This is a genomic window from Devosia sp. (genome assembly GCF_028290435.1).
Classification (GTDB): domain Bacteria; phylum Pseudomonadota; class Alphaproteobacteria; order Rhizobiales; family Devosiaceae; genus Devosia.
Genome location: NZ_JAQGJV010000010.1, coordinates 1 through 57,671, shown reverse-complemented (window position 1 = coordinate 57,671; position 57,671 = coordinate 1). Strand labels below are relative to the sequence as shown.

Genomic DNA, 57,671 nt, shown 5'->3' with positions numbered 1-57,671 from the left:
GCGGTGGTCGGCTCGTCGGCAATGAGGATTTCCGGGTCCGCTGCGAGGGCCATCGCGATCATGGCGCGCTGGCGCATGCCGCCGGAAAACTCGAACGTATAGCGGTCGATCATCTTGTCGGGATTGGGGATTTCCACCTGCCGCAGCAGCTCGATGGTTTCGGCGCGCGCTTGCTTCTTGTCCATGCGGCGGTGGAGGCGCAGCGCCTCGACGATCTGGCTGCCGATGGTGTGGACCGGGGAGAGCGAACTCATCGGCTCCTGAAAGATCAGCCCAATCCGGCCGCCACGGATCTTGAGCAGTTCAGGGCTTCGCTCGTTGAGGGTGGCAATGTCGATATCGCCATGCTTGCCGCTCAAGAGCACGCGGCCGGACGCAATCGCGCCGTTCTTGTCGAGGATGCGCAGCAGGGCGCGGGCGGTAACCGACTTGCCCGAGCCACTTTCGCCGACAAGGCAGAGCGTCTCGCCACGGCGCAGCTCGAAGCTGACATCGCGCACGGCATGCAGCACCTGGGTGCGCAAGCGGAAGTCGAGACTGAGGTTTTGAACCTTGAGCACGACGTCGCCGGCGGCGGCATCGGACTGTCGTTCGGTGATGACGTCTTGCGTTTGCATGGCGTCAGCTTTCGTACGGATCGGCAGCGTCGCGCATGCCATCGCCAAGGAAATTATAGGCCAGCACGGTCAGCACCACGGCGCCGGCCGGCCAGATCAACAGCCATGAGGCATTGGCGATGGTGCGCACGTTCTGCGCGTCCTGCAGCAGCACGCCCCAACTGACGACGGGCGCCTTGAGGCCGATGCCGAGAAAACTTAGCGCGGTTTCGGCGACGATCATGGTGGGCAGGGCCAGGGTGACCACCGCGAGGATGTGACTGGTGAGCGAAGGGAGGATATGCCGGAAAATCAGCCGGCGCTCGCTCGACCCGTCCAGCCTCGCGGCGGTAACGAAGTCTTCGCTGCGCAGGGCAAAGAACCGGCCGCGCACTTCGCGCGCCAATCCCGTCCAGCCGAACAGCGAGACGATGAGGGTAATGACGAAATAGACGGTGAGCGGCGACCAGGTCAGCGGGATCGCCGCCGCGAGGCCCAGCCAGAGCGGGATGGTGGGCATCGAGGAAATCACCTCGATAACGCGCTGGATGATCATATCCACCCACCCGCCGTAAAAGCCCGAGATGGAGCCCAGAACGACGCCGAGCAGTAGACTGATGCTAACACCGATCAGGCCGATGGACATGGAAATGCGGGTGCCGTGGATCAGCCGGCTGAGCAGGTCGCGCCCCAGCTTGTCGGTGCCCAGCAGATACATGGTGTCGCTGGTCTTGAGCGGTCCAATCAGGTGGACATCGGCGGGAAACAGGCCCCACATCTTGTAGGGCGCGCCTTTGACGAACAGGCCAATCGGGACGACCTGGCTCTCGTCGATGACATAGGAGCGGCGCAGCGATGCCTGGTCTACGCTCATCGTATAGCCGGTAACGTGCAGCAGGAACTGCTGGCTGCCATCTGGCTGGGTGGCGAACAGGCGCAGTTCCTGCGGCGGTGCATTGGTGAATTGCGGGCGCGAAGTGTCCGGCAGGGCAGGGGCCAGGAACTCGGCGAACAGGCCGATCAGGTACAGCATCAGGATAATGATGCCGGCCACGACCGCGACCTTGTTGCGCACGATTTTGGCCCACATCAGCCGCCATGGACCGGCTGCGGCGGTCTCCACCGGCTTGCCGGCTTTGAGCGCAGAAACGGCCGGGCCGGTTTCAGGCGCCTCGTCGATGAAACTATGAGCGATCATCAGTTGAACCTGATCCGTGGGTCTAGAAGGGCAAGAAGGATGTCCGAGATCAGCATGCCAACAAGGGTCAGCACCCCCATCAGGAGGATGAAGCTGCCTGCCAGATACATGTCCTGGCTGATCAGCGCCCGCAGCAGCAGCGGGCCGGCGGTGGGCAGATTGAGCACGATGGCGGTGATGGTGACGCCCGAGATCAATTCCGGCAGCACCCAGCCAATGGCTGAGACGAACGGGTTGAGCGCGATGCGCACCGGATATTTCAGCACGGCCTTGTATTCGGGCAGGCCCTTGGCCTTGGCCGTCACCACATAGGGCTTGTTGAGCTCATCGGTGAGGTTGGCGCGCAGGATGCGGATCAAGGCCGCCGTCCCATTGGTGCCGATGACGATGATCGGAATCCACAGATGCGCCAGCAGATCGACGAACTTGCCCCAGCTCCACGAGGCCTCTGCATATTCGGGCGAGAACAGGCCGCCCACGCTCTGACCGAAATATTTGTAGCTGAAGTACATCAGCACCAGCGCCATGATGAAATTGGGCACGGCGAGGCCGATGAAGCCGAGCAAGGTGAAGGCATAATCGCCGACCGAATGGCGGCGCATCGCCGAGTAAATGCCGATCGGCAGCGATACCGCCCAGACGAAGAGCAGCGAGGCCAGGGAGATGCCCAGGGTCGAGCCCATACGCTCCCAGATCAGGTCCGCCACCGGCCGGTTCCATTCGAACGAATAGCCGAAGTCGCCCCGAAACAGGATGCCGCTGATCCACTTCCAGTATTGCTCCCACATTGGCGCATCAAGGCCATAGATCTGGCGATAGCGCTCGATCTGGCCGGGGTCCACATTGGCGCCGCTGTCCGCCATTGAGGCGAGCATCGAGGTCAGGTAGTCGCCCGGCGGCAGTTGGATGATCGTGAAGGCGATGATCGACATCCCGATGAGGGTCGGGATCATGTAGACCAGTCGCTTAATCACATAGTTCAGCATGGCGGTTCCGCTCAGGCCCAGGTCACGTGGACGACTTCGATGGTGTCGATGGACGGCACAGCGATGGTGACCCGGCCATCGGCGAGCGTGGCCTCCACATCACCACCCGCGACCAGCAGTTTGGCCCGGCCAAACGTCTTGCCGGATGGAATGGCGATGGAAACTTCGATGCGGCCGGCCGGATAGACCTCGCGGATCGGCCCCTTCATCATCATGGGGTTGGACAGGTTGTTGAGCACGATCGCCAGGCCGGAGCGGTCCTCGCGCACCGATAGGTCGAGCACGGCGCGACCGCTGATTTCCACGTCGGGCCGCTTGTTGAGCGCCCAGTGCACGGCATTGCCGATCAGCCGCGAATGATCGCCCGCCATAACTTCCCAGAGGATGCCGCCGATATTCCAGGGGATGTAAACCGTGCGGCCGCCCGAGGCGTGTTCGCGGGTGACGACCGCGGCGCCCTTGGGGTCTTCGCGCGGATAGACCTCTTCCATCGGCAAATCGGGGAAGTCGGGCACGTAGAGGAAGGGCCGTTCGGCATCGGCGACTGCGTCGACCGCCAGAAGCTTCGTGCCGCCCATGATACGATTGGCGCCCTCGAAGCCTTTGGAAATCGGATGGTCGCCGTTGATGGCGACGTAGGTGTTCTTGACGGGACCGCGTGCGGCCTTGGTCAGGCTGACACCCAGCAGAGGCCCCAGCGCGATGGCGTTGCGCGGCTTGTTGCTCTCGGTCCGGGTCGAGCTTTCATGGGCCGCGACCACCGAGCCGCCACGCGCCACGTAGTCTTCGAGCGTCTTGACCTGCGCGTCGGACAGGCAGGTGGAGTTGGCGAGGATGATGACCTTGAACTTGTCGAGCGTCTCGGGCGTCATCGCCTGGTCCGACACCATCTCGAACGGCAGCTTGGCTTCGATCAGAGCCATGTAGAAGCCCAGATCGTCCGCCTCCGCCGCGCGGCGCGTATCCTGGCCATGGTGACGCAATGTCGTCGCGGGATCGAGAATGGCGATCTCGGCAATCGGCGTCATGGTGCTGACCACTGGCTCGAGGTCAGCGTGCAGGCCAAAACTGTCGGCGACCGGCTCGACCCAGCGCGTGTCCGGCACGACGCCGTTGAACTTGGTGAACCAGGGCAACAGCCCCTGGGTGGTGCCGTCGTCGATCCAGGCCTGAATTTCGGGTCCGGTGGTGACCGAGTCTTTCCAGCGGTATTCTTCTTCCGGCCCAATCGAGGTGATGAGGATGGCCGGGCGATCCCGGAACGTGGCGCGCATGCGCTTGCCGTTGCGGCCGCTCATCCACACCGGCTCGGTGCCACGGCGGCCCTGATCGTCGACGCAGAGGAACGGGCAGTATTTCTCGATGATGTCGAGGTCGAACTCGGTCAGCGAGACGGAGCCCATATTGGGAATGAAGCTCGTATGCGGCTTGATGGCCTTCATCACCTCGTCCCATTCGACCACGAGGCGGCTCAACACATTGCGGCGCCAGGCGGTCCAGGCCAGCCATGCGGGGTTTTCCAGGCTCGAGTCCATCGGCAGTTCGTGGCCGGATGCGGCGCGGAAATTGGTCTTGCAACTGTCGCAATAGCACACGCCATGACCCTGCCAGCGGTTGGCGAAGATGGCGTCGATATCGTAATTGGTGGTGATCTCCTTGAGCACCTCGGGCATGAACTTGAAGTTGTAGTCCGAATAGGCGCAGGTCACCCATACTTCCTGAAAAGCCCAGTGGCGGCGCTTGTTGCCTTCCTTGTCCACCGCGATCCATTCGGGATGGGCGTCCGCCGCGTCCTGGTGGATGGCATGCGGATCGACGCGCGCCATGACGTGCATGCCCAGCTTGCGGGCACCGGCGACGAGGTCGCCAAACGGATCGCTGTCGCCCAGGAATTTGGAGACGTAATGCAGCGGCACCTTGGAAGGGTAGTAGGCCACATAGCCGCCGGCGCTAAGGCAGGTGGCGTTGGAGCGCGTGCGCTTGAACACGTCGACCCAGAAGGCCGGATCGTATTTGATCGGGTCATCCTCGGCCAGGGTGAGCTGGGTCCAGCGCGTCGCCGACCGATACCAGTCGGGCTTGCGCAGATGATCAGTGGTCTTTGCCTGGGTGTCGAGCATCACGGGTTCCATTGGGTATGATTGTGCCGTCGCCGGTCCACGAGGGACCGGCGCAGGTCAGTTGTTGCGGTGTGGGCCTTAGGCCTTGAAGAACTGCTCCGGACGCGCCGGCCCGGGCGTGGGCCAGCCGAACGAGTTGGGCATGCTGTCGAGCAGGTTGACGACGTCGTTCTTGACGACCCCATAGCCATCGGCCGGCAGGCTGACGCCAAAGGTGAGGAACAAATCGGCTGCGCCCTGCAGCACCTGGGCCATCAATTCGGTCTGCTTGACCGGATCAGCTGTGCCAACCAGCGTGCGATACAGGTCCTGCTGGGCCTTGACCGCAGCGGGTGGCTCAACGGCCGCTTCATTGTCGGGCTGGGTGAAGTAGAGCGACCAGCCTGGAGCGTAGAAGCAGTTATTGTTGATCGGGACGTAAAAGCGGGCGTCGAGCATTGCGGCAATGCCCGAATTGGCGCCGAACTGGTGTGCGGTGGCATCGTATTCGCGGCCACGGCGCACCCGTTCTTCCCAGAGCGAGCGGTCCATGGTGCGCATCTGCGCATCAATGCCGACCGCCTGGAACATCGGAATAGCCAGCTCGAACATGTCGAGGAAGGTCGTGCGGGTCTGGTCGATCTCGAAAATGATCGAGACGCGCCGGCCTTGTTCATCCTGGCGATAGCCCTCGCCATCCTTGGTGGGGATGAGCGCATCGAGAAGTGCGTTGGCCTTGGCCACATCGAACTCGATGAACTGCTTAGCCAACTGCTCGTTGTAGAGCGGATCGCCTTCGCGCATCGAAGGCTGGGCAGGGGCACCCTGGCCGACGAACACGGCGTCGATCAGCGCCTGCCGGTCGATCGCATGGGACAGTGCCTGGCGGAATTCGATGGTGTTGAACAGCTTGTTCTTGACCGGGTCGAGATGGTTGAGATTGAGCTGGAAGGCCATGACATTGGCCGCGGTTTCCTTGAGCGTATAGAAACCGTAGCCGCCGCTTTCCTGCCCATCGAACAGCACCGGCTTGTTGGCCGGGGTGCAGATGTACTGGTCCATGATGTCGATTTCGCCCTGCAGCGTCTTGAGCAGCAGCACTTCGGGATCGGCGACCATCTGATAGACGACGCGGTCGAAGTAGGGCAGTTGCGTGCCCTTGTCGTCGACCTTGAAATAATACGGATTGCGGGTGGCGACAGCACGTTCGGTATTTTCGCCGGGAGCGCCATCGGTGAACACCCAGGCGTTTAGCGTCGGCCGCTTGCCGTTCTGATAGAACGTATTGTCGTCCAGCATGCCGATCTCGCGCTGGAACAGGGCGATCCAGCTCTCCAGCCCCTGCGCTTTGGCCAGCGTATCTGCGTCCGGATTGTACTTGATGTGGAATTGTTCGAGGTAATGCTTGGGCGTGCGCGTCATCTGGTCCTGCTGGGCCCAGGCGAGCTGCTGCACGAAAAGGCCGTTGGGGCCGGGGAAGATGACCTTGAAGGTCTGCTCGTCCACCACTTCGAGCTTGGCCACCTCGCCATCGACAGACCACCAGGAATTGCCACCGAGGCTGGCTTCCGCGTCAGTGAAATAGGCCTCGTACCAGAACTGGATATCGGCGGTGGTGAAGGGCACGCCGTCCGACCATTTGTGGCCCTTGCGCAGGGTAAAGGTGTATTCGGTCGCCTCGGGATTGACCAACCATGACTCGGCCGTGTTTTCGACGAGGCCCGACCAATCCGGGTTGAAACGGACCAGAGGCTCATAGCCCTGGTAGCGCACCAGCATCGACAGCGAACCGCCACCGACCAGGGCATGGTTCCAGTCACCACCCTGCTGGCCGGTCCGTTCGAACGGCGTGATGACCAGTGGATTGGCGGGCAGGCGCTCGGCGACCGCTGGCAATGTGCCGGCATCGACCTGGGCCTTTAGAAAAGCTGATTCCTGAGCCCGAACCCAGCTTGGTACGGCCAATGCTCCGGCAAAAGCGGAACTCGCGACGATAAAAGCCCGACGGCTGATGCTTACCATTTGATCTCCTCCTGGCTAACCGCCTATGGACGTTGTTAGCGATGGTGAGCCTGCGGCCGTAATTTTGTTAGGTAAAGCGTTATGTTGAAATTGATGTCATTCTGGGGATAGAGTGAGCTATTGCCGGACGTCGCCCGAAATGGTGGGTATCGGTGGGGAGCTCCAATGGCACGCGTCACGTTGTCGACAATCGCCGAAATGACCGGCCTATCGAAGTTCGCCGTGTCCAGATCCCTGTCCGGCAAGGATGGCGTCAGCGACGAGACGCGTCTTCGCGTGCAACAGGTCGCCGCTGAGCTGGGATACACCCGCGCGGTCGTCGAGGTTGAGGAGACGGTGCTTGGCGTGGTGTTCCACGATACCGACCTCATCAATTCCGAACTTCATCTGCTGATCCAGAGCGGCTTTCAGGCGCAAGCGCAGCGCTGTGGCTATCAGGTGCGCATGTGCTGGACGCATCTGCCGCAGGAAATCGAGGCATTCGCGCGCGGCTGCTCCGGCGTCGCTCTGGTTGGCCCGCACCCTATGTCGACCATGCAGCGCATTCGCGATTTGGGTGTGCACGTCGTGCGCAATGGTTGGATGGATCCCTTCGATCCGTTCGATATTGTCTCCGGCACTGACCATGAGGGCGGCTCGGCCGTCGCCAATTACCTGCTCGAACTGGGGCACCGCACCATCGCCTACGTCCACGGCACGCCCGGCTATCGCGGTCGTGTCGAGCGCTTTTACGGTGTGCGCGAGGTGTTCGAACGATACGATGATGTCAGCTTTCGCGAGATGAAGTTCCAGGCCGAGATGCGCTTCACCGAGCATCTGCAAGCGGCCCATGCCGACGGGTTTTTCCCGACGGCCTTCTTTTGCGCCCACGACGGCATGGCGCTGACCGTCGTTTCCGAACTGCTCCGGCTGGGGTATAAAATCCCCGAGGATGCGTCGGTCATCGGATTTGGCGATTACTCTGCCGCAACCCAGATATCGCCCCAGCTGACCACGGTTAAAGTGCAGGGGCGCGAGATCGGCGCCGGCCTGGTGCGTGTTCTGGATGACCGCATCAATGAACGCATGTCCCCCGAAATCCCCCTGCGCCTGCTGTTCTCGGGGCACCTGGTTATCCGTGCCTCGGCCGGGCCGGTCGCCGACGCTCTCCCGAAGTCGATCGCGTTGTGAGGGATGACTGCCGTTGCTACCGAGCGGCTGTTATGGCGGCGACGGATGCTCGCATACTCGCAGGCGTCGCCCCGGTGACGATGACGCCAAGCAGCGGCGCGGCGATCCCGGCGGCGCGGAGGGCGGGCATGTCGGTGGGGGTGAATTTCTTCTGGCTTGGGGCGATGACCGGCACGCCGGCAAGCGCCGTGATGTGGGCATAGCGAGCCAGATCGGCCGCGGTCAGCGGCGTGCCGTAGCCGGCGAAGTCCATGATGGAGGCTTCGATCATCGCACCGGGAATGGCGGCAAGGCGGGCGATGTCAGCATCGGTGCTGGTGGCGGAAAGGGCCGGCATTGGGCGTAACCGCGACTGCAGCAGGTGCGGTTTCAAGTGATCGATGTAGACGTTGAACCCTTCGAAGCCGAGATCGGCAAGGGCGTCCATTTCGGCAAGGGTCGGCACCGTTTCCTGGCCTGCCATCACCAGCATCGGCGCGCCGAGCTTGGCGAGGGATTCGAGGAACGGCCGTTCCTCCGTGAAGCTGCCGAAGGTAGTTCCGGAGGCGCGATGATAGGCGTTGAGGTGGACCTTTATGGCGGTAGCGCCGCCGTCGAGTGCGGCCTGCGCCAAAGCGAGGTCGTGGCGCGGTAGCGATACGATCACCGGAAACTGGCCCGTTGTAATGGCGCGGTAGAGCGGGGTTTCGAGATAGGTGGGCATCAGTTGATCCGCGCGCCGGTGGTGGCGTCGAACAGGTGGACACTGGCCGGATCGGGACGGACCATGATGGTTTCTCCGGGCTTGGCTTTGACGCGCTCGCGGAACACGCCGATGACTTGGTGTTCGCCCAACGTCATGGTGACCTGGGTTTCCGAGCCCATCGGCTCGACCAGCAGGACCGTGGCGGCGACCCCGGCGGGCGAGAGTTCGAAATGTTCGGGGCGGATGCCGTAGACGGCGTCGCCGATTGCGAGGCCAGGCGGCAGGGGCAAAACAATGCCGGCGGCAGCGAAGCCATCCGCGGTGATCTTGCCACCGATGAAATTCATCGAGGGGGAGCCGATGAAGCCGGCGACGAACTGGTTGACTGGGCGGTCGTAGAGATCGAGCGGCGCGCCGATCTGCTCGACCTTGCCGGCATTGAGCACCACGATCTTGTCGGCCATCGTCATAGCTTCGACCTGATCATGCGTGACGTAGATAGTGGTAACGCCCAGCCGCTGGTGCAAGCTCTTGATCTCGCCCCGCATGACGACGCGCAACTTAGCATCGAGGTTGCTGAGCGGCTCGTCGAACAGGAAGACCTGTGGATTGCGCACGATGGCACGGCCCATGGCGACGCGCTGGCGCTGGCCGCCGGAGAGCTGGCGCGGGTAGCGCTTGAGCAGGGGCACGAGGCCGAGGATATCGGCTGCCCAGTTCACGCGCTCGGCGATTTCGGCTTTGCTGGCGCCGCGGTGTTCGAGCGAAAAGCCCATATTGGTTTCGACAGTCATATGCGGGTAGAGCGCATAATTCTGGAACACCATGGCGATGTCCCGGTCCTTGGGATCGAGGTCGTTGACCACGCGAGGCCCGATGGAGACCTCACCATCGGTGATGGTTTCGAGGCCAGCGACCATGCGGAGCAAAGTGGACTTGCCGCAGCCGGATGGGCCGACCAGAACGACGAATTCGCCATCGGCAATGTCGATATCGACGCCGTGGATGACGGGGGCATCGCCATAGCTTTTCTTGACGGCGCGGAGGGTAACGGGAGCCATTTTTTAGTCCTTAGCCTTTGAGGCCGGTATGGGCGAGGCCTTCGACGAACTGCTTCTGGGCGACTATGAAGACCAGCAGCACCGGCAGCGCGGTCATGGTTGCGGCGGCCATCTGGATGTTCCACATGGCGCCGCCGTACGCGTCGGTGAACTGGGTCAGCGCCTGGGGCAGGGTGAACATGTTTTTCGCCGAGATGAAGACGATGGGTTCGAGATAGAGGTTCCAGCTATGCAGGAACGTGAAGATCGCCACGGCGCCGAGTGCGGGCTTGGCCAGCGGCAGCGCGATGATCCAGAAGATCTTGAAACGACCAAGGCCATCGACGCGGGCGGCTTCCTCCAATTCGCCAGGCAGGGCGATGAAGAACTGGCGCATGACGAAGGTGGCGAACACCGAGGGCGCGCCAAAGATGGGCACCAGGATCAGCGGCCAATGCGTGTTGATCATCCCCCATTTGAGGAAGATCTGGAACAGGGGCACGATGGTGACTTCGGACGGGATCAGCAGCCCCAGCAGCACGATGGTGAAGAGGAAATCGGCGCCGGGGAACTTGATGCGGGCGAAGGCATAGCCGGCCATCGACGAGAACGCCATGGTGCCCACGGTGACGATGGCGGCGATATAGGCCGAGTTCCAGTATTGCTGCGCGAAGGGCTGCAGCTCGAACACCTTGCCATAGGTGGTGAAATCGAAGCGGCGCGGCCACAGGTCCGGCGGGAAGGCGAAGATGTCGCTGATAGGCTTCACCGACGAGGTGATCATCCACCATGTCGGGAACACGAACGGGATGAGCAGCACGCACATCAGCCCATAGAGCGCGGTTTTGATGGTGGGCGAGAGATCAGTTTTCATAGAACACGATCCGCTTGCGCAACTGCCACTGGGCAAAGGTGAGAATGGCCACAATGACGAACAGCAGGATCGACAGGGTCGAGCCATACCCGAAGAAGTGGAACTGGAAGGCCTGCTGGTAGAGGTAGTAGACCAGCACGGTCGTAGAGAAGCCGGGGCCGCCCTGGGTCAGCACGGCGATCTGCGCGAAGACCTGCAGCGAGCCGACAATGGTGATGATCGAGGTGAGCAGGATCGTCGGCGAAATCATCGGCAGCGTGATGCGGCGGAACTGCTTGAACGGCGAGGCGCCGTCGACGCGGGCGGCCTCATAGAGCTCCTTGGGCACGCCCTGCAGCGCGGCGAGGAACAGGATCATGTTGAGCCCGACATTCTTGAACACCTGGACGACGACCACGGAAATCATCGCGGTGGTCGAGTTGCGCAGCCAGTTGGGGCCGGTAATGCCGAACATCTGGAGGAAGCCGTTGATGCCGCCATTGTTCTGCAACAGGAAGCCCCAGACGATGGTCCAGGCGACCAGCGAAACCACGACAGGCGAGAAGAACAGCGTGCGGAACACGGTGATGCCGCGCAGTTTTTGATCCAGCAGCACGGCGAGTAGGATCGCCAGCGTCATGTTGAGCACGACGAGGCAGGCCGAGAAAATGGCTGAAGCGACGAGGACCTGGGGCAGGGCAGGATCGTTCAGCAGGTGCTGGTAGTTGGCGGCGCCCTTGAAGGTGAAGGTATTGGCGAGGACGTTCCACTCGTGGAGCGAATACCAGAACACGAGGCCAAGCGGGATGAGGACGAAGACGATGGTGCCGATGAGCTGCGGGGCGATGAACGTGTAGCCCGCCACGGCATCGCGGCGTTCGATGGTCCAGAACGGATGAGGTCGCGGTGGGGTTGTCATTACTCTTCCTTCTCCCTCCCCCTTGTGGGGAGGGCCGGGGTGGGGGTGTTCTTGGCGACGAAGCCGAAGGACCCCCACCCTTGATCCTCCCCACAAGGGGGAGGGCGACGACTGTTAGTTCAGGCCGCAGATTACATCGCCAACATCGGCGTGACGCTGTCGCACACCGACTTCAGCACCGCCGGCACATCCGCATCCGGCACCCACAGCGCGTCAAGCCCGGCGCGAACCGTCTGCTGGATCTGGGCGAAGTTGGTGTGGCCGGGGAGAACCTTGCCGGTGGCTATGCCCTTGATGACGACGTTTTCGATCTGGTCGGCCGAGAGCAGCTTATTGGTGGCGGCCAGGGTCGTCGAGTTCAGGAGGCTCGCGCGGGCGGGCGGGAAGAACTGGGCGAGCTTCTGGCTGTTGGCCGGGTTGGTCATGTAGGCGAGGAAGGCGACGGCGGTTTCGGCATTCTTGCCGGCGGCAAAGGCGCCAACGCCAGCCTGGCCGACCACGGCATAATCACCGGCCGGGCCCTTGGGCAGCGGCACAAGGTCCCAATCGAACGCGTTTTCCTTAGGCAGCAGGGAGGCGCGGGAAATCTGGGTGATGGTCATGGCGGTGTCGCCGGCGAAGAAGTCGATGTCCTCGCCCGGGCCAGGCATGGCCTTGTCGGTGAAGATGGCCTTGTGGATGGCGGTCATGGCGTCGACCATGGCGGGATCGGCGAAGGTGCAGGTCTTGCCATCGGCGCTCCAGGGCGTCGCGCCCCACGCGTCCCAGATCGAGGCCATGTTCTGCCAGACCTGATATTTGAAATCGCGCAGCACGAGGCCGGTCTTGCCCGATTTTCCGACCGTCGACGCGGTTGTGAAGGCATTGTCCCAGGTCCACTGATCGGCGGCGATCAGCTCGGCCGGGGTCTTGGCGCCAGCGGCCTTGATGACGTCGTTGTTGACGAAGAGCGCAAAGGGCGAGGTGGAGAAGGGATAGGCGTAAAGCTGGCCATCCTTGGTCCACAGCGCAGTCGCCTGCTGAGTGACGTCGGCCATGTCATAGCCTTCGGTCTTGGTGAAGGCATCGGTCAGCGGCGCCAGGGCGCCCGAATTGACGAAATCGGCGGCGGTGGCTTCCAGAATCCAGGCCAGGTCCGGCGGATTGCCACCGGCGATCTGCGTGGTCAACGTCGTGGTGTAGCTTTCGAACGGCAGCGGCTCGAAGGTCACGGTGACGTTGGGATGGGTTTCCTTGAAGCCGGCGGCGATCTCGTTGAGCATGGCCAGATGCGCCTCATTGGCGCTCCAGGTGGTCATGCGCAGGTTGATCGCGTCCTGCGCCCAGGTGGTGCCGCTCCAGGCGAGCGGCACGAGAATGCCGGCCATGGCGGCGGCGGATTTGAGTGACGTTAGCTTTGACAATTATTCCTCCTGTTGTCTTTTCTTGGTCGATTAATAGCCGCGCACGTCCGGCCAGCGGATTTCGATCCCCTCGCCATGCAGCCGGGTCTGGAAGTCGGAAAGTTGGGCGTCGTTTTCCTGCACCTGATGCGGTGTGAGCCCATTATTGAGACAATGCGCGGCGAGCAGGCCGGCGACTTCGCCGACATTCCACTCCACCGGATGCAGCCGGTAGCAGCCATTGGTGATGTGGGTGGTGCCGATGTTCTTGCCGGCCGGCAGCAGGTTTTTCACCCGCTGCGGCAAGAGCGCGCCGAGCGGAATTTCGAACGGGGCGGACTCCACGTCGACATAGTTGTCGCCGCCGGTCGAGGGATGCAGGTCGATGCGATACATGCCGACGCCGATGCTGTCGCGATACTGTTTGGACAGCGCATTGCCGTGGATGGCCATCGACACATCCTGCTCGACGATGGTCGTTATCGCCTTGATGCGGCGGCTTTCGCGGATATAGGGCGCCATGGCCAGGCCATGATCGGTGCCGGTGACATCACCACGCAGGCGCAGGCCGCGGAAACCCTGGCCGCCATCCACGCGGGGGGCCTCGGTCTGCAGCCAGTAGAACACCGAATAGGACAGGTCGGCGGCGGCCTTGAGGTGGCGGGCCTTTTCGTCCTCGGAAACGTCGATGATCGAGGCTTCCATGTAGTCGATCATCGGCCAGTTCACGAGGCAGATGTCCGAGCCATAGGCGCCGGGCACGAAATTGCGCTGCGCTGCGATGCGGCGGAAAGTCCACAGATTACCGTCGCCGGGATTACGACGTTGGTCGGCATCGACCAGCAGCGGATCGTCATTGGGATTGGGCGTGAAGGAGCGCTCGGTGATTTCGAGCGTACGCGGATGCGGCGCCTTGAAGCCGAGCAACGGACCGCCCCAGAAGCTGGGCTGATACTTGCGCCAGAAATCATAGTTGGCCGGCTTGTCGATGGTCTGGTCACCATCGACGTGATCGATGGCAAAGCACACCGAGACAGCCTGGACGTTATCGGGCTGTGCCACGTCGGGCGCGCTGGGCTCGCCGGTATCGTGGCGGCTTTCGAAGCCGGTGACATATTCGGTGCCGGTCATCGGCAGCAGGTCGCCGAGTTCGGTGGCGTCGATGATGTAGGGCGCGGAGACGGTGACTTCGGCGCCGGTGTCGCGATGGCGCAGGGTGATCGAGCGGACGGTGTCGCCGGCCACGTCGGCCGCGACAGGGCGGTAAGGCTGGAGCAGGCGCAGCTTGCCGCCGCCGATATAGGGCATCAGCATGGCGTTGATGACGGCGACGCCGACGCGCGGCTCGGCGCAGAGGCGGCTGACAAAGCCGGCGCCCGGATTGAGATCGCCCCAGGCGCGGCTGGCGGCGGTCAGCGGATAATGGTCGCGGTAATATTGGCGGATGCCATTGCGGAGTTGGCGATAGGAGCGGGTGACGCCGAACTGCTCGACCCAGGAGTGCTCATCGGGCGGTACGGCCTGGCTGGTGAGCTGGCCGCCGAGCCAGTCGAATTCCTCGCTCATGATGACGCTGCGGCCGTTGCGCAGGGCGCCAAGGGCTGCGGCGACGCCGCCGAGGCCGCCACCGACGACGAGAATATCTGCGCTGAGTTCTTTTATGGTCATGGTCCGGTCTTAGGCTTGGTCAAAGGGGCAGGGCCGAGGGTGTCGCCCTCGAGCGGTTCGCAAGGCAGCAGGATCTGCTGGATGGGTTCATCGTGCTCGACACGGCGCACCAGCATTTGCGTGGCGGCGCGGGCCATGGCCTCGCGCGGGATCGAGAACGAGGTGAAGCGGCGGCCGGTCTGTTCGGCGCGAATGTGGTTGCCGAGCACGACGATGGAGAGCTGTTCTGGCACCGCAATGCCGCGCTGGCGGGCCAAGGTCTCCACCTGGATGGCATCGGCCAGTTCGATGAAGAACACGGCGGTGGCGCCGCTAGCGACAAGGCCGTCGAGGGTTTCGTTGGCGGGTTGCGCAACGTCGGGCATGTGCGCGACGAGGTGCAGGCCCGCAATGGCGCCGGAGAAGCCAGCCCAGCGGTCAAAGGTGGATTCGGCGCCGCTGGCGGGGCCGACATAGGCGATGCGCGTATGGCCTAAGGCGCGGACGCGGTCGACCAGGGCGGCAGTGCCCGAGGCGTAGTCGCCACCCACATAGGGCACGGGCCCACCAGCGTCATCGCGGCGGCCGACGGCGACAAACGGGTAGTCCCCGGCCACCAGTCGCGTGAGTTCATCGCGATCGAATTGCCGGCCGAGGACGAGGCAACCATCGGCGAGGCGCAGGCGGGTATTGTTGCCAAAAATTTTGCGCTGGGCGCCAGCGGCGGCACCGGTCAGCAGCAGCAGGTCATAGCCGAGTTCCTGAGCAGCCTCCTCGATACCGAGCAGGAATGGCGTGAAAAAGTCGGCTTGGGCGGAGGGGAAGGCGGGCTCGTAGGTGAAGACGCCCAGAATGCGGTTGAGGCCCTTGGCCATGCGGCGGGCGACGGGATCGGCGACATAGCCGGTTTCGCGGATCGCCTTGTTCACCCGTTCGCGGGTTTCCTGGGGGATGCGGCCCTCGGCGCTGACCGCACCATTGAGCACGAGCGAAACCGTTGCCTGGCTGACGCCGGCAAGGCGGGCAATGTCGCGCTGGGTCAGGCGTTTGGTCGCGGCCAAAACAGTCTCCCGGATCGGGTCTTGACTGCTAATGCGTATTAGCAGCTAATGCGTATTAACAGGATTGAGGCTCTGGCTGTCAAGCTGGATTCGGAGGTAGGATTTTGATGTTTGCGGAAGCACTGCGGGGAGCCGGAGTTCAGTCTCTGGCGGTGTTCGGAGACAGCATAACGGTTGGCCTGAACGCTTCGGCGCCGCAGAAGGCCTGGCCGCTGCAACTGGCGGACGCCACGAATGTTGAGGTTGTGCGCAACCGCGCCGTTTCCGGCACGATCCTGCAAGGCGGCATGATGGCCGACGGTCTGCACCGGCCTGACAACGGCATTGGCCGCTATCGCGAGGCACTGCTCGGGCCCGATCGGGCCGACGCGCTGGCTATCCTTTATGGCTATAACGATGCCCGGTATGTCGGCGCTCCCGAGAGCCTCAATGCTGAGCGCTTTCGGCGTGACTATGCCCTCATGCTTGACGGGCTGCTGGAGGGTGGCTTCGAACCCAATCTGATCGCCATCGGCAGTCCGCCGTTTCCCTCCGATCGCGGCTTCGCCATCGGCAGCCCAGGTTTTGCTGGGCAAACGAGGGCAGGGTTTGAACTCTATGTTGAAATCGTGATGGCGCTGGCCAGTGAATTTTCAGTCCATTACGCGCCCGTCTACGAGGCGATGTCCCGCTACCCGGACGGTGCGCTCAGCTCAGACGATGTCACGCATCCCAACGATGAGGGTCACTGGGTCATAGCGGGGGCGTTTGTGTCTGCCGCGGTCCCTAGCGCAGGCGCCGCGTATAGGAACTGGTCGACACGGCAAGGATGATGATGCCGCCCACAAGGATTTGGCGAACATTGCTGTCGACGCTCATCTGGGTCAGGCCGTTGTCGAGTACGCCCAGCACCAACACACCAACGATCGAGTAAAGCAGTCGCGGTTCGCCGTGTTCGCTGAGCGTAGAACCAAGGAACACGGCGGCGATGGCATTGAGCATCAGCCCGCTCCCCTGGGTCGGGTTGGCTGATGCCACGCGGCTGGCATACATCACGCCGGCCAGCGCGGCGCTTCCCCCGGTTAGAGCGAAGGCGATCAGCTTGAGCTTGCGCACGGCGACGCCACTCAGATGAGCCGCCTCGCTATTGCCGCCGATGGCGTAAAGGCGGCGGCCAAACGTGGTCTGTTCCAGTAGCACCCACACCAGAACGGCGACGATCAACGCCACGATGGTGAGATTGGGCAGGCTGACGGCGACCCCACCCCAATTGCCCAACGAGATGCCTTCGCGGGCGAAGTTGCCGAAAGCCTCGGGGATCACGCGCCCCGAAATTGTCTTGCCGCCGCTGACCACGAACGCGGCGCCGGACAGCATGGTGAGCGTTGCCAGCGTGGCGACAAAGGGCAGGATGCCGACGAAACTGATCAGCAGCCCGTTCACCGCGCCCCCGGCCAAACCGACGATCAACGCGATCGAGACGGCGGCCCAGATCGGATAATCGAAGCTGAAGAGAATTGCCGCGACGATGCCGGCCAGGCTTGCCATCGAGCCGATGCTGAGATCGAAATCGCCCATCACCATGACAATGGTCATGCCGGCGGCGGCGACGATCAGCATGGACATCTGCTGGGAAATGTTGAGCCAGTTGCGGGCCGTCATGAACGTGTCGGGCAGGCTGATCCAGAAGAAGATCAGGATGGCGGCAAAGCCGATCAGGGTGCCGTAACGTCGCAAAACCGTCAGCATTCGTTTTCCTATCAGCGCCCGTAGCAGAGGTTGAGCAGGCGTTCTTCGTTGAGTCCGGCCGCAGCGACGATATCGGTGATAGCGCCATCGCGCATCACGGCGATGCGGTCGGCCATGCCGATGAGTTCGGGCAGGTCGGACGACACCAGCACCACGCCCATGCCGCCCGCCGCCATGTCGCGGATGATCGAATAGATATCGAACTTGGCGCCGACATCGACCCCCCGAGTGGGCTCGTCCAGCAGCAAGAGACGCGGCTTGCCCAGCAGGGCTTTGGCGAACACCACCTTTTGCTGGTTGCCGCCGCTGAGTTCGCGCACCCGCTGCCCGGGACCGGACGCCTTGAGGCGAACCAGTTCGCCCTGTTGGCTGGTCACGCGCTTTTCGCGGCGGGGCGTCAGCCAGATGCGCCAGCGGCTTTGCGCGGCGAGATGGGGCAGGGTGGTGTTCTCGAAGATCGGCCGCGACAGCACTAGACCCTCCGAGCGCCGCTCGCGCGGAATGTAGCCAATGCCCGCGCGCCAGGCATCGGCCGGGCTACGGGGGCGATAGGCCTGGCCGGCGAGCACCATGCTGCCACCTGTGGCGGCCAGGTCGCCAAACAGCGTGCGCAGCAGATTGCGCTGACCGGCATTGGCGATGCCTGCAATGCCCAGCACTTCGCCGGCGCGGACCTGGAACGAGACGTTGCGGCCGCCGCGAATGCCTAATTCTTGCGCCGCCAGCACGGTTTCGCCGCGAGGGGCGGCGATGGCCGGGGGATAGGCTTCCTCGACGCGCCGACCGATCATCAGGGTCACCAGGTCGTCATGGGTAATGTCCGCGATCTTGCCGGTGTCGATGCTGCGGCCATCGCGCACCACAGTTGCCATGTCGCAGATGGCCATCACCTCATCGAGCCGATGGGACACGTAGAGCACCGAAGCCCCGATGGCCCGCAATTCGCGCAGCACGGTGAACAGGCGTTCGGACTCGCCACGGCTGAGGGCGGCGGTTGGCTCGTCCAGCACGTAGAGCCGCGCTGGGGCACCGTCATCGCCGATGAAGGCGCTGGAAATCCGGACCAACATCTGATCGCCGAGCGATAGGCTACCCAGCGGGCGGGCTGGATCGATATGGGAAATGCCCAGCTTTTGCAGGGTGTCGCGCGCGGCCTGGTTCAGCTTGCGCCAATCCACGAATAGGCCGCCACGCTTGGGATATTGGCGGCCCATGAAGATGTTTTCGGCCACCGACAGCGCCGGGACGACGTTGAATTCCTGGTGGATGAAGCGGAAGCCGAGGCTATGGGCTTGTCGCGGACTGCCGATCTCCACCGGCTGGCCATCGAGCTGGATATCGGCGTGGTCGGGCGCCACCACACCCGCGAGTATCTTGATCAGCGTGGATTTCCCGGCGCCGTTCTCGCCCATCAGTGCATGAATTTCCCCCGGCGCGACGGAGAGATCGACGCCCTTGAGCGCCGGCACGCCGCCATAGGCCTTGGTCACATCTTTGAGGGAAAGCAGGGTCATGGCTGTTTGCAAATTCGAGTACGCGCGGGGCTCTTTCCAAACGCGATGTCATACCGGCGAAGGCCGGTATGACATCCCGATATATGAGAGCGGCCGCAAGGTGGTCGTGCTGTCGGCGCGGTCTGGCGGCGTGTGAAGCGATCTCGGGATGGGCCCCGGCCTTCGCCGGGGTGACGCCGAGTGTGGGATGGTAGCAGCGCCGAACCGGCCTTATTCAGCCGCGTTGGAGGCGGTGATCAACTGGGTCGGCACATAGATCGAACCCTGCTTGATGTCTTCGGCGGCCAGAACGCGCGTGACCACGTCGGCAGTGGTGGTGCCGATACCCTTGAAATCCTGCGCCACGGTGGCCTCGAAATTGCCGCCGGTGGCGATGGCTTCGCGGGCCTGCGGATTGGCGTCGATGCCGGTGATGACGATGCCTTCATTCTGGCGCCCCGCCGCTTCGATGGCCTGCAACGCGCCTAGCGCCGGCTGGTCCCAGGCGGCCCATACGGCCTTGATGCTGCCGGGCTCCGGATTGGCGGCGAGGATGGCTTCCATCTTGGCGCGCGAGTCGGCAATGCCGCCGTCCGAAACGTCGGGAGTCACGTGATCGAGTATCTTGATGTCGGGGAAATTGCCGAACACGGCATCGGCCACCACGCCACGAACCTGCACCGGCGGGAAGGCCTCGAACACGAACATCACCACATTGCCGGCGCCATGGATGCGGTCTGCCACATAGGTCGCGGTTTCGGCGGCCATGGCATAGCCGTTTGAGGTGACGTTGGTGACCAGCAGCGGATCGGCGCCGGCATCCATGCCGATCACCGGAATACCGGCATCCTTGGCGGCTTGCAGGCCGGCGGTGACCTGGGTCGGATCGACATTGATGACGATGGCGTCGACGTTCTGGTTGACCATGTCTTCGATACGGCTGATCACGGCGGCGACGTCGCCGGCGGTGTCGATGACGTTGACGTCCCAATCCTTGCCCTTCGCCGCGGCCTGGAAGGCCTCGACGTAAAACTGCGTCCCCGGCTGCGCCAGATAGGGCGTGATCACGGCAATCTTGGACGCCGCCATGGCGCTAGAAGCGGTCAGCGCGAGGGCAGCCAAGGTGGTGCCAGCGAGAAGGGCGCGAATGGCCCGGTTGTGAAGCGTCATTTGGTGCTGTCCCCTGCGAGCGGCGCGGTGCAAAGCCTGCCACTGGTTTTCTTTTTCCGCTTGGCACCATATGGGAGTGGTCAGGGGACGACCAGAGATTTTGGGAGCATGGGCGTGGCAAAAATCACCCTGATCGGCATCGACGTGGGCACCACCGCGACCAAGGCCGTGCTGATCGACGAGCAGGGTGCACGCCTGGCTGGATTTGCGCTGCCTCATCCGACCCAGCGGCCACAGGCTGGTCACGCCGAGCAGAATCCCGATGACTGGATGAGGGGCGTGCTGGGCGCCTTGCAGACCTTTGCCGCGAGCCACGATCTGAGCGGCCTGCAGGCGATCGGCATCTGCAGCCAGGTCAATACCCACGTCTTCGTCGACGCCGCGGGAGCCCCGCTGTTGCCCGCCATCATCTGGCAGGACAGCCGCTCCGCGCCGGATGCCGCTGCGCTTGAGGCACAGACAAATGCTGCGCAGAAAACCGCCTGGTTTGGCGCCCCGATCCCGATCGATGCCAGCCACGCCATGTCCCGCATGGCCTATGTCCGGCGTGTTCATCCCGACCTTTATGCGCGCACGGCCCACGTCCTGCTGCCCAAGGATTATTGCGTGCTGCAATTGACCGGCGCCGTCGTGAGCGATCCGATCTCGGCGGTGGGACTAGTGGACGCGACCGGCTATGTCGCCGATCTTTTGGCATTAGTGTCGCGCGCTGCCGATGTGCTGCCGCCGTTGGCCAGCTTTACCACGGTGGCCGGCCGCATCAAGCCGGGCCTGCCTTGCGCCGGGACCCCGGTGGTGGTCGGCGCCATGGATGCCTGGGGCGGCATGTTCGGCGTTGGCGTCGTGGCGAATGGCGATGCCATGTATCAGAGCGGCACCAGCGAAATCGCCGGCATCGTCTCGTCCACCATCGTGCCGACGCCGGGCGTCATCCTGTTTCCCGCCTATGAGGGCATCACCATGCATGCCGCGCCAACCCAGACCGGGGGCGCGGCCCTGGGCTGGTTCGCCCAGGTGTTGGGCCGCACGCCGGGCGAAACCGCCGCCTTGGCATCCACGGCGCAGGGCAGCGTCCCATTCTTCCTGCCGCATCTGCAGGGCGAGCGCGCGCCGCTATGGGATAGCGCCTCGCGCGGGGTGTTCGCCCGGCTCGATCCAAGTGCAGGCGCCGCCGAAATGGCCCTAGCGGTTCTCGAAGGCGTGGCATTCTCCGTTCGGCTGGCCTTTGACGCGCTCAGGGCTTCGGCGTCGGTCAATCCGGCGATCATCAATATTGGCGGCGGCGGTGCCACTTCCGACTTCTGGTGCCAGGTCCGGGCCGATATCCTCGGCAAGCCCCTTCGCCGTTGCGCCGCTCCAGAATCAGCGGCGCTCGGCGCGGCCATCCTTGCCGGCCAGTCGCAGGACGCGGCGTCGCCCCTTGCCGATGTTGTCCGCCGTCTCGTCCGTTTTGATCGCGAGTTCGAGCCCGACACCAGCAAGTCCAGTTCCTACCAGGATCGCTTCGGCAAATACGTGGAACTCTACGAAAGCCTTCGTGCCTTCAATGCAGGCTTCTAACCGGCAGAAGGGAAAAGGCCATTCCCTGCGCGCAGCGTTGCTGTGGAGCCTGTGCGCGACGCGAGTTGGTAAGTCGGAGATCAGCGTGCGAAGGCGTTGGCGAAGCGGCCGCGCGACCGCTCGATGTGATGACGCATCGCGGTTTCGGCAGCTTGCGGGTCGCGAAGTGTCAGGGCCTCGATGATCTGCTGGTGTTCCTGAATAGCATCGGCGGTGACCCGAGCGTGATAGAACAGCCTGAACAGGTGGACGTGGGTGTGCAGGTTTGTCAGCGTCTCCTGCACAAGTTCATTGCCACTCGCGCGGGCGATCAGGTCGTGGAACTCGCTATCGAGTTGCGCAAAGCGGCTATAGGCCTCCACCTGTGGTGCCGCTTCCCCGGCTTGCATTTCGGCGGCGAGCTTGATCAGGGCGCCGTGCGTCTCTTCGGTCATGCTCATGGCCGCCCGGCCCGCCGCGAACGGTTCCAACAGCAGGCGCAGTTCGTAGAGCTGATGCAGCCGCGCGCTGTCCAATTGATCCGCGGCGCTGTAGCCGATGAGGTGGGCCTTGACCACCAGGCCCTGGGCCTCAAGCCGCGACAGAGCCTCCCGTATGGGAGTCTGCGAAACGCCGAGTTCACGAACCAAGCGGTCCACTGAAATGCGGCCACCGGGCGCAATCTGGCGCGACATCAATTGCGAATATATCGCGTTGTAGACTTCATCGCCAAGTCGCGTGGGACGCTTGAGCTGCGTCGACGGCACCATTCGCTTCTCACTGATGACCAAGATCGCTTCTTCCATACCAGCTATTGACGTGTCTTTGCGATAGCACCATAGTCCGCCCGGTTCAATCAGATATCCGATCGGATTTTATATCTTGCCGGTTCTTGCCGCCGCCAAAATTCGTCAAACCGCCGAATGCGCCCTGGTCATGGCGGGCGTGCCTGCGCCCAGCGCAGCGGTCCAGGTTGATCTCTGGCTCGACGCGGAACTGCGCGGCGTGCCCTCGCATGGCCTGCTGCGGCTCGAACGTATCGTGCAGCGGATCGAGGCCGGACTGGCGGACCCGCACGCCACGGGTATCCACACTTGGCAGGGCAGCAGCTATCTGACGGTCGAGGGCCAGAATGGCCTGGGCCCGATCGTCGCCAATGCGGCGCTGGCTCAGATTCAGGAACGGGCGCGCCATTCGGGCATCGCCATAGCGGCGGTCGCCAATGCGCAGCATATCGGCATGCTCGCCTGGTATGCAGAGCGGGTAGCGCGCGAGGGCCAGGCGGCCATCGTGCTATCGACCAGGGCGCGGCTCCAGCACCTCGCCGACAGCCCCATTCAACAACAGCAGTACGTGCGATCATGACCCCCATTTTTGCCGCATCGCGCTTGCCGCGCAATCTCGTGTTCGGCGCCGGCCAGCGCGCCGCATTGGCCGGTTATGTGGCGCCGCTCGGCAAGCGTGCACTGCTGGTAACCGACGAGCGGTTTGCCGGCGCGGTCGAGTTCAGCACCATGGTCGATCAGTTGCGCCAGGCGGGTATTGCCGTGGATGTTTATGACCGCACGGTCGCAGAGCTGCCGGCTTCCTGCATTGCCGACGGTCTCGAGCAGGGCAAGGGCTTTGGTGCCGATGTCATCGTGGGCATTGGCGGGGGCAGTTGCCTGGACGCCGCCAAGATGATTGCCCTGCTGCTCAGTCATGGCGGACAACCGTCCGATTACTACGGCGAGTTCAAGGTTCCGGGACCAATCCTGCCATTGGTGGCGGTGCCGACAACGGCAGGCACGGGATCGGAAGTCACCCCTGTCGCGGTCATCTCCGATCCGGAGCGCGCCGTCAAAGTGGGGATCGCCAGCCCTCATCTCATTTCACATACGGCGATCTGCGATCCGGAACTGACCTACACGTGTCCCCCCGGACTGACTGCGGTGTCCGGTGCCGATGCGTTGACCCATGCCATCGAGGCGTTCACCACGTTGCGCCGCGCCGCAGATGCCCAGACCGTCCACGAGCACGTCTTTGTCGGCAAAAATGCGTTCTCCGATCAGTATGCGCTGCAGGCGATCCGGCTCATCTCGGGAAGCCTCAAGGCCGCTTACGATAACGGGGCAGACTATGGCGCCCGTGAGCGGCTGATGATGGGCGCGACCATGGCCGGTCTCGCCTTTGGGACGGCCGGCACCGCCGCCGCTCATGCCGTTCAATATCCGGTCGGGGCGCTGACCCATACGCCGCATGGGGCGGGCGTAGCGGTCATGATGCCCTATGTCATGGAGTTCAACCGCTCCCACGCCGAGGCGGAGATGGCCGAGATCGCCGATGCCATGGGCGTCGTGAGCACGGGCATGGACCAGGCCGCCAAGGCTTCCGCAGCGATCGATGCGGTGGCCGACCTGTTTGCCGCAGTGGGCATACCCAGAACTTTGAAAGACCTCGGCCTCGGCGAAGACAAGCTGGATTGGACCGTCGAGGCCGCGCTGGGTGCGGTGCGTCTCGTCAAGAACAACCCGCGTCCGCTCGACACCGCGTCGATCACGCAACTCGTCAATGCCGCCTTCACCGGCGATCGCACCGCGCTGCGCGGCACAGTCAGGGAACTCTCATGAACACGCACCCATCATTCAACGGACTGAGTTTCGATCCTACCACGCTGCCATCGGACTTGTGGATCGACGGGCAGTGGCGGCCCGGCTCCACCAAGGCCCGGATCGATGTCCTCGATCCCTCGACCGGCAAGACCATCACCTCTATCGCAGATGCCAGCATCGACGACGCGATGGCGGCGGTGACCGCCGCTCATAAAGCCGGCCCCAACTGGGCCGCCACTGCACCGCGCCAGCGTGGCGAAATCCTGCGCCGCTGTTTCGAGCTGATGATCGCCCGCCGCGACATGCTGGCCGAATTGATCAGCCTCGAAAACGGCAAATCGCTGAGCGACGCCAGAGGCGAGGTCACCTATGCGGCGGAGTTTTTCCGCTGGTTCTCCGAAGAGGCCGTTCGTCTCAATGGCGATATCTATACGGCGCCCAGCGGCGCTAACAAGATCGTGGTCGAGCATCAGCCCATCGGCGTCTCGGTGTTGATCACGCCGTGGAATTTTCCCGCAGCCATGGCCACCCGCAAGATCGCCCCGGCGCTGGCGGCCGGCTGCACCGTGGTGCTCAAGCCTGCGACGGAAACGCCGCTGACGGCCTATGTGCTAGCCCAAATCTATGCCGAAGCCGGCGTTCCGGCGGGCGTCGTCAACGTGCTGACCACCTCGCATGCGGGTGCCACTGTCAGTGCCATGCTGCATGATAGCCGCGTGCGCAAGCTGTCCTTCACCGGCTCGACCGAAGTCGGGCGCAAGCTGCTGCGCGAAGCCGCCGACACGGTGATTTCCTGCTCGATGGAACTGGGCGGCAATGCCCCGTTCATCGTCTTCGATGACGCGGACCTCGATGCAGCGCTCGACGGCGCCATGATCGCCAAGATGCGCAATGGCGGCGAGGCGTGCACGGCCGCCAATCGCTTTTACGTGCAGAACGGTATTCTCGAGGCCTTCTCCGCCGGGCTGGTACAGCGCATGGCGGCGCTCAAGGTGGGTGCCGGTTATGACGCCCAAACCCAGTGTGGGCCGCTGATCAACCAGGATGCTGTAGATCGTATCGGCGGGCTGGTCGATGATGCCGTGGGGCAGGGCGCGACCGTGCTGACCGGGGGCAAGGCTTCAGGCGGCGACGGCTTTTACTTTCCGCCCACCGTGATCAGCAACGTGCCGGGCACGGCCAGCATCAGCCGCGAGGAAATCTTCGGGCCGGTAGCCGCCATCACCAGCTTCGCCAGCGAGGACGAAGCGGTCGCGGCCGCCAACGACACCGAATATGGGCTCATCGCCTACGTCTATACCTGCGACGTGGGACGCGGCATGCGCGTCTCCGAACGCCTCGAAAGCGGCATGATCGGTGTCAATCGAGGCCTCGTGTCCGATCCCGCGGCCCCGTTCGGTGGGGTCAAGCAAAGCGGGCTGGGACGGGAGGGCGCCCATCATGGGATCATGGAATTCTGTGAAACAAAATATATCGCCGTGAGCTGGTAGCCAGCATCCCGGCGCGGAGAAGGACGTGCAGTGAAGATTACTAAGGTTGAGACATTCAGTTAGTTTTTGACGAAACCAAGCCGAATAACGCTCCGCTTTTGTGCGGATCGAAACCGAGGATGGCCAGTTCGGCATGGGGGAAGCGTCCCCGATGCAGGGTGGGCGTGCTTCCCTCGTCATCATTGCCGCCGATATGGCCCCGCTCCTCATCGGTAAGGACATATTGGACCACGCCGTATTGCTGGATACGCTCTATCACACATGCATTAAGCTGGGGCCGGAAGGGGCAACCACCGCTGCGCTTGCGGCGCTCGATATCGCGCTCTGGGACCTCAAGGGCAAGCTGCTCGGTCAGCCAAGCTGCAAGCTGCCGATCCACTTATCTTTTTGCCCTACCATAGTGCTCCTATTTTGCACCCAGCGAAGCCGGGCGCTCGGCCGACGGGCCTCTTCTGGGACGGACCAGCTTGCGCTGGTCTAAGTGAACGGGCGGCCTGCCGCCCGGTGGATGAGAAAGAGCCCGCGGAGATAGGCTGCTTAAATTATTCTGGCCCAGGGCCGCGTTCGTAGTTAGGCGGCGGCGTCCGCTCGAAATCTGCGGTGCCATCGAGCAAGCCAGCTAGTGCAACCGGAGGCGCAGTCGGCATTTGGGTCGGGCAGGTACCAGCTAGTTTCAAGTTTTCTGTCGCACGAATACGCCAGCAGCAGCGGGGTCAGCGCTCTTCGGTCGCTGTGCTGCTCGGCCGGCGGCGCTACGGCGAAAAACATCGGCCCAGCTTACTGACGTCGCGGTGCGAATGGCGAGCTGTCCGGGCTCAATCGTCAGCAAGATTGCCGACACCGCCTACTCCGACGAACCTTGTACAGGCTTGATAGGAGTAGACATCGACTGCTCAAGAAGCCCCTGCTTCCAGGGCAATACAATGTCGCGTTTATGTCGCGTGGCATGGCGGTGCGCAGATGGACTTGCATGTCCTTACAATGACTTAGCTGTATGTGACATCTGCGACATGTCCACTCGCTCACGAGGTGCTGAAGAACGCTAAGTCTCTAATTTCATTTCACAATTAGATGGCTGGGGAACCTGGATTCGAACCAAGATCGACGGAGTCAGAGTCCGCTGTTCTACCGTTGAACTATTCCCCAAAAGCGCAGGGCGCTTGGGAAGCGGGCGAAAGCGGTGCTTTCGCGGGCGGTCGGTGTGCCGGCCCAGTTGCTTCGGAGCGGCTTTTAGCACATTCGGCGCTCTGTTCAAGGGCTCAGGACGCATTGCCCAACTATTTCGTCATGGCAAATCCGGCGAATGCCCATTCCACCGCAAACCCGCATCCACCCCCTGCAAAGCCAGCGATTGCGCAAAACGGCCCCTTGCTTTACCGTCGATCCTGACACGCAATAAATGTGCGTCGGGCGCGGCCGCCTTATCGGTCGGCGACCGTGCACGCAGGAGACTATCGTGACCGATTCAGATCGGTCCGCTGCCGCGCCATCGTCTGCGAACGATGCGGCATTTCCGTCCCGGGATGGCGAGAGCCAGCCTGGGCGAGGGTCTGGGGCAATCGACGCCCCAAGTCCATCGCCGGAACAGCGGACGCCACCAGCGCCCCATCCCCACCGCAAGCATCGCGGCCCCGTTTACGCGGCGCTCGATCTTGGAACCAACAATTGTCGCCTGCTGATCGCGCGCCCGCACGATCACGGCTTTCGTGTGCTCGATGGTTTTACCCGTATCGTGCGGCTGGGGGAGGGCGTCTCCACCAGCGGCCGCCTGGGCGAGGCCGCCATGGAACGCACCATGGAAGCCCTGCGTCAGTGCCGAAACAAGCTGCGCGAGCACCAGCCAGCCCGCATGCGCCTGATCGCCACCGAAGCCTGTCGCGCCGCCGAGAACGGTCCGGCGTTTCTGCAGCGCGTCAGCACCGAAATCGGGCTGGATCTGGAGATCGTCGATCGGCGCACCGAGGCCGAGCTGGCAGTGACCGGCTGTGCCGATCTTATCGATGCCAACGCCGCGGGCGCCCTGATGTTCGATATCGGCGGCGGATCGTCTGAACTGGCCTGGCTCGATTTTCGCGGCGGCCGACCCAAAAGCCAGGGTCGTATGCCTGCTTCGATCCGCTCCTGGCAATCCCTGCCGGTCGGCGTTGTCTCTATTGCCGAAAAATTCGGCGGCATCGATGTCACGCCGCAGGTGTTCGAGGCCATGGTCGCCCATGTGTCGGACCATCTGCGTCAGTTCCGCGGTCGCGAAAAGCTGCGCCAGATGATCGCCAGCCATCCGGTGCACCTGATCGGCACCTCGGGCACGGTGACGACGCTGGCGGGCCTGCATCTGGGCCTCGAACGCTATGAACGCCAGAAGGTCGATGGCCTGTGGATGAAGCGCGCCGAGGTCGATGAGACCATGAAGATCCTGCTCGCCATGCCCTTCGATCGCCGTGTCGCTCATCCCTGCATCGGTCGCGACCGGGCCGATCTGGTGCTGCCCGGCTGTGCCATTTTCGAGGCCATCCGCCGCGAATGGCCTACCGATCGCGTCCGCGTTGCCGACCGGGGCCTGCGCGAGGGCATTCTGATATCGCTGATGGACGCCGACCGTGTCCAGAGCCGGTCGACACGCTACCCGCTGCGGAGAAGCGCCAATGGCTGAAAAATCCCTCGGGACTGGTGGACGCAAGTCCGACAAAGACCTCAAGATCCGCGTCAAATCGGCCAAGGGCCGCAAGGTGTCGTCCACCATGTGGCTGGAGCGCCAGCTCAACGATCCCTACGTGGCTCGCGCTCGCGCGGAAGGCCTGCGCTCGCGCGCGGCGTTCAAAATCCGCGAAATGGATGAAAAGCACCACCTGTTCCGCAAGGGCATGCGCATCGTCGATCTGGGCGCGGCGCCCGGCGGCTGGTCGCAGGTCGCCGCCAAGGCCATCGGCTCGACCGAAGCCAATCCGCTGATCGTCGCCATCGATTACCTATTCGTCGATCCGATTCCCGGCGTCATCCTGCTACAAAAGGATTTCACCGATCCCGACGCGCCGCAGGTTCTGATTGACGCTATGGGCGGCAAGAAAGTCGATCTGGTCATGTCCGACATGGCCTGGCCCACCACTGGCCATCGCCCCACCGACCATTTGCGCATTGTCCATCTGATCGAGATCGCCGCCGAATTCGCCATCGACGTGCTGGCCGAAAATGGCATGTTCGTCGCAAAAGTGTTCCAAGGCGGCACCGAGCATGAGCTGCTGCACATGCTCAAGCGTCATTTCCGCACCACCGTCCACGCTAAGCCCAAATCCAGCCGCCAGGACTCCGCCGAGGCCTATCTGATTGCCAAGGGTTTCAGAGGGAATGTGGATCGGGAAGAGGCGGCGGAGGACGAGGAATAGGGCGCCGCGCCAAGAACGGAGCGTCGCCCCCTCCTACCTCCAGGGAGGTTTGTCTCCACTCGTTAAACTGGATTGCGCCCCACCCACCGGCAGACACCTCCCCTTTGATGGGGGAGGCTGGGAGGGGGTGTTCTACGATCCGGCCGGCCCTTCCAGGCAAGTCGCCTCAATGCCCGTGCGGCCCCGACGTCAATTGATATCCCGCATTCTTGGGTAGCCGCGCAAACATCACGGTCGAAATCGCGGTTAGCGCCGCAACCACGAAGAACGCCAAGTGGAAATCCGCCAGTACCAGTTCGCCGCCGCGGATGGCGTTGCTCGCTTCCAGAATGCCGCCACCCAGCGCAACGCCCAGCGCGATCGTCAGCTGCGCGCTCACTTGGCTCATGACATTGGCCTGGCCGGCATCCTTGTCGTCGATATCGGCGAACACGAAAGCATTGCTGCCGGTCCAGAAAATGGACTGCCAGAAGCCAACGAAAACCAGGATCGAAATGATCAGCGGCACTGGCGTGGATGGATCGTACAGCCCCATCGCCACCAGCCCAAGGGCCGAAATGGCGGTCGAAACGACTAGCGCATTGCGAAAGCCCCACTTGATGAACAGCCGGTTGGCCACGAACTTGGCGACGATCGCGCCCACCGCGCCGGCAAAAGTCACCATGCCCGATTGAAACGGGCTCAGCCCGAACGTCAGTTGCAGCATCAGCGGAAACAGAAACGGGACCGCGCCCTGGCCCAGCCGGAAAAAGCTGCCCGCCACGATCGAGCTGCGAAAGAACGGAAACCGCAGCAGCCGCAGGTCGAACAGTGGATATTCCGTCGACAGCGCATGGCGCGCATAAAAGTAGCCCGCGCCGATGCCGATTGCCGTTGCCACCACGCCGACCAGCGGGGGCAGGGCCGGCAGGCTGATCACCGAGGTGCCGAAGGCGAACAAGGCGAACGCCGTCCCGGCGAGCAAAAATCCCTTCATGTCGATTTTGCGCGGCGCATTGCGAATGGTCTCGGGCAGGAACTTGCTGACCAGCACTACGCCCAAAACGCCGATCGGCACGTTGATGAGAAAAATCCAGTGCCAGCTGAGATATGTCGTCAGGAATCCGCCGAATGGGGGCCCGACGATTGGCCCGATCAGGCCGGGAATGGTCAGCCACGCCATGGCATTGACCAAGTCGTGCCGGGGCGTTGCCCGCACGAGCACCAGGCGAGCCACCGGCGTCATCATCGCACCGCCCATGCCCTGCAGGAACCGGGCGCCCACAAACGCAAATAGCGAGTTGGAAAAGGCGCAGGCCAGCGAGCCCAGCACGAAGACGATCATCGCCACCCGGAACACATTGCGCGATCCGAAGCGGTCGGCCATCCACGAGCTGATCGGGATGAAGATTGCCAGCGCCACCAGATACGCCGTCAGCGCCAGTTTCAGCGAAATCGGATCGGTATGGATGTCCTTGGCGATGGCATTGAGCGATGTGGCGATCACCGTCGAATCCATGTTTTCCATGAATAGGGCTGTGGCGAGGATCAGCGGCGTCAGCCGTAGAGCGAGCCTAGAGGGGCGCTTGGCCGTCCCGTCATTTGTGCCCTCTGCCAGCTCTGGCGTGGTGATGGACATGACTTCACGGCTCCTTCGGCACGACGACTGCGCTTGGCGTTACGATGGCTTTGTGGCCCGAAACATTGCTGCCCGCGTCGGCCGGCAGCAGCAGATAGAGGATGCCGGCGCAAGCGCTCAATCCGCCGACCACAAAGAACGCCACCTGGAAATCGATCAGCGCCAAGTTGCCGCCATGAGTCAGGCCGCTGATTTCCAGAATGGCACCAGCGATCGCCACGCCCAGCGCGATGCTGATCTGCTGGGCCACCGCCACGATCGCGGTCGCCTGGCTGGCCTCGTCATTGTCGACATCGGCATAGCCCAGCGCGTTGGAGCCAGTGAAAAAGACCGAACGCAAGATGCCGCCGAGCAGCAGCACCGTCATCATCACCGGGATCGAAGTTTGCGCAGTGAACAGACCCTGCACGCCGATCAGCAGTCCGCCGAAAATGGCCGCAAAGCCCAGGACACGCGGAAAACCGATCCGGCCATAGAGAAACTGCGAAATGAATTTGGAAGCGATGGCGCCGATCGCCGATACGAAGGTGATCCCGCCCGATTGCAGCGGCGTCAGCCCAAACCCCAATTGTAGCATCAGCGGCAGCAAAAACGGCACCGCGCCCACGCCGATACGGAACAGCGATCCGCCGGTAATCGATGACCGGAACAGCCGGTGGCGCAGCAAGGACGGATCGAGCAAGGGATGCTCGGTACGCACTGCGTGCAGATAATAGAGGATTGCCGACGTTACCCCCACCGCCAGGGTCAGATAGCCATAGATCAGCGGCAATGCCGGCAGGCTCACCACCGACAGGCCGAACACCACGCCCGCAAAGGCGATGCTGGCCAGGATGAAGCCGACCACGTCGATGGGGCGCGGATTGCGAACGTCCACGACCTTGAGGAAAATGCTCGCCATGATGATGCCGAGAATGCCGATCGGGATATTGATCCAGAAAATCCAGTGCCAGCTCAGATAGGTGGTGAGGAACCCGCCCAGCAGTGGGCCCGAGACCGGCCCCAGCAGGGCAGGTACGGTGAGCCAGGCCATCGCATTGACCAGTTCGTTGCGCGGGGTCGAGCGCACCAGCAGCAGTCGGCCGACCGGCGTCATCATGGAGGCGCCCAGCCCCTGGAAGAACCGGGAGAATACGAACGTTTCCAGCGAATAGGAGAATGAGCAGGCCAGCGAGCCGAGCATGAACACGAAGATGGCCAGCCGGAAAATGTTCTTGGAGCCGAAACGGTCCGCCATCCAGCCGCTGAGCGGGATAAAGATCGCCAGCGACACGAAATAGGACGTCAGTGCCAGTTTCAGCGAAATCGGCTCGGTGCCGATGTCCCGCGCTATGGCCGGCAGGGACGTGGCAATGACCGTGGAGTCCATCTGCTCCATGAACAGAGCGACCGCCAAAATGAGGGGAGTAACGCGGATCACGAAAATACCGGGGAATCGAGACAATGGCTGAGGGGAAAACCAAAAAGACTATGAACCTAACTATCGCGGCTGCAAACCCGGAAAGGCGGCTTGTATGGTAGATTTTCCGTGTGGTGGAAGCAGTTTTGGCCGTTTTTCGCCGTGCAACCCAGCTACGCGCTGGCGCAACTGCGCGACGGCTATGCAAAGCCGGGTCGCGGTGCTAATGACCCTCGCCAACCTGAACCCGGCGATGCGTCCTCCGCCCGGTTCTTGCATCCAACATTTCTGTTTCTGACAGAAGGCACGGAAGGGTCTGGCCTTGGCAAAGATTATCACCACCATCACTGGCGACTACGCACTGACGTTTGACGATGTGCTGCTGCAGCCGGCGCGTTCCGACGTGCTGCCAGGCGAAACCGATATCGCCACTTACGTGACCAAGGATATCGCGCTCAATCTGCCCATCCTGTCCTCGGCGATGGACACCGTCACCGAAAGCGCCATGGCCATCGCCATGGCCCAGGCCGGCGGCCTCGGCGTCATCCACAAAAACCTCACCGCCAGCGAGCAGGCCGAACAGGTCCGCATGGTCAAGAGCTTCGAAAGCGGCATGGTGGTCAACCCCATCACCATCGGTCCTGACGCAACTCTCGCCGATGCCCTCTCCCTGATGCAGCTCAACCGCATTTCAGGCATTCCAGTGGTTGAAAACGGCGGCACCGGCGGCCGCGCCATCGGCAAGCTGGTCGGCATTCTCACCAATCGCGACGTCCGCTTCGCTTCCAATCCCGGCCAGCGCATTGCCGAGCTGATGACCCACGAAAATCTCGTCACCGTGCGCGACGGCGTCTCCAAGGACGAAGCCAAGGTGCTGCTGCACACGCATCGCATCGAAAAGCTGCTGGTCGTCGACAACGATTATCGCTGCGTCGGCCTCATCACCGTCAAGGACATCGAAAAGGCCCAGCTCAACCCCAATGCCGTCAAGGATGCCCAGGGACGCCTGCGCGTTGCTGCCGCTTCCACCGTCGGCGATAACGGTTTCGAGCGCTCGCTGGCGCTTATCGATGCCGGCGTCGATCTCCTCGTCATCGACACTGCCCACGGTCACTCCGTTCGCGTCGCCGAAGCCGTCGAGCGCATCAAGCGCGAAAGCAATTCCACCCGCATCGTCGCCGGCAATGTCGCCACCGCCGAAGCCGTCAAGGCGCTGATCGATGCCGGCGCGGACAGCATCAAGGTGGGTATCGGCCCCGGTTCGATCTGCACCACACGCATCGTCGCTGGTGTCGGCGTGCCTCAGCTCGCCGCCGTCATGGCCTGCGCGGAGGAGGGCGCCAAGCAGGGCGTTCCCGTCATCGCCGATGGCGGAATCAAATTCTCCGGCGACATGGCTAAGGCCTTGGCCGGCGGTGCTTCTTGCGTCATGGTCGGCTCGCTCCTGGCCGGCACCGACGAAGCCCCCGGCGAGGTCTATCTCCACCAGGGCCGCTCCTACAAATCCTACCGCGGCATGGGCTCCGTCGGCGCCATGGGCTCCGGCTCCGCCGACCGCTACTTCCAGCAGGATGTCCGCGACCAGCTCAAACTGGTCCCCGAAGGCATCGAAGGCCAGGTGCCCTACAAGGGTGCCGCCGGCGCCGTCCTCCACCAGCTCGCCGGAGGCCTCCGCGCCGCCATGGGGTACACAGGCGCCCACAACCTGCAGGATTTCCGCGACAACTCGGTTTTCGTGAAGATTTCCGGCGCCGCCCTCAGCGAAAGCCATGTCCACGACGTCACCATCACCCGCGAGGCGCCCAACTATCGCAGCGGGCGCTAAGCGGACTCTGCCACCATGATTCAGTCGACACCCTCCCCCTTGCGGGGAGGGATCAAGGGTGGGGGATGTTTAGCCCCCATTTGAAATCGGGCCTCCGAGGGGAATGATTGCCCCGTAGCTCGACGCGGCGGACGTGCTATTCTGCCTCAATGTCCAATAATCATTCTCATCTTTGGCCTGGTGTCCCGCTCGCACTCGGCTCGGCGATCCTGTTCGGTGTATCGGCGCCCCTGTCCAAGCTGCTGATCGGTTCTATCGATCCATGGCTGTTGGCGGGCATTCTCTACCTCGGTGCAGGCGCCGGCCTCGCCATCGTGCACTGGGGACGGCCGCTGATCGGGCTGCCAAAGGTCGAGGCGCAGTTGCAGCGCAAAGACCTGCCGTGGCTTGCGGCCGTGATCGTCTTCGGCGGCATGCTGGGACCGTTGTTCCTCATGCTCGGCCTGTCTCGGACGACTGCCGCATCAGGCTCGCTGTTGCTGAACCTGGAAGGGTTAGCAACCATGGCCATCGCCTGGACCATTTTCCGGGAGAACGTCGACAGGCGCTTGCTGATCGGCGCAGCAGCCATCCTCGCCGGAGCGATATTGCTGTCCTGGAATGGGCAAGCCCTGCGGCTTGATACCGGCGGTCTGTTCATCGCCGCCGCCTGCATGTGCTGGGGCATCGACAATAATCTGACGCGTAAGCTGTCATCTGCCGATCCCGTGCAGATTGCCATGATCAAGGGCCTCGTGGCCGGATGCACCAACGTCGTATTGGCTCTATCCCTTGGCGCCACGCTGCCAGGCCTGGGCATGATCGGTGCTGGGGCCACAGTCGGCTTCCTGGGGATCGGCGTAAGCCTCGTGATGTTCATGCTGGGCCTGCGGCATCTGGGAGCGGCGCGGACAGGCGCCTATTTCTCGCTCGCGCCGTTCATTGGCGCCGTGCTGGCCGTGGTCATCTTCCGGGACGCCATCACGGTCCAGCTTTTGCTCGCCGGCCTGCTGATGGGCCTCGGCCTTTGGCTACATCTGTCGGAGCGGCATGATCATGAGCACGTCCACGACGCCATGGAACACGACCATGTCCATACCCACGACGATCACCATCGGCATGACCATGACGGGCCGGTCAGCGAACCCCATTCCCATTGGCATCGCCACGAGCCGATGCGCCACACACATCCGCACTATCCCGACCTGCATCACCGGCATAGCCACAACTGAATCTGCGGCAGGCCGCGTGCTCGCCGGAACTGATTCCGTTCCAATGCCTTAGCCCCATATCCCGACTCTCTGCCGGAGCTTCACCATGCCGCTGACCGCCAAGCTCCTGATCCTATCCATCGCCGCCCAGGTCCTCCTGACCATCGGCATCCTGCTCCTGATGGGCCGCGAGCGTGTCCCCCGCGTCATGTCCGGCGAAATCAGCTGGCAGGACATCGCCGTCGACCGCTCCGCCTATCCGCTGCGCGCCCGGCTGCTCTCTAACAATTTCGACAACCAGTTCCAGCTCCCCGTCCTGTTCTACGTCGTCGCGCTCCTCGCGCTTTGGTCCGGCAGCATTGGCTGGGTCGAGGTCATCCTGGCCTGGCTCTTCGTTATCCTGCGCTATGTCCACGCCGTGATCCACACCACCAGCAACAGCTTGCTCCCGCGCTTTTCCGCCTATACCGCCGGCATGGTGGTTCTCTGTGTCTTCTGGGTTTGGGTCGTTGGCCGCGTGCTGCTTTTGCCGTAAGGCTAGCGCAAATCTTTTCCCCGGTGCCCCGACCATGAAGCCGATCCTGCGTATCGACACCATTTTCGTCCCCGCCATCGATACCGCCGCAGCCGCCGCCTGGTATGCCCGCGTTTTCGACATGGTCGAAGTCTTCCGCTCCGGCCGGCACATCGGCCTGCGTGTCGCTGGCGCACCGCGTAACAGCACCGCCCTGACGCTGAACCCGGTCGAGCGCATCGAGCCCTTGCCCCACGCCGCCTTCAACTTTTACACCCAGGACCCCGAGGCCCTGCGCGACCGCCTGCTCGCCGAGAGCGCTGAAGTCACCCCGATTACTGACGAGGAAGGCATGCGCTGGTTCGATTTCGTCGATTTCAGCGGCAACCGCGTCAATATCTGTCATTTCGCCGGAGGCGAATAATGCGTCTGCCCGGTCGTCTCTCCGCCGCAATCGATGTTCTCACCGAAGTCGAAACCCGCAAGCGCCCCGTCTCCGAAGCCCTCAAGTCCTGGGGCCTGGCTAATCGCTTCGCCGGGGCCGGCGACCGCGCCGCCATCGGCAATCTGGTCTATGACGCGCTGCGCCGCCGCGCCTCCCATGCCGCGCTGATGGGCGAAGACACGCCGCGCGCGCTGATCCTGGCGGTCGCCGTCCGCGATTGGGACGAAGACACCGTGGCCCTCAATGCCAGCTTCACCGCCGATGCCCACGGGCCGACGCCGATGACCGACGAGGAAATCGCCCGCGTCACCGGCCAGCTCGACGACGACACGCCCGGCCATATCCTGGCCGATATCCCCGAATGGCTTGCGCCCTCACTGGAGCGCGCCTTTGGCGACAACTGGATCGCCGAGGGCCAAGCCATGACCGGCCGTCCATCGCTCGATCTGCGCGTCAACACGCTCAAATCTCAGCCCGAGCGCGTCCTCAAATCCCTCGCCCGTTTCACCCCGCGGGTCACCGCCATTGCCCCTAATGGCGTCACCATGCAAGCCGGTCCCGGCGATGCCCGCACCCCCAATGTCACCACCGACGAGGGCTATCTCAAGGGCTGGTTCGAAGTGCAGGACCAGGGCAGCCAGATCGTCGCCGCTTTGGCCGGCGCTAAACCGGGCGAACAGGTGCTCGATCTGTGCGCCGGGGCAGGGGGCAAGACCCTCGCCCTCGCCGCCGCCATGGCCAACAAGGGCCAGATTTTCGCCTATGACAGCGACCGCAATCGCCTCGCGCCAATCTACGATCGCCTCAAGCGCAACGGCGCCCGCAATGTCCAGACCCGCGCTCCCGCGCCCGGCGCGCTGGACGATCTGGTCGGAAAAATGGATCGTGTCCTCATCGACGCCCCCTGCACCGGCACCGGCACCTGGCGCCGCCGTCCCGATACCAAGTGGAAGCTGACCCCCGAACTGCTGGCCACCCGCACGGCCGAACAGTCCGCCATCCTCGAAGAGGGCGCGCGTTTCCTCAAGCCCGGCGGCGTGCTGGTCTACATCACCTGCTCAATCCTGCCCGAGGAAAACGACGACCGCATCGCCGCCTTCCTCGCCGCTCACCCCGAGTTTTCGCCTCTATCGCCCGAAGCCCTCTGGCAAACAGCCTTTGGCAAAGAGCTCCCCGAGGACCTCGCCACGGCTGGCTCCGGCATCGCCCTGACCCCGCGCCTGACCGGCACGGATGGATTCTATTTCAACGCGTTATCCCGCAGTGCTTAAAGCTGCGCAATAATGTGAACCGAGGCGACCCATCCTGCGTTCAATCGGGGCAATCCTCTGAACGCAGGCCGTGATCATGTCTCTCGCTTCCCTCGCCGACTACAGGACGCCCCGTCCGTGGCTTATCCTGGTCGCTTTCATCATCGTCGTCGTCGGCGTCGGCGGAGTGATCGGCACTCAGTCGCTGCCTGGCACCTGGTACGAGGGGCTGAACAAGCCGCCGTTCAATCCGCCCAACTGGGTCTTCGGCCCAGCCTGGTTCACGCTCTACGTGCTGATCGCCATCGCCGGCTGGCGCATTTTCATGATCGACGCGCGCAGCACCGCCATGAAGCTCTGGTATGCGCAGATGGTGCTGAATTTTGCCTGGTCGCCGGTCTGGTTCACCGCGCACCAGATTTGGCCCGCTTACGCCCTGATCATGGCCATCTGGCTGCTGATTATCGCCTTCATGCTGACCGCCCCCAGGCTCGACAAACCCGCCGCCTGGCTATTCGCGCCCTACCTGCTCTGGGTCACCTTCGCCAGCATGCTCAACCTGTCGATTGGCTTGCTGAACTAGCCTTTCTCACCCCGCCCCTCCGGAGAGACTTCGGCGCTTAGCGCCGGGTGAAGGGGCTTCTTGCTCCAGCCCTCTTGCCCAGTTTATCACCGGCCGCTCCAGCCTGCGGTAGGATTGGTCGGCGATGAGGATAGCGATGGCGATAACTGCCAACCCTCCGGGGATGAACAACTGCAGCCCATGGGCGCCCTGCGCCAGTTGAGGAAACCAGAACTTCGCGATCAGCTCGATCACCAGATAATGCCAGACGTAAATCCCGAACGAAATCTGTGCCAGATACTGCACAATCCGGTTGTCGAGCAGGCGTCCCAGCCACAGCGTCGATGGCGTCACTGCCAGTACAACCCCCAGCGCAAGCGGCAACCATGGAAAGGCGTAGGGCACATCGAGAAAGGCAAAGCTCTCGACGCTTCCACTTAGAAACACCTGCCAGATCGTGCAGCCAGTCGCCAGCAGCGCTAACGCCGATAGAGCGTCAAACAATCCATGCCGATACTGTCCCAGCCGCACCTGCAGCCCGCCCGCCAGCGCCCCAATTGCAAAAATGGCAAACATCGAGAACGGATTGATCCGCGGCATCCAAGCCTTGGCGCCGCCCTGCATGCCATGGTCCCAGCCGGCATCGACTTGATCCACCTGCACCAAGTTGGCGAACAGCCAATGCGCTCCCAGCGCCAGCCCGATTACCCCAAGCCAAAGGGCCAGTTGCACCAAGCCATTACGGACCCGGCGCGCTGCGCGAAACACCAACCAAAATCCCAGCGGCATCAGCACATAGGCCGTTACCTCGAACCCTATCGACCAAAGCGGCCCATTGAGCTCCACCGGAAACAGCGTCGTCCAATGCCAGTCGCTCACCAGCAGCAGCCCGGCGCCATAACGCAGCCACAGCCAGCCATCGAGGGGAAACCCGAACACGGCGAAGCTCAGCACGAACGTCACCGTCAGCGCCAGCCAAAACCCCGGAATAATCCTCGCTCCCCGGCGCAGCGCATACACCTTCAGCGACGGCATCGGCTCGCCCCGCTCCAGGGCCTGCCAGAACGGCCGCGCCAGCAGGAACCCTGAAAGGACGAAAAACATCGCCACTCCCAGCCCGCCGATGACGCCGAAAATCCGCATCCATCCGAGATAGGTGAAGTCGGCCGAAAACCCCATGCGCTGCACCAAGTGATGAAACACCACCACCAGGCACGCGCACGCCCGCACGAAATCGGCACCCAGCAAACGGCGGTCGACGTCCATATGGCTTCCTTCGGATCAGCGCGCGCGACGCTAGGCGAACGGGCGACAAAGTCAAATGCCGCAACCCCGCAATGCACCGCAGCGCTTGCGCAAAAACGCCTCCAGCGCTAAAGCCTCGCCATGACAGCACATGACGAATCTGCCCACGCGGCCCCCGATAGCATCCTGATCGTCGATTTCGGTTCCCAGGTCACCCAGCTCATCGCCCGGCGCGTCCGCGAGACGGGCGTCTATTGCGAAATCCACCCGTTCAACAAGGCCAGCGAGGCCTTTGCCTCCATGCGTCCCAAGGGCGTCATCTTCTCCGGCGGCCCCGCCTCGGTCACTGAGCCTGGCAGCCCGCGCGCCCCGCAGGAAATCATCGATTCCGGCCTGCCGATCCTCGCTATCTGCTACGGCCAGCAGACCTTCTGCCTCCAGCTCGGCGGTAAGGTCGAGGGCGGCCACCACCGCGAATTCGGCCGCGCCGATATCGAGATCCTCGAACCCAGCGCGCTTTACGAGGGCATCTGGGAGGTCGGTGGCAAATACCCCGTCTGGATGAGCCACGGCGACCGCGTCACCGAGCTTCCCGAAGGCTTCAAGGTCGCCGCCACCTCGCCCAACGCCCCTTTTGCCATCGCCACCGACGAAGCGCGCAAGCGCTACACCACCATGTTCCACCCCGAGGTGGTGCACACTCCCGATGGCGGTCGGCTATTGGCCAATTTCGTGCACAACATCGTCGGCCTCGAAGCCGACTGGAACATGGCCGCCTATCGCCAGAAAATGGTCGAGAAAATCCGCGACCAGGTCGGCTCCGAACGCGTCATCTGCGGCCTCTCCGGCGGCGTCGATTCCTCCGTCGCGGCTGTGCTGATCCACGAAGCCATCGGCTCCCAGCTCACCTGCATTTATGTCGACCACGGCCTGATGCGTCTGAACGAGAGCGAACAGGTCGTCACCATGTTCCGCGACCAGTACAATATCCCGCTGGTCCACGTGGACGCATCCGAGGTCTTCCTGCGCGAGCTCGACGGCCAGGCCGACCCCGAAACCAAGCGCAAGATCATTGGCCGCCTGTTCATCGAGACTTTCGAGGCCGAAGCCAAAAAGCTCGGCGGCGCCAAGTTCCTCGCCCAGGGCACGCTCTATCCCGACGTGATCGAGAGCGTCTCCTTCACCGGCGGCCCCTCGGTCACCATCAAGTCGCACCACAATGTCGGCGGACTTCCCGAACGCATGAATATGCAACTGGTCGAGCCGCTGCGCGAGCTGTTCAAGGACGAAGTGCGTGCCCTCGGCCGCGAACTGGGCCTGCCTGAAAGCTTCATCGGCCGCCACCCGTTCCCGGGTCCCGGTCTCGCCATCCGCTGCCCCGGCGGCATCACCCCGGAAAAGCTCGATATCCTGCGCCGCGCCGATGCCATCTATCTCGACGAAATCCGCAAGTCCGGCCAATATGACAAAATCTGGCAGGCCTTCGCCGTGCTGTTGCCGGTCCAGACCGTCGGCGTCATGGGCGATGGCCGCACCTACGAATTCGTCTGTGCCCTGCGCGCCGTCACGTCCGTGGATGGCATGACCGCCGATTTCTACCAGTTTGACATGAACTTCCTCGGCAAAACCGCTACCCGCATCATCAACGAAGTCCGGGGTATCAACCGTGTCGTCTACGACGTCACCAGCAAGCCCCCCGGCACCATCGAGTGGGAATAAGGATCAACTTGACCGGAGAACGTCGAATGGGCGATCTCCGGTCTGTGGCTCGGGCCCCCCAACCCAGCCCTATAAACAGCACTCGACACATGTTGACTCACTGGTTTCGTTCGCTATGTTCATAGAACAAATAGGGAACGAAGACCAGTGCGACATGACCCGCGCCAGCTCTGTCTCTTCGGCGCTCCGGCCAGCATGCCGGTGCGCCTGCGGGAAAAGGCGCGCCAGTTGCCGCACAAATTCTTCTTCGCTTTCCAGCCACGCGCCGATGAGGCGCTTGCCATATCGCAGCTCGCCGCGACGATGGCATCACAACACGGCGGCGTTCCGATACGAGCCGATAACCTGCATGTCTCACTGAACGGCGTCGGCGCGTACACGACTGTCCCAGCCGATATTGTTGATCGTGCAATCACCGCCGCCGCCGCCGTCGACTTTGCGCCGTTCGACGTCGTCTTCGATCGCTTCCTGACTTGGAACAACGGCCCCAAGCGGGCCACCGTAGTGCGCTGCAGCACCGGCGAGGCGGAACTGACCGCGCTTTACACGGCGATTTGCACAGCCATGATGCAAAGCGGCCTTCCCGCCGAAGAGGCGCCCGGCACCCCGCACATGACGCTATTCTACGGTGGCGCGGTTCTGCCCGAGCAGCATCTGCCGCAGCCATTCGGTTGGCGCGTCGGCCGGTTCTGCCTGATCCACAGCATTCACGGGACAGGGCGCCACAAAGTGCGCGGCGAATGGCTCCTCCGAGGCACACAAGCCGCGCTCGACCCTGACCGGCCGGGCACAACCCGCCTGCTGTTCTGACTCCACCATGGCTCGAACAGCGCGCTTTAGCGTGTATGCCGCCCCAACTCTGCAAACACCGGGAACCGCTGCATTTGCAATATGGAAGCCACGTGCTAAACGTGCGCGCAATTCGGCTCAAGACCATCAGGCACGCCATGTCTCAGGATAATATTTTTCGCGAAGTCGACGAGGAACTGCGCTCCGACCGGATGCGCAATTTCTGGCGTCGGTTCGCGCCCTATATCATTGGGGCCGCGGTCCTGGTCGTGGTCGGCGTCGCCGCCAATGAAGGCTGGACCTGGTATCACGCCAACAATGCCGCCAAGTCGTCGGACGAGCTTTATGCTGCGTTCGACCTGGCCGATGGCGGCGATATCGCCGCGGCGCAGACCCAGCTCGATACCCTGATCGCCGATGGCTCGGGCAGTTATCCGATGCTGGCCCAGTTCAAGCAGGCCGGCCTGCTCGCCAAGGATGGCAAGGTCACCGACGCGGTCGCCGCCTATGACGCACTGGCCGTCAGCCTCTCCAATCAGCGCCTGCGCGAACTCGCTCTTGTTCTCGGCGGCACGCTGATGGTCGACGCCGGCACCCTGGCCGATGTGCAGCAGCGCGTCGAAACCATCGCCACCGAAGGCAATCCGCTGCGCAACGCCGCCCGCGAAGCGATGGGCCTCGCCCAATACAAGGCCGGCAAGTTCACCGATGCCCAGGCCAGCTTCCAGGCCGTCATCGATGATCCGATGAGCCAGAGCACCGTGCGCAACCGCGTGGGCTACTATATCGCGGCCCTCACCTCGGCCGGCGATATCGCTCCAGCGCCGGTCGATCAGGCTGCCAAGGACGCTGCCGCTGCCGTCCAGAATATCGTCGGCGATGACATCACCGTCACCCCGGCGCCGGCACCCGCTCCCGAACCTGCTGTGACCCCGGCTCCCGCCGTGCCCGCGCCAGTTGCACCCGCGCCCGTTCCTGCGGCGCCGTCTATCGATCCTTCGGCATCGGCGCCGGCTGCTCCCGCCGCCACGCCGGCGCCTGCCACTCCGTCTGCGCCTGCCGCCGACGCCACCAAGCCTGCTGCCCCTGCGGAGGCTGAGCCGACCCTCGAATAGGGCCGGCCGCCTTCCCTCTGATCGGATATCTCTGCCATGACCGTCACCGTTGCTATTGTCGGTCGCCCCAATGTCGGCAAGTCCACGCTGTTCAATCGCCTCGTCGGCCGCAAGATCGCCCTGGTGGATGACACCCCCGGCGTCACCCGTGACCGCCGCGAGGCCGAGGGCCACATTGCCGACCTGACCTTCCGCATTCTCGATACTGCGGGCTATGAGGACGTCACCGACGGCAGCCTCGAAGACCGCATGCGCCAGCAGACCGAGCTGGCCATCAAGGAAGCCGACGTCATCCTGTTCATGATCGATGCCCGCGCCGGCGTGGTGCCGCTCGATCAGCGCTTCGCCCAGGTGCTGCGCAAGGCCGGCAAGGTCGTGCACCTCGTCGGCAACAAGTCCGAAAGCAAGGCCGCCGAATCGGGCCTGGTCGAAGCCTTCAAGCTTGGCTTTGGCGAGCCCATCGCCCTGTCGGCCGAACACGGCCTGGGCATGTCCGAGCTCTATTCCATCGTATCCCAGGCCATCGACGCCGCCGCCCTGGTGCAGGATGCCAAGGCCATTGCCGATCTTGAGGACATGCCCGAGACCGATGTCGACATCACCGAGGACATGCTGGAAGGTGAGGGCGACGAGGCAACTTTACGCTGGAATCCCAAGCGCTACCTCAACGTCGCCATCGTCGGCCGTCCTAATGCCGGGAAGTCCACCCTGATCAATCGCATGGTCGGCGAAGACCGCGTGCTGGTCGGCCCCGAAGCCGGCATCACCCGCGACAGCATTCTGGTGCCGTGGGAATGGGAAGGCCGCGTCATCAACCTGGTCGACACCGCCGGCATCCGCCGCCGCGCGCGCGTCCAGGAAAAGCTGGAAAAGCTCGCCGTCGGCGATAGCCTGCGCTCTATTCAATATGCCGAAGTCGTCGTGCTGATGCTCGATGCCACCATCCCGTTCGAGAAGCAGGATTTGGCGCTGGCGGATCTGGTCGAACGCGAGGGCAGGGCGCTCGTCATCGCCGTCAATAAATGGGACCTGATCGAGGACAAGAACGCCGCCTTGGCCGCCCTCAAGGAAGCCTGCACGCGGCTGCTGCCACAGATCCGCGGCGTCCCGCTGGTCACGTTGTCCGGCCTCACCGGCAAGAATATCGACAAGCTGATGGACGCGATCTTCAAGATCGAGCGTTCGTGGAACTCCCACGTCTCGACCGCGCGGCTCAATCGCTGGCTCGCCGGCATGGTCGAGGGGCATCCGCCTCCGGCCGTCTCGGGGCGTCGCCTCAAGATCCGCTACATGACCCAGGCCAAGACGCGGCCACCCAGCTTCATCCTGTTCGCCTCGCGTCCCGACGCCCTGCCGACGGCTTACCTGCGCTATCTCACCAATGGCCTGCGCGAAGCCTTCGACATCCAGGGCGCCCCCATCCGCCTCTGGGTCCGCGCCGGCAGCAAAAACCCCTACGACGACGTCTCCAAGCGCAAGCTGGGCTAACGTCCGCTCTGCTATGCCTTCCGGCCCTCTTATACTTCTCCCCGACTGGGAGAAGTATAAGAGGGCGCTGAGCTATCAGAATTCCTCTCCCCATCGGGGAGAGGGTGACCGAGCGAAGCGGAGGCGGGTGAGGGGGCCGGCGCCGCAAACAAGATGCGCCAAGCAGGGGCTTCACCTTTCAACCCCCACCGTCCCCGACATTTTTCTCCCCGCTATAGTGCAATCGCCCGATTTGCCCCTATAACTACAGCGTCCTAAGCGACCCGATGCTGAGTGCGGGGCCGCATATCGTGAAAACACCTTGTTCGTAGAAATCCTGATTGTCGTCGTTCTGACCATCATCAACGGTGCGTTGTCGATGTCCGAATTGGCGGTCGTGTCTGCCCGCCCCGCGCGCCTGCGCGTCTTTGCCGATCAAGGCAATAAGGGCGCCGCCATCGCCATCCGTCTCGCCGAAGACCCCGGCAAGTTCCTCTCGTCCGTGCAGATCGGCATCACGCTGGTCGGCGTGCTCTCGGGCGCCTTCTCCGGCGCCACGCTGGGCCTCCGGCTCACCGATTGGCTCGAAACCGTCGGTGTCGCCCCCAATGTCGCGGACGTGCTGGGCGTTGTCGTCGTTGTCGTCATCATCACCTATCTGTCGCTGATCCTGGGCGAACTGGTGCCCAAGCAGATCGCCCTGCGCGATCCAGAGCGCGTCGCCGCGCGCGTCGCGCCCGCAATGCAATTGCTGGCCCAGGTCGGCTCGCCCATCGTCTGGGTCCTCGATATTTCCGGCAAGGCCGTGCTGACCATTCTGGGCCAGCGCGGCGAAAGCGAGGAGACGGTGACCGAAGAAGAGGTCAAGACCATCATCGCCGAGGCCACCACCGCCGGCGTCATCGAAAGCGATGAGCATTCGATGATTTCCGGCGTCATGCGCCTGGCCGACCGCTCCGCTCGCGGTCTGATGACCCCGCGTCTCGATGTCGAGGTGATCGACCTCGCCGACGCTCCCGATGAAATCCGCCGCACCATCGTCGGCACCCATCGCTCGCGCCTGCTGGTGCAGGATGGCGATGCCGACTCCATCATTGGCGTCGTTGCCATCACCGACTTGATCTCTACTTTCGCCAATGGCCAGCCGTTGGAAATCCGCAAATTCGTGCGCCCGGTTCCCGTCGTGATGGACCACGCCGACGCGCTCGACGTCGTCCGCGCCATCCGCAATTCCACCGTCCACATGGCGCTGGTGGTGGATGAATATGGCCACTTCGAAGGTATCGTCACCTCGGGCGATATCCTCGAAGTCATCACCGGCGTGTTTCAGGAAGAGACCGGCGACGATCCGGCCGTAGTTCGCCGTGAAGATGGCTCCTATCTCGTCGCCGGTTGGATGCCCGTCGACGAATTCGCCGACCGTCTCGGCGTCGCCATCCCCAAGGACGCCAAGTTCGAAACCGTTGCCGGCTATGTGTTGTCCATCATCAACCGTCTGCCCGCCGAAGGCGAAACCTTCGAACATGGCGGTTGGAAATTCGAAGTCGTCGACCTCGACGGTCGCCGTATCGACAAGATGATGATGACGCGGATCGAATAAGAGTTAGGCTGGGTTGATCTTTTGGCCCAGCCATATCGCCTTGCCCGGCAGGGTGATCCGTTCAAAGCCCATCGCCTGCCAAAAGCCCATACCGCGCGCATTGGTGGGGCTGACGCCGACATGCACGCCGGGAACGCCCAGTACCCGCGCCTTCGCCATCCAGCGCTCGAACAGCTTGCGCCCCATACCGGTCCCCTGCAGCCGGGGCAGCAGGTTCATATGCATATGCGCGGGGAAGGGGCCGACGACCTCATCAGGTGTCTTGCCGGGGTGATGAATGGCGAAACTGCGCTTCTGGTCGGCATTCCAGCTTTCCGGCGTCGAGCCCGATGGATCGGCATATTGCCCGCGTAGCGCCGGCCACCAGTCCCGTTCGAGCTGCCGGTCGAACGCCCGCGTATCCGCCACGCCGACCACATAGCCGGCCAAACCCGCGTCGTCCTCGGCCACGAATGCCAGGTCCGGCGCTAGCATCGCATAGGGTGCCGAATAGATATGCCCGATCAACCGCCCGTCCTGATGCAGGGGCGACGCATCGCGGCCGGCATCGCCGGTGGCCAGCGAAATTGCATAAAGGCTGTCGAGGTCAGCCGTGGCAAATGGACGAACCAGGCTCATTCAATATCTCCGCAACGACTCAAAGCGCCACGAAGCCCTTTTGCGCCACGTCGTAAATCTGCCCGTTCTGCGTCAGGTTCGGCGAGACCATATCCACCAGCGCACCGGCAATTTCGCGCGGTTGTGGCAGCGTATCGGGATTTTCCCCCGGCATCGCCTTGGCCCGCATCGCCGTGCGCACGGCGCCCGGATAGAACACATTGGCCCGCACGCTGGTCTGCTCGACTTCGCCCGCATAGGCCTTGACCATGGCGTCCACCGCCGCCTTGCTGGCGGCATAAAGACCCCAATAAGGCCGCGCCGACTTGGCCGAAGACGACGACACGAATACCGCGCGCCCGGCATCGGCCTGACGCAACAGCAGGTCGGTCGAACGCAACAGGCGATAATTAGCCGTCACATTGACCGCCATGACCTTCTCGAACTCTTCCGGCGCAACATGGGGCAGGGGCGACAGCGTGCCCAGCATGCCCGCATTGGCAATCAACCCGTCGAGCGCGCCCCAGCGCTCGAAGATTGCCGCACCCAGCCGGTCGATAGCGTCGCCATCGCGCAGGTCGAGCGGCACCAGCGTCGCCGACGAGCCCAGGTCCTGGATTTCGTCGTCGAGTTCCTCAAGGCCCCCGACCGTGCGTGCGACCGCCACCACATGGGCCCCGCGACGCGCGGCCTCCCTGGCGCTGGCATAGCCAATTCCGCGCGAGGCGCCGGTGACGAGGACGACTTTGCCGGCAAGATCTTGCGTATCAGCCACTAACCGGCCTCTCGAAGCAGGGAAATTTGTTTCGGCTCGTTCTTGGCCCGACCGTTGAGATCGGTCAACTGCGTCGGATAGTCGCCGGTGAAATAATGATCGGTGAACTGCGGCGCGAGGTTATTGCGCGGCTCGCCGCCAACGGCGTCGTAGAGCCCGTCGATGGACAGGAAGGCCAGCGAGTCGGCGCCGATAAAGCGGCACATCGCTTCCAGGTCCTTGTATTGATTGGCCAGCAGCTTCTCTGGATCGGGCGTATCGATGCCGTAATAATCCGAATACCGGATCATCGGGCTGGCGACGCGGATATGCACCTCGGTAGCGCCCGCGTCGCGCATCATCTGCACGATCTTGACCGACGTCGTCCCGCGTACGATCGAATCGTCGATCAGCACGACCCGCTTGCCATCGATTTCGGCACGATTGGCCGAATGCTTGAGCTTCACCCCAAACGCGCGAATGGACTGCGTCGGCTCGATGAAGGTGCGCCCTACATAATGGTTGCGGATGATGCCCAGTTCGAACGGAATGCCGCTGGCCTGCGCATAGCCGATAGCTGCCGGCGTGCCACCATCGGGCACTGGCACCACCACGTCGGCCTCGACCGGCGCTTCCTTGGCCAGATTAATGCCCATGCGCTTGCGTGCCGTATAGACGCTGCGGCCGGCCACCACCGAATCGGGGCGCGCGAAATACACATATTCAAACAGGCATGGCCGTTCCGGCTCGGGCCGCACCGGCTTGCGGGCTTCGATGGTGATCGAGCCATCAGGCTGCAACTCGCAGATCACGACCTCGCCGTTCTCGACGTCCCGCACATATTTGGCGCCGATAATGTCCAGCGCGCAGGTCTCCGAACAGAAAATCGGCTTGCCATCGAGTTCGCCCATCACCAGCGGCCTGATGCCGATCGGGTCGCGTGCGGCAATCAGCTTGGTGCGGGTCACTGCCAGCATGGCGTAGCCGCCTTCCATCTGCCGCAGCGCGTCGATGAAGCGATCCGTGGTCGAGGTGTGCCGCGAGCGCGCGATCAGGTGCAGCACCACCTCGGTATCAGAGGTCGATTGGCAGATGGCGCCCGTGGCGATGATCTGCCGGCGCAGCGTCAGGCCATTGGTGAAATTGCCATTATGCGCGATGGCAATACCGCCCGCTTCCAGTTCCGCGAACAGCGGCTGCACATTGCGCAGCGCCACTTCGCCGGTGGTGGAATAGCGCGTATGGCCGATGGCCATGGTGCCAGGCAGCTTGGCCAGCAGGGCCGGGTCGGTATAGTGGTCGCCGACCAGCCCCATGCGCTTTTCGGTATAAAACTGTCGGCCGTCAAAACTGACGATGCCGGCCGCTTCCTGGCCGCGATGCTGCAGCGCATGCAGGCCCAGCGCCGTCAGCGTCGAGGCGTCGCTATGCCCCAAAATGCCAAACACGCCGCACTCTTCATGCAGCGTGTCGCCATCGATATCGAAAGTGTCGTCGCTCGGATGGTTCACCGGGCTCTCCATTCCAATGCTGCCTCAACCGCAGAAACTGGCGCGCCGCCAGCGGCGGCGCCATGATCAGGCATCCCCATGCATTGCTGGGTCGCCTAATCGTCAAGCCCATCATAGTGGGCTTCTGGTTCATCGTGTGGCGAGTGACGCACACTCACCGCAATATGATCAAAGATTGGTCGCCGGTGCGACTGGCGCTGCCGGAGCGGGAACGGTGGTACCGGCCTCGGGAACGCTGGAATCTTCGGTTTCGTCGGTGCCTTCGGCAGCCGCGCCGGTGGGATCAGTTGGATCCTCGGTCAGCCCCGTGCCACCCTTGAGGATTTCCGTAACCTGCTTCTCCAGGTCCGGCGGCAGCATGGCGATTAGCGAATTGCCCATCTGGGTCAGGTGCGGCAGCGACTGCGATTCCTTCGCCCACGGGGGCAGGTTCGAACCCAGCAGCCAGGTGCCGAAAATAGTGACGACGATGGCGATCAGCAGGCCGCGCAACACGCCGAATACGAAGCCCAGCGTGCGGTCGATCGGGCCGATCTTGCTGTCCACCACGAAATCGGCGATCCGCATGGTCAGCAGATGCAGCACAATCAGCGCGACGATGAAGCTGACCACCACGGTGGCGATATCGGCAACGGTCGGATCGGCAATGTAGCCCTGCGCGATCTCCGGATGGTACTTCCACATATAGATGGCGATGGCGGCCGAGCCTGCCCATGTTACCAGCGAGAGCACTTCGCGCGTCAGTCCCCGCGCCGTGGCGAGGATCGCCGAGATCAGCACAAGCACTCCGATACCAACGTCGAACGCAGTCAGCATGATGGTTTCGCCAGCTCCAGAAGAGGCCCAGAGCCCCATATGGCGCTTCGTTTAGCCGCTTTAGCCGCCGCTGCCAAGGGCGCGCGGGCCCTGCACGGCCAATGTTCCCAGAAAGCATGCTGAGGAGTTACGCTCAGGCCCATTCGTCCACCTTCGCCGCCGGCTTCTGCCCCTTGGCGGCGATCCGGCCCACCAGGTCCGCCAGGTTGGTGAACTCCGACACCTCCAGCCCGCTATTACGGTCCGCCGCGCTGAGCCGTCCGGTCGACACCGATTTGAACCCCAGCTTATGCGCCTCGCGTAGCCGCAATGACCCATGCACCACCGGGCGAATGCCGCCCGCCAGCGAGATCTCGCCGAAATACACCGACTCCGACGGCAGGGGCGAACCGGTCAGCGAGGAAATCAACGCCGCCGCCACTGCCAGGTCCGCCGCGGGCTCATTGATCTTCAAGCCGCCAGCGACATTGAGGTAGATGTCATTGGCGCCGATACGCACACCGCAGCGCGTCTCCAGCACCGCCAGCACCATCGAAAGCCGCGAAGAATCCCAGCCCACGACAGCTCGTCGCGGCGTGCCGAGCGGGGAGGGCGCCACCAGCGCCTGGATTTCGATCAGCAGGGGCCGCGTACCCTCCATGCCGGCAAACACCGCCGAGCCGGCCGCGCCTTCGTCGCGCTGGTCGAGGAACAGCGCCGATGGATTGGCGACCTGGGCCAGGCCCAAAGCCGTCATTTCGAACACGCCGATCTCGTCCGTAGCGCCATAGCGATTTTTGACACCGCGTAAAATCCGGAACGTGTGGCTCGAATCGCCCTCGAAATACAGCACCGCATCCACCATGTGCTCGACGACGCGGGGCCCGGCGATCTGCCCGTCCTTGGTCACATGCCCGACCAGCACCACTGCCGCGCCGCTCTTTTTGGCGAACCGCGTCAGGGCCTGCGCCGAAGTGCGCACCTGCGTCACCGTCCCCGGCGCGCTGTCCACCCTGTCAGTCCACAGCGTCTGGATCGAATCGATGATCACGAGGTCCGGCGGCGCGCCGTTCTCCAGCGTCGCCAGAATGATCTCCACATTGGTCTCGGCAGCCAGCAGCACTTCGGCTTCACTTAGCCCCAGCCGCTGGGCTCGCAGCCGTACCTGCGCGACGGCCTCTTCGCCCGACACATAGACCACGCGCTTGCCGCGATTGGCCAAAGCCGCCGCAGCCTGAAGAAGCAGCGTCGATTTGCCGATGCCCGGATCGCCCGCAAAGAGCAGCGCCGACCCCATCACGAAGCCACCACCGGTCACCCGGTCCAGCTCGGCAATGCCGCTGACTACCCGCGCCGCGCTCTCGGTTTCCCCCGACAGCGGCACCAGATTGGCCGCCTTGCCACCCGCCTTGGCCGATTTCGGACCCGCGCCGACCCCGCTATCGGTCAGTTCCTCGACAATGGTGTTCCAGTCCCCGCACGCATCGCAACGGCCCTGCCAGCGCGACGTGACGGCGCCGCAGGCCTGGCAGATGAAGGACGAGCGGGATTTGGCCAATTGTCTTCCTGACGCATGCAGCGAGAAGGCGCGGGTGCTGGTGCCATTCCCGCAAAGGCTGAAATCCGTCCACCGCTGGCGCCGCGAGTGGATGTCCGCCTATGCGGGAATGACAGCAGCGATTATGCACATAGCGTTCGGCGTATCAAGAACAAATAGCGAACACTAGCCGAGATTGCCGTCGCCGACATAATTGCGGGTGTACCGCCCTTTGAGCGAGGTCAGGATTTCGTAGCCGATGGTACCCGCCGAATCGGCCTGGTCGTCCACGCCGAGCGTGGGGCCCAGCACTTCGACGCCCTCGCCGGGCTTGGGCAGGTTGTCGCCCAGTTCGGTCACGTCAACGATGCTGGTATCCATCGATATCCGCCCCAGCACCGGGCAAAGCCGCCCGTTGACCACCACTTTAGCGCCCGGCCGAGTATTGGAGCCCGAGGCCGACCGCAGGAAACCGTCGGCATAACCATAGGCAATGATGGCCAGCCGGCTATCGCGCGCCAGCGTATAGTTGGCGCCGTAACCTACGGTTTCACCGGTGCGCGCTTCCTTGACCTGCAGGATCGGCACATGCAGCGTCACAACCGGCGCCATTGGGTTCTTGCGTCCGACGACCGCGCGGCCGCCATAAAGTGCGATACCCGGCCGCACCATCTGGAAATGATAATCGCGCCCGGTCATCAGTCCAGCCGAATTGGCCAGCGAGGCCGGAATGCCGGGAAACTGCGCCATCACTGAGCCGAACAGCGCCAATTGCGTGCGGTTCTTTTCGTGATTGGGCTGATCCGCACACGCCAGGTGGCTCATGATCATCTGCGGCGCATAGCCCAGCGTTTCGATGCGCTGTTTGACCAGACTCGCCTCGTTGAGGCGGAAACCCAGCCGGTTCATGCCGGTGTCGAAATGGAAGGCGGACGCATAGGCCTCGTTGCGTTCGAGGCACTTGGCCAGCCATTCCTCCAGCATCGGCATCGAGCCGATGACGGGCATCAGATTCTGCCGCACATAGAGGTTGGCCGCGCCGGGATAGAGCCCGCCCAGCACGAAAATATGCGCGTCGGGCAGGGCACTGCGCACCGCGATGGCCTCGTCCGGCGTGGCGACAAAGAAAAACCGCGCCCCCGCCGCATAGAGCGCCTTACTCGACGGCGCGATGCCGGTGCCATAGGCGTCGGCCTTGACCACCGCGCCCGTGAGCGCGCCTGCGCTGACCTTGTCGAGCGCACGCCAATTGCGGGCCAATGCCCCCAGATCGATGCTGAGCAGGCCCCCCAGGCCAGACGTGACGCTCATATTACTCCATGCGCTCAGGCAGATAGTCGGTGCGTGCCAGATTGCCGAAGCGCGTGAATTGCGCCTCGAACGATAGCTGCACCGTACCGGTAGGACCGTGGCGCTGTTTGCCGATGATCACTTCGGCCTTGCCGTGCACCTTGTCCATTTCCCCTTGCCACGTCAAATGTTCGGGCGAGCCCTCCTTGGGCTCCTTGTTCTTGAGATAATACTCTTCCCGGTAAACAAACATCACCACGTCGGCGTCCTGCTCGATAGAGCCCGATTCGCGCAGATCCGCCAGTTGTGGATGCTTGTCGTCGCGATTTTCGACCTGACGCGAGAGCTGGCTCAGCGCAATGATCGGCACTTCCAGCTCCTTGGCCAATGCCTTGAGCGTGGTGGTGATTTCGGTCAGTTCCTGAACGCGGTTCTGGCTGGAGGCTTTGGACGACCCCGACAGCAATTGCAGATAGTCTACCACCAGCAGGTCCAGCCCCTTCTGCCGCTTCAGCCGCCGCGCCCGCGCCGCGAGCTGCGCCACGCTGATACCGCCGGTGTCGTCGATATAGAGCGGCATTTGCGCCATCAGGTTGGACGTGTCCACCAGCTTGGCGAACTGGCTTTCGTGGATATTGCCGCGCCGAATGTCGGACGATGAAATCTGCGCCTGCTCGGCCAGAATACGCGTGGCGAGCTGTTCGGAACTCATTTCCAGGCTGAAGAAGCCAACGATCCCGCCATCAACGGTCTTGCGATGCCCATCCGGCGTCACGTCGCCCTTCCACGCCTTGGCGACATGGAAGGCGATATTGGTCACGAGCGCCGTCTTGCCCATTGCAGGGCGTGCCGCCAGAATGATCAAATCGCTGCGCTGCAAGCCGCCCATCAACCGGTCGAGATCGGTCAACCCGGTTGAGGTTCCCGAGAGCGAGCCGTCGCGCCCATAGGCTTCGCCGGCCATCTGGATCGCATCTTTCAGCGCGGCATTGAACGGCTGGAAGCCGCCGTCGTAACGCCCTTTTTCCGCTAGTTGAAACAGGGCGCCTTCGACCTCCTCGATCTGCTTTTCCGGCGTGACGTCGACCTCGGACTCGTATGCCGTCGACACCATCTCCTCGCCGATCAGAATCAGCGAGCGCCGCAGCGCCAGGTCGTGGATCATGCGGCCATAGTCGGCGGCGTTCAGAACCGTCGTGGCCTCAGCCGCCAGGCGCGCCAGATACTGCGCCATGGTCATGTCGGCGAGCAGGTTTTCGGGCAGGTGCGTCTTGATGGTAATCGGATCGGCCGATTTGCCGGCGCGCACGAACTTGCCGATCACCTCATAGATTTCACGGTGAATCGGCTCGTAGAAATGGATGGGTTCGAGAAAATCTGAGACCCGGTAAAACGCTTCGTTATTGACGAGAACGGCGCCCAGCAGCGCCTGCTCAGCCTCAACGTTGTGCGGAGCGAGGCGGAAGGACTTGTCCTCCGCGGGATGAAGCCGTGCGATTTCAGCCATCATGTGCCTCGGGGTGAAAGTTAACGTTTCTTAACCACGGGGGTTGATCACGAGTCTCGACCTACCTGCCGCACGGTTAACGTTGTGCGAATGGCCCCTGTGAACTGTGTGGACAACGGGGAATGTTCGCATTTTGTTTTGCATATGCTCAAGGCAGCAAAATGACCGAGTCGCGCCTGTTTCCCAAGACCGGGCAGGGCGCCTTTCCCGCGGGGCGGTGGACAGGCGACCGCCGAACGCCGATGATGTGGCGCCCGCAACTGGGATAGCGCGCCGACCATGCCCATTGTAACGCATGCCACAGGCCTCGTGTCGCCCCTGGTTCGCGACGTCAGCCTCACCACCTTTACCGAAGCCAGCCAGATGGCGATCCTGCCCGACGGCTGCTGGGACATTGCGGTCCTCAAACGCCGCGATCGGCTCATGGTCCTCCGCACGGGGATGACCACCAGGCCAGTGACCTATATCGCCGACCCTGGCGATGAAATTCTCTCCATCTCCTTCAACCCGGATAGTTTCATGCCTTTGATGCCGGGGGAGCGGATGCGCGACGAGGGCGTGCTGATGCCAATGATCGGCCAGGACCGCTTCTGGATCGGCACCGACGTGGTGGAAATTCCCAATTTCGCCAATGTGGATGGCTTTATCCAGCGGCTGGCCCGCGCCGAGATCGTCGAAACCAATGCGGCGGTCTCGTCGGTCGTGCAAGGCAAGCCGATGGCCATGTCGGAGCGGACCTTGCAGCGTCATTTCCTGCGCACCACCGGCCTGACCTACAAGGGCTTCACCCAGATCGAGCGCGCCCGCAAGGCCATGTCTCTGCTGCAGGCTGGCGGCCTCGCCGCCGATGTCGCTTTCGCGCTCGGCTATTCCGACCAGCCCCACATGATCCGCTCGCTCAAGGCCTTCATGGGCCAGACTCCGCGCGCCATCGCCACGGGCGCGCCACCCTGAAACTGTCGGATTTCTTCAATCCTGATCCGGCCGCGCTGGCTAGAACAAGGGGGCCCGGTGAGCTCGATCTCACCTAAACCCAATCAGGAGAACGAGAATGTCCACCATTACCCCGTTCAAAATTGCCGTCGCGGATGCTGCCCTCGATGATCTCAAGGCGCGTTTGGCCCAGACGGTTCTTCCCTCCGTCACCACCGATGGGTGGGAGCAGGGGCCCGCGCTCTCCTATGTCGAGACCATGCTCGCACGCCTGCGCACCGGGTTCGATTGGCGCGCCCAGGAAGCCGCGATCAATCGGCACCCCCAATTCACCACCACCATCGATGGCCAGAACCTGCATTTCATCCACGTCAAATCGGCCGAGGCGAATGCTACCCCGCTGCTGCTGATCCATGGCTGGCCGGGCTCGTTCGTCGAATTCCTCGGCGTCATCGGCCCATTGACCGATCCTGTCTCCCATGGCGGCAAAGCCGAGAATGCCTTCGACGTCGTAATCCCATCCTTGCCTGGCTTTGGTTTTTCCGGCCCCACCAAGGAAGCCGGCTGGAACAATGGCCGCATCGCTCGCGCGCTGATCGAGCTGATGAGCCGTCTGGATTACGCCCGCTTCGGCGTGCAGGGCGGCGACGCCGGGGCCATCATCGGCCCTGAAATCGGCCGCATCGCGCCCGAAAAGGTGATCGGCATCCAGCTGAACGCCGCGACCATGGGCTTCATCCCGATGGGGCCAATCGAACCGGAGGTCATCGCCACGTTCAACGAGCGCGAACTGGCCCGCGTGCAGCGGCTGCAACGCTTCATGGCCGAGCATTTCGGCTTCAACGCCGTCCAGTCCAGTCGTCCACAGTCCCTGGCCTATGCCGTCTCCGACTCGCCTATCGGCCTTTTGGCCTGGATCAGCGACCTGTTCACTAGCTTTGGCGATCGGCCCAATGCGGTTGATGCCGACGCCTTCCTTACCAATGCGCTGGTTTACTGGTTCACCGGAACGGCGGCTTCCTCGATGCGGCTCTACTACGAAAATGCCCATGATCCCGAGGCCTGGAGCCCCAAGGCGAATTCGGGTGTTCCCACCGGCGTGGCCGTGTTCGGCTATGACGAAGTGCCGATCCGTCGCTTTGGCGAACAGTCCAACACCATCGTGCGCTGGACCGAACTGGACGAAGGCGGCCATTATGCCGTGCTGGAAGTGCCCGGCATCTGGATTGGTGAAGTGCGCGAATTCTTTGCCGGCCTCTAAGGCCTGGCACAAACGAAAAGGGCCGGGCTTGCGCCCGGCCTCTCAGTCGATAAGTCCCAAAAAATCAGACTTCGTCGTCGAAGCGGTCGTCCTGCTGGGCGTCCTTCTGGCCGGCGGCGAAATCGCTGGCTTCGTCTTGTTCGTACTGGATCACGGTGATGTCTTCGCCGGCATCCTGGCGCGATGCTTCGTCGGTGGAACGGGCAACGTTGACCTTGATGGTCACGGCCACTTCCGAGTGCAGGTTCAGCGACACTGTGTGCACGCCGACCGACTTGATCGGGTCTGCGAGGTCGACCTGCGAACGCTGGATCGTGAAGCCATCAGCCTGCAGTGCTTCCACGATATCGCGCGATGCGACCGAACCGTAGAGCTGGCCGGTTTCGCCGGCCTGGCGGATGATGACGACGGTCTTGCCGTTGAGGCCTTCGGCAATGCCGGCGGCTGCGTTGCGGCGTTCGTCGTTGCGCTTTTCGATATTGACGCGTTCGACGGCAAACTTGGCGCGATTGCCTTCCGTAGCGCGGAGTGCCTTGCCCTGGGGCAAGAGGAAGTTACGGGCAAAGCCGTCCTTGACGGTGACTTCGTCGCCGATCGAACCGGTGCGCGCGATGCGCTCGAGCAGAATAACTTTCATAGCAATATTCCTTTGGCTGTCCCACCCTCGGGTGGTTAGGGGCCTCGGACCATCCGAAACCCCAACGATGTGCCCCTGAGAGCACTGGCCACTGCCGTGGGGCAGTAGGCCGAACAGAAAGTCGTTGGGCTGGATAAGATAGTGCTGGTTCGCGAGAACCGGAGCGGAGCTTACTGAAGTACGTGAGCACCGGAAGCGCAGCGAACCGCCGCTAGATCGCCAGCCCAGCGAACTTACTGGATGGCATACGGCATGATGCCGATGAAGCGGGCACGCTTGATCGCGCGAGCCAGTTCACGCTGCTTCAGCGCCGAAACGGCAGTGATGCGGCTTGGCACAATCTTGCCGCGCTCGGAGACGTAGCGGCTCAGCAGGCGCACGTCCTTGTAGTCGATCTTTGGTGCGCCTTCGCCCGAGAACGGGCAGGTCTTGCGCCGGCGCTGGAACGGACGGCGGGCCTGGGCGGTAGTTAGGTCACGAATTGCCATAGCTTTGGGTCCTTATCTTAGAAACGGCGCGGACGGCGTTCGCCGCCGCCAAAACGGTCGCCACCACGATCGGGACGGCCACCGCCATCGCGGTCGTCGCGATCGCGCTTCTGCATCATTGCCGACGGGCCTTCTTCCAGCTCGTCCACGCGCACGGTCATGAAGCGCAGGATGTCTTCATTGATGCGCATCAGGCGTTCCATTTCGGCCACGGCCGAATGCGGAGCGTCGATGTTCAGCAGCGAATAATGCGCCTTGCGGTTCTTGCGAATGCGGTAAGCGAGCGTCTTGACGCCCCAGTATTCATTCTTGGTAACCTTGCCGCCGCCGTTGACGAGCATCTCGGTCAGCTGGTTGGTCAATTCCTCGACCTGCTGGGCGGAAACATCCTGCCGCGCCAGAAAGATATGTTCATAGAGGGCCATGAAGCGCCTTTCTATTCCAGAGTTACAACTCGCAAACATTGGCGCGGAGCCCCTTTGAAGCCTGGAAAGGCGTCAAAGAATTCTTGCAAAGAGCGGGAACACGGGAGGACGGGATTGCAACCCTGCCGGCCATTTTCACAAATAGCCAA

The 57,671-nt window shown here is 63.1% G+C and carries 51 protein-coding genes and 1 tRNA gene (1 of these 52 running past the window's edge); 22 read left to right on the top strand and 30 right to left on the bottom strand.

What is annotated here, in order from left to right:
• The 5 genes from JWP26_RS03270 to JWP26_RS03250 form a co-directional block, all read right to left on the bottom strand.
• Nucleotides 1-617, bottom strand: the 5' portion of a protein-coding gene (locus tag JWP26_RS03270) for an ABC transporter ATP-binding protein (RefSeq protein ID WP_299723402.1). It extends 1,123 nt beyond the left edge of the window; only the first 617 of its 1,740 coding nucleotides appear in the window; the start codon lies at nt 615-617; its stop codon lies off the left edge, out of view.
• A 4-nt stretch (nt 618-621) separates the two neighbouring features.
• Nucleotides 622-1,794, bottom strand: a complete 1,173-nt coding sequence (locus tag JWP26_RS03265; protein WP_299723399.1) for an ABC transporter permease — start codon at nt 1,792-1,794, stop codon at nt 622-624.
• Nucleotides 1,794-2,780, bottom strand: a complete 987-nt coding sequence (locus JWP26_RS03260; protein ID WP_299723396.1) for an ABC transporter permease — start codon at nt 2,778-2,780, stop codon at nt 1,794-1,796. The genes JWP26_RS03265 and JWP26_RS03260 overlap by 1 nt, the downstream gene beginning before the upstream one ends.
• Before the next feature lie 11 nt (nt 2,781-2,791).
• Nucleotides 2,792-4,900, bottom strand: coding sequence for a family 10 glycosylhydrolase (locus JWP26_RS03255; protein ID WP_299723393.1), 2,109 nt, complete (start codon nt 4,898-4,900; stop codon nt 2,792-2,794).
• Nucleotides 4,901-4,978: 78 nt separating this feature from the next.
• Nucleotides 4,979-6,901 carry an ABC transporter substrate-binding protein gene (locus JWP26_RS03250; RefSeq protein ID WP_299723390.1) on the bottom strand — a complete coding sequence of 641 codons (1,923 nt, stop codon included), beginning with the start codon at nt 6,899-6,901 and terminating at the stop codon, nt 4,979-4,981.
• Between the two features lie 165 nt (nt 6,902-7,066).
• On the opposite strand from JWP26_RS03250, the gene JWP26_RS03245 reads away from it, so the two are divergent.
• Nucleotides 7,067-8,071: a LacI family DNA-binding transcriptional regulator gene (locus JWP26_RS03245; protein ID WP_299723387.1), complete on the top strand. Its 1,005-nt coding sequence runs from the start codon at nt 7,067-7,069 to the stop codon at nt 8,069-8,071.
• Between the two features lie 16 nt (nt 8,072-8,087).
• Here JWP26_RS03245 and JWP26_RS03240 read toward each other — a convergent pair whose 3' ends face one another.
• The 7 genes from JWP26_RS03240 to JWP26_RS03210 form a co-directional block, all read right to left on the bottom strand.
• Nucleotides 8,088-8,774, bottom strand: a complete 687-nt coding sequence (locus JWP26_RS03240; RefSeq protein WP_299723384.1) for a hypothetical protein — start codon at nt 8,772-8,774, stop codon at nt 8,088-8,090.
• Complete coding sequence (locus tag JWP26_RS03235; protein ID WP_299723381.1) at nt 8,774-9,817, bottom strand: ABC transporter ATP-binding protein; 1,044 nt, start codon at nt 9,815-9,817, stop codon at nt 8,774-8,776. Before JWP26_RS03235 ends, JWP26_RS03240 begins: the two co-directional genes overlap by 1 nt.
• A gap of 10 nt (nt 9,818-9,827) precedes the next feature.
• Nucleotides 9,828-10,670, bottom strand: a complete 843-nt coding sequence (locus tag JWP26_RS03230; RefSeq protein ID WP_299723378.1) for a carbohydrate ABC transporter permease — start codon at nt 10,668-10,670, stop codon at nt 9,828-9,830.
• Complete coding sequence (locus JWP26_RS03225) at nt 10,660-11,568, bottom strand: carbohydrate ABC transporter permease (protein ID WP_299723375.1); 909 nt, start codon at nt 11,566-11,568, stop codon at nt 10,660-10,662. The genes JWP26_RS03230 and JWP26_RS03225 overlap by 11 nt, the downstream gene beginning before the upstream one ends.
• A gap of 131 nt (nt 11,569-11,699) precedes the next feature.
• Nucleotides 11,700-12,935: a sugar ABC transporter substrate-binding protein gene (locus JWP26_RS03220; protein WP_299723435.1), complete on the bottom strand. Its 1,236-nt coding sequence runs from the start codon at nt 12,933-12,935 to the stop codon at nt 11,700-11,702.
• A gap of 66 nt (nt 12,936-13,001) precedes the next feature.
• Nucleotides 13,002-14,618 (bottom strand): FAD-dependent oxidoreductase, encoded by a 1,617-nt coding sequence (locus JWP26_RS03215; protein WP_299723372.1) that lies wholly within the window; start codon nt 14,616-14,618, stop codon nt 13,002-13,004.
• Nucleotides 14,615-15,658, bottom strand: coding sequence for a LacI family DNA-binding transcriptional regulator (locus tag JWP26_RS03210; RefSeq protein WP_299723369.1), 1,044 nt, complete (start codon nt 15,656-15,658; stop codon nt 14,615-14,617). Before JWP26_RS03210 ends, JWP26_RS03215 begins: the two co-directional genes overlap by 4 nt.
• Nucleotides 15,659-15,765: 107 nt before the next feature.
• Between JWP26_RS03210 and JWP26_RS03205 the strand changes: the two genes are divergently transcribed.
• Complete coding sequence (locus tag JWP26_RS03205; RefSeq protein WP_299723432.1) at nt 15,766-16,470, top strand: GDSL-type esterase/lipase family protein; 705 nt, start codon at nt 15,766-15,768, stop codon at nt 16,468-16,470.
• Here the strand turns inward: JWP26_RS03205 and JWP26_RS03200 are convergent.
• From JWP26_RS03200 to JWP26_RS03190, 3 genes are all read right to left on the bottom strand, one after another.
• Complete coding sequence (locus JWP26_RS03200; RefSeq protein ID WP_299723366.1) at nt 16,424-17,386, bottom strand: ABC transporter permease; 963 nt, start codon at nt 17,384-17,386, stop codon at nt 16,424-16,426. The two genes, JWP26_RS03205 and JWP26_RS03200, sit on opposite strands and share 47 nt — an antisense overlap.
• Nucleotides 17,387-17,397: 11 nt before the next feature.
• A complete protein-coding gene (locus JWP26_RS03195; RefSeq protein WP_299723363.1) occupies nt 17,398-18,900 on the bottom strand; it encodes a sugar ABC transporter ATP-binding protein in 1,503 nt (500 codons plus the stop codon).
• 210 nt (nt 18,901-19,110) lie between these two features.
• Nucleotides 19,111-20,049 carry a substrate-binding domain-containing protein gene (locus JWP26_RS03190; protein WP_299723361.1) on the bottom strand — a complete coding sequence of 313 codons (939 nt, stop codon included), beginning with the start codon at nt 20,047-20,049 and terminating at the stop codon, nt 19,111-19,113.
• Nucleotides 20,050-20,163: 114 nt separating this feature from the next.
• Here JWP26_RS03190 and JWP26_RS03185 point away from each other — a divergent pair, with 114 nt between their 5' ends.
• On the top strand, nt 20,164-21,609 hold the full coding sequence (locus tag JWP26_RS03185; protein WP_299723358.1) for an FGGY family carbohydrate kinase: 1,446 nt from the start codon (nt 20,164-20,166) through the stop codon (nt 21,607-21,609).
• 80 nt (nt 21,610-21,689) lie between these two features.
• Here JWP26_RS03185 and JWP26_RS03180 read toward each other — a convergent pair whose 3' ends face one another.
• Complete coding sequence (locus JWP26_RS03180; protein ID WP_299723355.1) at nt 21,690-22,394, bottom strand: GntR family transcriptional regulator; 705 nt, start codon at nt 22,392-22,394, stop codon at nt 21,690-21,692.
• A gap of 76 nt (nt 22,395-22,470) precedes the next feature.
• Here JWP26_RS03180 and JWP26_RS03175 point away from each other — a divergent pair, with 76 nt between their 5' ends.
• The 4 genes from JWP26_RS03175 to JWP26_RS22380 all read left to right on the top strand — a co-directional run bounded on the left by JWP26_RS03175 (nt 22,471) and on the right by JWP26_RS22380 (nt 26,150).
• Nucleotides 22,471-22,953 (top strand): Ldh family oxidoreductase, encoded by a 483-nt coding sequence (locus JWP26_RS03175; protein WP_299723352.1) that lies wholly within the window; start codon nt 22,471-22,473, stop codon nt 22,951-22,953.
• Nucleotides 22,950-24,197, top strand: coding sequence for an iron-containing alcohol dehydrogenase (locus JWP26_RS03170; RefSeq protein ID WP_299723349.1), 1,248 nt, complete (start codon nt 22,950-22,952; stop codon nt 24,195-24,197). Before JWP26_RS03175 ends, JWP26_RS03170 begins: the two co-directional genes overlap by 4 nt.
• Nucleotides 24,194-25,669, top strand: a complete 1,476-nt coding sequence (locus JWP26_RS03165) for an NAD-dependent succinate-semialdehyde dehydrogenase (RefSeq protein WP_299723346.1) — start codon at nt 24,194-24,196, stop codon at nt 25,667-25,669. The genes JWP26_RS03170 and JWP26_RS03165 overlap by 4 nt, the downstream gene beginning before the upstream one ends.
• 133 nt (nt 25,670-25,802) lie before the next feature.
• Complete coding sequence (locus JWP26_RS22380; protein ID WP_367184058.1) at nt 25,803-26,150, top strand: hypothetical protein; 348 nt, start codon at nt 25,803-25,805, stop codon at nt 26,148-26,150.
• 591 nt (nt 26,151-26,741) lie between these two features.
• Here JWP26_RS22380 and JWP26_RS03155 read toward each other — a convergent pair.
• A tRNA-Gln gene (locus JWP26_RS03155) sits at nt 26,742-26,815 on the bottom strand.
• Between the two features lie 310 nt (nt 26,816-27,125).
• Here JWP26_RS03155 and JWP26_RS03150 point away from each other — a divergent pair.
• Complete coding sequence (locus JWP26_RS03150; protein WP_367184057.1) at nt 27,126-28,319, top strand: Ppx/GppA phosphatase family protein; 1,194 nt, start codon at nt 27,126-27,128, stop codon at nt 28,317-28,319.
• Nucleotides 28,312-29,049, top strand: a complete 738-nt coding sequence (locus JWP26_RS03145) for an RlmE family RNA methyltransferase (protein ID WP_299723338.1) — start codon at nt 28,312-28,314, stop codon at nt 29,047-29,049. Before JWP26_RS03150 ends, JWP26_RS03145 begins: the two co-directional genes overlap by 8 nt.
• Before the next feature lie 166 nt (nt 29,050-29,215).
• Here JWP26_RS03145 and JWP26_RS03140 read toward each other — a convergent pair whose 3' ends face one another.
• Nucleotides 29,216-30,667, bottom strand: a complete 1,452-nt coding sequence (locus JWP26_RS03140; RefSeq protein ID WP_299723335.1) for an MDR family MFS transporter — start codon at nt 30,665-30,667, stop codon at nt 29,216-29,218.
• Between the two features lie 4 nt (nt 30,668-30,671).
• Nucleotides 30,672-32,087, bottom strand: coding sequence for an MFS transporter (locus JWP26_RS03135; protein WP_299723332.1), 1,416 nt, complete (start codon nt 32,085-32,087; stop codon nt 30,672-30,674).
• A gap of 301 nt (nt 32,088-32,388) precedes the next feature.
• Between JWP26_RS03135 and guaB the strand changes: the two genes are divergently transcribed.
• The 6 genes from guaB (at nt 32,389) to JWP26_RS03105 (ending at nt 37,873) form a co-directional block, all read left to right on the top strand.
• Nucleotides 32,389-33,891 (top strand): IMP dehydrogenase, encoded by a 1,503-nt coding sequence (guaB, locus tag JWP26_RS03130; protein ID WP_299723329.1) that lies wholly within the window; start codon nt 32,389-32,391, stop codon nt 33,889-33,891.
• A gap of 149 nt (nt 33,892-34,040) precedes the next feature.
• Entirely contained in the window at nt 34,041-35,102 is a 1,062-nt protein-coding gene (locus tag JWP26_RS03125) for a DMT family transporter (RefSeq protein ID WP_299723326.1), read from the top strand.
• An 85-nt stretch (nt 35,103-35,187) separates the two neighbouring features.
• A complete protein-coding gene (locus JWP26_RS03120) occupies nt 35,188-35,616 on the top strand; it encodes an MAPEG family protein (RefSeq protein WP_299723323.1) in 429 nt (142 codons plus the stop codon).
• A gap of 34 nt (nt 35,617-35,650) precedes the next feature.
• Nucleotides 35,651-36,019 (top strand): VOC family protein, encoded by a 369-nt coding sequence (locus JWP26_RS03115; RefSeq protein WP_299723320.1) that lies wholly within the window; start codon nt 35,651-35,653, stop codon nt 36,017-36,019.
• Nucleotides 36,019-37,311: an RsmB/NOP family class I SAM-dependent RNA methyltransferase gene (locus tag JWP26_RS03110; protein ID WP_299723317.1), complete on the top strand. Its 1,293-nt coding sequence runs from the start codon at nt 36,019-36,021 to the stop codon at nt 37,309-37,311. The genes JWP26_RS03115 and JWP26_RS03110 overlap by 1 nt, the downstream gene beginning before the upstream one ends.
• Nucleotides 37,312-37,387: 76 nt before the next feature.
• Nucleotides 37,388-37,873 carry a TspO/MBR family protein gene (locus JWP26_RS03105; protein WP_299723315.1) on the top strand — a complete coding sequence of 162 codons (486 nt, stop codon included), beginning with the start codon at nt 37,388-37,390 and terminating at the stop codon, nt 37,871-37,873.
• 6 nt (nt 37,874-37,879) lie between these two features.
• Here JWP26_RS03105 and JWP26_RS03100 read toward each other — a convergent pair whose 3' ends face one another.
• Complete coding sequence (locus tag JWP26_RS03100; RefSeq protein ID WP_299723312.1) at nt 37,880-39,118, bottom strand: acyltransferase; 1,239 nt, start codon at nt 39,116-39,118, stop codon at nt 37,880-37,882.
• A 120-nt stretch (nt 39,119-39,238) separates the two neighbouring features.
• On the opposite strand from JWP26_RS03100, the gene guaA reads away from it, so the two are divergent.
• From guaA to JWP26_RS03075, 5 genes are all read left to right on the top strand, one after another.
• Entirely contained in the window at nt 39,239-40,816 is a 1,578-nt protein-coding gene (guaA, locus tag JWP26_RS03095) for a glutamine-hydrolyzing GMP synthase (RefSeq protein WP_299723309.1), read from the top strand.
• Nucleotides 40,817-41,011: 195 nt separating this feature from the next.
• Entirely contained in the window at nt 41,012-41,626 is a 615-nt protein-coding gene (locus tag JWP26_RS03090) for a 2'-5' RNA ligase family protein (RefSeq protein WP_299723306.1), read from the top strand.
• Nucleotides 41,627-41,763: 137 nt separating this feature from the next.
• Entirely contained in the window at nt 41,764-42,720 is a 957-nt protein-coding gene (locus tag JWP26_RS03085) for a tetratricopeptide repeat protein (RefSeq protein ID WP_299723303.1), read from the top strand.
• Between the two features lie 36 nt (nt 42,721-42,756).
• Nucleotides 42,757-44,208, top strand: coding sequence for a ribosome biogenesis GTPase Der (gene der / locus JWP26_RS03080; protein ID WP_299723300.1), 1,452 nt, complete (start codon nt 42,757-42,759; stop codon nt 44,206-44,208).
• 316 nt (nt 44,209-44,524) lie between these two features.
• Nucleotides 44,525-45,787 carry a hemolysin family protein gene (locus JWP26_RS03075; protein ID WP_299723429.1) on the top strand — a complete coding sequence of 421 codons (1,263 nt, stop codon included), beginning with the start codon at nt 44,525-44,527 and terminating at the stop codon, nt 45,785-45,787.
• A gap of 3 nt (nt 45,788-45,790) precedes the next feature.
• Here the strand turns inward: JWP26_RS03075 and JWP26_RS03070 are convergent, their stop codons facing one another.
• The 7 genes from JWP26_RS03070 to JWP26_RS03040 all read right to left on the bottom strand — a co-directional run bounded on the left by JWP26_RS03070 (nt 45,791) and on the right by JWP26_RS03040 (nt 53,778).
• On the bottom strand, nt 45,791-46,405 hold the full coding sequence (locus JWP26_RS03070) for a GNAT family N-acetyltransferase (protein WP_299723297.1): 615 nt from the start codon (nt 46,403-46,405) through the stop codon (nt 45,791-45,793).
• A 19-nt stretch (nt 46,406-46,424) separates the two neighbouring features.
• A complete protein-coding gene (locus JWP26_RS03065) occupies nt 46,425-47,159 on the bottom strand; it encodes an SDR family NAD(P)-dependent oxidoreductase (protein ID WP_299723294.1) in 735 nt (244 codons plus the stop codon).
• The gene (gene purF, locus JWP26_RS03060) at nt 47,159-48,649 is read right to left on the bottom strand and encodes an amidophosphoribosyltransferase (RefSeq protein ID WP_299723291.1); all 1,491 of its coding nucleotides are present in this window, start codon (nt 48,647-48,649) and stop codon (nt 47,159-47,161) included. Before purF ends, JWP26_RS03065 begins: the two co-directional genes overlap by 1 nt.
• Before the next feature lie 168 nt (nt 48,650-48,817).
• On the bottom strand, nt 48,818-49,465 hold the full coding sequence (locus tag JWP26_RS03055; RefSeq protein WP_299723288.1) for a CvpA family protein: 648 nt from the start codon (nt 49,463-49,465) through the stop codon (nt 48,818-48,820).
• 133 nt (nt 49,466-49,598) lie between these two features.
• Nucleotides 49,599-51,002, bottom strand: a complete 1,404-nt coding sequence (gene radA, locus JWP26_RS03050) for a DNA repair protein RadA (protein WP_299723286.1) — start codon at nt 51,000-51,002, stop codon at nt 49,599-49,601.
• A gap of 165 nt (nt 51,003-51,167) precedes the next feature.
• Complete coding sequence (gene alr / locus JWP26_RS03045) at nt 51,168-52,292, bottom strand: alanine racemase (protein ID WP_299723283.1); 1,125 nt, start codon at nt 52,290-52,292, stop codon at nt 51,168-51,170.
• Nucleotide 52,293: 1 nt separating this feature from the next.
• Complete coding sequence (locus JWP26_RS03040; RefSeq protein WP_299723280.1) at nt 52,294-53,778, bottom strand: replicative DNA helicase; 1,485 nt, start codon at nt 53,776-53,778, stop codon at nt 52,294-52,296.
• 279 nt (nt 53,779-54,057) lie between these two features.
• Between JWP26_RS03040 and JWP26_RS03035 the strand changes: the two genes are divergently transcribed.
• Nucleotides 54,058-54,732, top strand: coding sequence for a helix-turn-helix transcriptional regulator (locus JWP26_RS03035; RefSeq protein WP_299723277.1), 675 nt, complete (start codon nt 54,058-54,060; stop codon nt 54,730-54,732).
• Between the two features lie 97 nt (nt 54,733-54,829).
• Entirely contained in the window at nt 54,830-55,972 is a 1,143-nt protein-coding gene (locus JWP26_RS03030; protein WP_299723275.1) for an epoxide hydrolase family protein, read from the top strand.
• A gap of 64 nt (nt 55,973-56,036) precedes the next feature.
• On the opposite strand, the gene rplI is transcribed toward JWP26_RS03030, so the two are convergent.
• The 3 genes from rplI to rpsF form a co-directional block, all read right to left on the bottom strand.
• Nucleotides 56,037-56,609 (bottom strand): 50S ribosomal protein L9, encoded by a 573-nt coding sequence (rplI, locus tag JWP26_RS03025; protein WP_299723272.1) that lies wholly within the window; start codon nt 56,607-56,609, stop codon nt 56,037-56,039.
• Between the two features lie 233 nt (nt 56,610-56,842).
• A complete protein-coding gene (rpsR, locus tag JWP26_RS03020) occupies nt 56,843-57,091 on the bottom strand; it encodes a 30S ribosomal protein S18 (RefSeq protein ID WP_299723426.1) in 249 nt (82 codons plus the stop codon).
• 23 nt (nt 57,092-57,114) lie between these two features.
• The gene (gene rpsF, locus JWP26_RS03015) at nt 57,115-57,522 is read right to left on the bottom strand and encodes a 30S ribosomal protein S6 (protein WP_299723269.1); all 408 of its coding nucleotides are present in this window, start codon (nt 57,520-57,522) and stop codon (nt 57,115-57,117) included.
• Nucleotides 57,523-57,671: the final 149 nt, after the last annotated feature.

What these genes read in the sequence shown, in the direction of transcription:
- JWP26_RS03120 (WP_299723323.1), top strand. Translation starts at nt 35,188, where the DNA reads ATGCCGCTGACCGCCAAGCTCCTGATCCTATCCATCGCCGCCCAGGTC.
- JWP26_RS03225 (WP_299723375.1), bottom strand. Translation starts at nt 11,568, where the DNA reads ATGACAACCCCACCGCGACCTCATCCGTTCTGGACCATCGAACGCCGC.
- JWP26_RS03215 (WP_299723372.1), bottom strand. Translation starts at nt 14,618, where the DNA reads ATGACCATAAAAGAACTCAGCGCAGATATTCTCGTCGTCGGTGGCGGC.
- alr (WP_299723283.1), bottom strand. Translation starts at nt 52,292, where the DNA reads ATGAGCGTCACGTCTGGCCTGGGGGGCCTGCTCAGCATCGATCTGGGG.
- JWP26_RS03245 (WP_299723387.1), top strand. Translation starts at nt 7,067, where the DNA reads ATGGCACGCGTCACGTTGTCGACAATCGCCGAAATGACCGGCCTATCG.
- JWP26_RS03105 (WP_299723315.1), top strand. Translation starts at nt 37,388, where the DNA reads ATGTCTCTCGCTTCCCTCGCCGACTACAGGACGCCCCGTCCGTGGCTT.
- JWP26_RS03205 (WP_299723432.1), top strand. Translation starts at nt 15,766, where the DNA reads ATGTTTGCGGAAGCACTGCGGGGAGCCGGAGTTCAGTCTCTGGCGGTG.
- JWP26_RS03260 (WP_299723396.1), bottom strand. Translation starts at nt 2,780, where the DNA reads ATGCTGAACTATGTGATTAAGCGACTGGTCTACATGATCCCGACCCTC.
- JWP26_RS22380 (WP_367184058.1), top strand. Translation starts at nt 25,803, where the DNA reads ATGGGGGAAGCGTCCCCGATGCAGGGTGGGCGTGCTTCCCTCGTCATC.
- JWP26_RS03220 (WP_299723435.1), bottom strand. Translation starts at nt 12,935, where the DNA reads ATGGCCGGCATTCTCGTGCCGCTCGCCTGGAGCGGCACCACCTGGGCG.
- JWP26_RS03125 (WP_299723326.1), top strand. Translation starts at nt 34,041, where the DNA reads ATGTCCAATAATCATTCTCATCTTTGGCCTGGTGTCCCGCTCGCACTC.
- JWP26_RS03265 (WP_299723399.1), bottom strand. Translation starts at nt 1,794, where the DNA reads ATGATCGCTCATAGTTTCATCGACGAGGCGCCTGAAACCGGCCCGGCC.
- JWP26_RS03240 (WP_299723384.1), bottom strand. Translation starts at nt 8,774, where the DNA reads ATGCCCACCTATCTCGAAACCCCGCTCTACCGCGCCATTACAACGGGC.
- guaA (WP_299723309.1), top strand. Translation starts at nt 39,239, where the DNA reads ATGACAGCACATGACGAATCTGCCCACGCGGCCCCCGATAGCATCCTG.
- JWP26_RS03070 (WP_299723297.1), bottom strand. Translation starts at nt 46,405, where the DNA reads ATGAGCCTGGTTCGTCCATTTGCCACGGCTGACCTCGACAGCCTTTAT.
- JWP26_RS03140 (WP_299723335.1), bottom strand. Translation starts at nt 30,667, where the DNA reads ATGTCCATCACCACGCCAGAGCTGGCAGAGGGCACAAATGACGGGACG.
- JWP26_RS03085 (WP_299723303.1), top strand. Translation starts at nt 41,764, where the DNA reads ATGTCTCAGGATAATATTTTTCGCGAAGTCGACGAGGAACTGCGCTCC.
- rplI (WP_299723272.1), bottom strand. Translation starts at nt 56,609, where the DNA reads ATGAAAGTTATTCTGCTCGAGCGCATCGCGCGCACCGGTTCGATCGGC.
- JWP26_RS03030 (WP_299723275.1), top strand. Translation starts at nt 54,830, where the DNA reads ATGTCCACCATTACCCCGTTCAAAATTGCCGTCGCGGATGCTGCCCTC.
- JWP26_RS03195 (WP_299723363.1), bottom strand. Translation starts at nt 18,900, where the DNA reads ATGACCCTGCTTTCCCTCAAAGATGTGACCAAGGCCTATGGCGGCGTG.
- JWP26_RS03165 (WP_299723346.1), top strand. Translation starts at nt 24,194, where the DNA reads ATGAACACGCACCCATCATTCAACGGACTGAGTTTCGATCCTACCACG.
- JWP26_RS03235 (WP_299723381.1), bottom strand. Translation starts at nt 9,817, where the DNA reads ATGGCTCCCGTTACCCTCCGCGCCGTCAAGAAAAGCTATGGCGATGCC.
- JWP26_RS03250 (WP_299723390.1), bottom strand. Translation starts at nt 6,901, where the DNA reads ATGGTAAGCATCAGCCGTCGGGCTTTTATCGTCGCGAGTTCCGCTTTT.
- JWP26_RS03145 (WP_299723338.1), top strand. Translation starts at nt 28,312, where the DNA reads ATGGCTGAAAAATCCCTCGGGACTGGTGGACGCAAGTCCGACAAAGAC.
- rpsF (WP_299723269.1), bottom strand. Translation starts at nt 57,522, where the DNA reads ATGGCCCTCTATGAACATATCTTTCTGGCGCGGCAGGATGTTTCCGCC.
- JWP26_RS03200 (WP_299723366.1), bottom strand. Translation starts at nt 17,386, where the DNA reads ATGCTGACGGTTTTGCGACGTTACGGCACCCTGATCGGCTTTGCCGCC.
- JWP26_RS03055 (WP_299723288.1), bottom strand. Translation starts at nt 49,465, where the DNA reads ATGCTGACTGCGTTCGACGTTGGTATCGGAGTGCTTGTGCTGATCTCG.
- JWP26_RS03230 (WP_299723378.1), bottom strand. Translation starts at nt 10,670, where the DNA reads ATGAAAACTGATCTCTCGCCCACCATCAAAACCGCGCTCTATGGGCTG.
- JWP26_RS03170 (WP_299723349.1), top strand. Translation starts at nt 22,950, where the DNA reads ATGACCCCCATTTTTGCCGCATCGCGCTTGCCGCGCAATCTCGTGTTC.
- JWP26_RS03190 (WP_299723361.1), bottom strand. Translation starts at nt 20,049, where the DNA reads ATGACGCTTCACAACCGGGCCATTCGCGCCCTTCTCGCTGGCACCACC.
- JWP26_RS03180 (WP_299723355.1), bottom strand. Translation starts at nt 22,394, where the DNA reads ATGGAAGAAGCGATCTTGGTCATCAGTGAGAAGCGAATGGTGCCGTCG.
- JWP26_RS03100 (WP_299723312.1), bottom strand. Translation starts at nt 39,118, where the DNA reads ATGGACGTCGACCGCCGTTTGCTGGGTGCCGATTTCGTGCGGGCGTGC.
- der (WP_299723300.1), top strand. Translation starts at nt 42,757, where the DNA reads ATGACCGTCACCGTTGCTATTGTCGGTCGCCCCAATGTCGGCAAGTCC.
- JWP26_RS03115 (WP_299723320.1), top strand. Translation starts at nt 35,651, where the DNA reads ATGAAGCCGATCCTGCGTATCGACACCATTTTCGTCCCCGCCATCGAT.
- JWP26_RS03255 (WP_299723393.1), bottom strand. Translation starts at nt 4,900, where the DNA reads ATGCTCGACACCCAGGCAAAGACCACTGATCATCTGCGCAAGCCCGAC.
- JWP26_RS03035 (WP_299723277.1), top strand. Translation starts at nt 54,058, where the DNA reads ATGCCCATTGTAACGCATGCCACAGGCCTCGTGTCGCCCCTGGTTCGC.
- JWP26_RS03110 (WP_299723317.1), top strand. Translation starts at nt 36,019, where the DNA reads ATGCGTCTGCCCGGTCGTCTCTCCGCCGCAATCGATGTTCTCACCGAA.
- JWP26_RS03040 (WP_299723280.1), bottom strand. Translation starts at nt 53,778, where the DNA reads ATGGCTGAAATCGCACGGCTTCATCCCGCGGAGGACAAGTCCTTCCGC.
- JWP26_RS03090 (WP_299723306.1), top strand. Translation starts at nt 41,012, where the DNA reads ATGCCGGTGCGCCTGCGGGAAAAGGCGCGCCAGTTGCCGCACAAATTC.